54 protein-coding genes (2 of these 54 running past the window's edge) are annotated in these 56,192 nt (G+C 73.5%); 27 read left to right on the plus strand and 27 right to left on the minus strand.

From position 1 onward, the window contains the following. Positions 1-432 carry the end of a fatty acid desaturase family protein gene (locus ACW14Y_RS11505; protein ID WP_456986666.1) on the plus strand. It extends 651 nt beyond the left edge of the window, so 432 of the gene's 1,083 nt are visible here — the last part of the coding sequence; its start codon lies off the left edge, out of view; it ends in the stop codon at positions 430-432. A gap of 75 nt (positions 433-507) precedes the next feature. Here ACW14Y_RS11505 and ACW14Y_RS11510 read toward each other — a convergent pair whose 3' ends face one another. Then, positions 508-1,020 (minus strand): GNAT family N-acetyltransferase, encoded by a 513-nt coding sequence (locus tag ACW14Y_RS11510; RefSeq protein ID WP_456986667.1) that lies wholly within the window; start codon positions 1,018-1,020, stop codon positions 508-510. Positions 1,021-1,107: 87 nt separating this feature from the next. On the opposite strand from ACW14Y_RS11510, the gene ACW14Y_RS11515 reads away from it, so the two are divergent. Next, entirely contained in the window at positions 1,108-2,238 is a 1,131-nt protein-coding gene (locus ACW14Y_RS11515) for a hypothetical protein (RefSeq protein ID WP_456986668.1), read from the plus strand. A gap of 213 nt (positions 2,239-2,451) precedes the next feature. Further along, on the plus strand, positions 2,452-3,849 hold the full coding sequence (locus ACW14Y_RS11520) for an erythromycin esterase family protein (protein ID WP_456986669.1): 1,398 nt from the start codon (positions 2,452-2,454) through the stop codon (positions 3,847-3,849). Positions 3,850-3,921: 72 nt separating this feature from the next. On the opposite strand, the gene ACW14Y_RS11525 is transcribed toward ACW14Y_RS11520, so the two are convergent. Then, a complete protein-coding gene (locus tag ACW14Y_RS11525; protein WP_380386209.1) occupies positions 3,922-5,604 on the minus strand; it encodes an FAD-binding dehydrogenase in 1,683 nt (560 codons plus the stop codon). A gap of 127 nt (positions 5,605-5,731) precedes the next feature. Continuing rightward, a complete protein-coding gene (locus ACW14Y_RS11530; RefSeq protein ID WP_380303487.1) occupies positions 5,732-6,379 on the minus strand; it encodes a TetR/AcrR family transcriptional regulator in 648 nt (215 codons plus the stop codon). Positions 6,380-6,643: 264 nt separating this feature from the next. Between ACW14Y_RS11530 and ACW14Y_RS11535 the strand changes: the two genes are divergently transcribed. Together ACW14Y_RS11535 and ACW14Y_RS11540 are read left to right on the plus strand one after the other, a co-directional pair. Further along, entirely contained in the window at positions 6,644-7,018 is a 375-nt protein-coding gene (locus ACW14Y_RS11535; RefSeq protein ID WP_380303485.1) for a YciI family protein, read from the plus strand. 69 nt (positions 7,019-7,087) lie between these two features. Further along, positions 7,088-8,359, plus strand: a complete 1,272-nt coding sequence (locus ACW14Y_RS11540; RefSeq protein WP_456986670.1) for an RNA polymerase sigma factor — start codon at positions 7,088-7,090, stop codon at positions 8,357-8,359. A 121-nt stretch (positions 8,360-8,480) separates the two neighbouring features. Here the strand turns inward: ACW14Y_RS11540 and ACW14Y_RS11545 are convergent, their stop codons facing one another. Beyond that, complete coding sequence (locus ACW14Y_RS11545) at positions 8,481-8,996, minus strand: MarR family winged helix-turn-helix transcriptional regulator (protein ID WP_360017684.1); 516 nt, start codon at positions 8,994-8,996, stop codon at positions 8,481-8,483. Positions 8,997-9,136: 140 nt separating this feature from the next. On the opposite strand from ACW14Y_RS11545, the gene ACW14Y_RS11550 reads away from it, so the two are divergent. Then, positions 9,137-9,919, plus strand: coding sequence for a dioxygenase family protein (locus tag ACW14Y_RS11550; protein WP_380303481.1), 783 nt, complete (start codon positions 9,137-9,139; stop codon positions 9,917-9,919). Positions 9,920-9,995: 76 nt separating this feature from the next. Beyond that, positions 9,996-10,592: a maleylpyruvate isomerase N-terminal domain-containing protein gene (locus ACW14Y_RS11555; protein WP_456986671.1), complete on the plus strand. Its 597-nt coding sequence runs from the start codon at positions 9,996-9,998 to the stop codon at positions 10,590-10,592. 155 nt (positions 10,593-10,747) lie between these two features. Here the strand turns inward: ACW14Y_RS11555 and ACW14Y_RS11560 are convergent, their stop codons facing one another. Both ACW14Y_RS11560 and ACW14Y_RS11565 read right to left on the minus strand, forming a co-directional pair. Then, positions 10,748-10,972, minus strand: coding sequence for a hypothetical protein (locus tag ACW14Y_RS11560; RefSeq protein WP_456986672.1), 225 nt, complete (start codon positions 10,970-10,972; stop codon positions 10,748-10,750). Continuing rightward, positions 10,972-11,304 (minus strand): hypothetical protein, encoded by a 333-nt coding sequence (locus tag ACW14Y_RS11565; RefSeq protein WP_110672007.1) that lies wholly within the window; start codon positions 11,302-11,304, stop codon positions 10,972-10,974. The genes ACW14Y_RS11560 and ACW14Y_RS11565 overlap by 1 nt, the downstream gene beginning before the upstream one ends. A 175-nt stretch (positions 11,305-11,479) precedes the next feature. Here ACW14Y_RS11565 and ACW14Y_RS11570 point away from each other — a divergent pair, with 175 nt between their 5' ends. Further along, complete coding sequence (locus ACW14Y_RS11570) at positions 11,480-11,773, plus strand: winged helix-turn-helix domain-containing protein (RefSeq protein ID WP_456986673.1); 294 nt, start codon at positions 11,480-11,482, stop codon at positions 11,771-11,773. A gap of 22 nt (positions 11,774-11,795) precedes the next feature. On the opposite strand, the gene ACW14Y_RS11575 is transcribed toward ACW14Y_RS11570, so the two are convergent. Beyond that, positions 11,796-13,151, minus strand: a complete 1,356-nt coding sequence (locus tag ACW14Y_RS11575) for a tetratricopeptide repeat protein (RefSeq protein WP_456986674.1) — start codon at positions 13,149-13,151, stop codon at positions 11,796-11,798. Positions 13,152-13,395: 244 nt separating this feature from the next. Between ACW14Y_RS11575 and ACW14Y_RS11580 the strand changes: the two genes are divergently transcribed. The 4 genes from ACW14Y_RS11580 to ACW14Y_RS11595 all read left to right on the plus strand — a co-directional run bounded on the left by ACW14Y_RS11580 (position 13,396) and on the right by ACW14Y_RS11595 (position 17,014). After that, entirely contained in the window at positions 13,396-13,551 is a 156-nt protein-coding gene (locus tag ACW14Y_RS11580; protein ID WP_209414820.1) for a hypothetical protein, read from the plus strand. A 116-nt stretch (positions 13,552-13,667) separates the two neighbouring features. Then, on the plus strand, positions 13,668-14,594 hold the full coding sequence (locus ACW14Y_RS11585; RefSeq protein ID WP_456986675.1) for a hypothetical protein: 927 nt from the start codon (positions 13,668-13,670) through the stop codon (positions 14,592-14,594). A 35-nt stretch (positions 14,595-14,629) separates the two neighbouring features. After that, positions 14,630-15,874 (plus strand): hypothetical protein, encoded by a 1,245-nt coding sequence (locus tag ACW14Y_RS11590; RefSeq protein ID WP_456986676.1) that lies wholly within the window; start codon positions 14,630-14,632, stop codon positions 15,872-15,874. A 795-nt stretch (positions 15,875-16,669) separates the two neighbouring features. Further along, positions 16,670-17,014, plus strand: a complete 345-nt coding sequence (locus ACW14Y_RS11595) for a hypothetical protein (RefSeq protein ID WP_456986677.1) — start codon at positions 16,670-16,672, stop codon at positions 17,012-17,014. A gap of 91 nt (positions 17,015-17,105) precedes the next feature. On the opposite strand, the gene ACW14Y_RS11600 is transcribed toward ACW14Y_RS11595, so the two are convergent. The 6 genes from ACW14Y_RS11600 to ACW14Y_RS11625 all read right to left on the minus strand — a co-directional run bounded on the left by ACW14Y_RS11600 (position 17,106) and on the right by ACW14Y_RS11625 (position 21,309). Then, complete coding sequence (locus ACW14Y_RS11600; RefSeq protein ID WP_456986678.1) at positions 17,106-17,291, minus strand: HNH endonuclease; 186 nt, start codon at positions 17,289-17,291, stop codon at positions 17,106-17,108. Positions 17,292-17,656: 365 nt separating this feature from the next. After that, a complete protein-coding gene (locus ACW14Y_RS11605) occupies positions 17,657-18,154 on the minus strand; it encodes a hypothetical protein (protein ID WP_456986679.1) in 498 nt (165 codons plus the stop codon). A gap of 2 nt (positions 18,155-18,156) precedes the next feature. After that, entirely contained in the window at positions 18,157-18,405 is a 249-nt protein-coding gene (locus tag ACW14Y_RS11610; protein ID WP_456986680.1) for a hypothetical protein, read from the minus strand. Positions 18,406-18,601: 196 nt separating this feature from the next. Next, the gene (locus ACW14Y_RS11615) at positions 18,602-20,329 is read right to left on the minus strand and encodes a recombinase family protein (RefSeq protein WP_456986681.1); all 1,728 of its coding nucleotides are present in this window, start codon (positions 20,327-20,329) and stop codon (positions 18,602-18,604) included. Continuing rightward, on the minus strand, positions 20,326-20,745 hold the full coding sequence (locus ACW14Y_RS11620; protein ID WP_456986682.1) for a VOC family protein: 420 nt from the start codon (positions 20,743-20,745) through the stop codon (positions 20,326-20,328). The genes ACW14Y_RS11615 and ACW14Y_RS11620 overlap by 4 nt, the downstream gene beginning before the upstream one ends. A gap of 96 nt (positions 20,746-20,841) precedes the next feature. After that, positions 20,842-21,309: a group II truncated hemoglobin gene (locus ACW14Y_RS11625; protein WP_380386198.1), complete on the minus strand. Its 468-nt coding sequence runs from the start codon at positions 21,307-21,309 to the stop codon at positions 20,842-20,844. A gap of 218 nt (positions 21,310-21,527) precedes the next feature. Here ACW14Y_RS11625 and ACW14Y_RS11630 point away from each other — a divergent pair, with 218 nt between their 5' ends. The 3 genes from ACW14Y_RS11630 to ACW14Y_RS11640 are packed head-to-tail and all read left to right on the plus strand — an operon-like array spanning position 21,528 to position 24,298. Next, positions 21,528-22,313, plus strand: coding sequence for an SDR family NAD(P)-dependent oxidoreductase (locus ACW14Y_RS11630; protein ID WP_456986683.1), 786 nt, complete (start codon positions 21,528-21,530; stop codon positions 22,311-22,313). A gap of 28 nt (positions 22,314-22,341) precedes the next feature. Next, positions 22,342-22,707, plus strand: coding sequence for a MerR family transcriptional regulator (locus ACW14Y_RS11635; RefSeq protein ID WP_380386192.1), 366 nt, complete (start codon positions 22,342-22,344; stop codon positions 22,705-22,707). A 58-nt stretch (positions 22,708-22,765) separates the two neighbouring features. After that, complete coding sequence (locus ACW14Y_RS11640; protein ID WP_380303471.1) at positions 22,766-24,298, plus strand: AMP-binding protein; 1,533 nt, start codon at positions 22,766-22,768, stop codon at positions 24,296-24,298. An 18-nt stretch (positions 24,299-24,316) separates the two neighbouring features. Here the strand turns inward: ACW14Y_RS11640 and ACW14Y_RS11645 are convergent, their stop codons facing one another. After that, positions 24,317-25,165, minus strand: a complete 849-nt coding sequence (locus ACW14Y_RS11645) for a LuxR C-terminal-related transcriptional regulator (RefSeq protein ID WP_456986684.1) — start codon at positions 25,163-25,165, stop codon at positions 24,317-24,319. 178 nt (positions 25,166-25,343) lie between these two features. Here ACW14Y_RS11645 and ACW14Y_RS11650 point away from each other — a divergent pair, with 178 nt between their 5' ends. Continuing rightward, on the plus strand, positions 25,344-26,174 hold the full coding sequence (locus ACW14Y_RS11650) for a TIGR03084 family metal-binding protein (protein WP_402724602.1): 831 nt from the start codon (positions 25,344-25,346) through the stop codon (positions 26,172-26,174). Positions 26,175-26,263: 89 nt separating this feature from the next. Continuing rightward, positions 26,264-26,743, plus strand: coding sequence for a hypothetical protein (locus ACW14Y_RS11655; protein ID WP_456986685.1), 480 nt, complete (start codon positions 26,264-26,266; stop codon positions 26,741-26,743). Between the two features lie 132 nt (positions 26,744-26,875). Here ACW14Y_RS11655 and ACW14Y_RS11660 read toward each other — a convergent pair whose 3' ends face one another. The 5 genes from ACW14Y_RS11660 to ACW14Y_RS11680 form a co-directional block, all read right to left on the minus strand. Then, entirely contained in the window at positions 26,876-27,502 is a 627-nt protein-coding gene (locus tag ACW14Y_RS11660; RefSeq protein WP_456986686.1) for a DUF7691 family protein, read from the minus strand. Between the two features lie 55 nt (positions 27,503-27,557). Next, positions 27,558-28,310, minus strand: a complete 753-nt coding sequence (locus ACW14Y_RS11665; protein ID WP_456986687.1) for a DUF4232 domain-containing protein — start codon at positions 28,308-28,310, stop codon at positions 27,558-27,560. Between the two features lie 34 nt (positions 28,311-28,344). Continuing rightward, entirely contained in the window at positions 28,345-31,617 is a 3,273-nt protein-coding gene (locus ACW14Y_RS11670; RefSeq protein WP_456986688.1) for an error-prone DNA polymerase, read from the minus strand. A 71-nt stretch (positions 31,618-31,688) separates the two neighbouring features. After that, positions 31,689-33,695, minus strand: a complete 2,007-nt coding sequence (locus ACW14Y_RS11675; RefSeq protein ID WP_456986689.1) for a DNA polymerase Y family protein — start codon at positions 33,693-33,695, stop codon at positions 31,689-31,691. A gap of 15 nt (positions 33,696-33,710) precedes the next feature. Then, a complete protein-coding gene (locus tag ACW14Y_RS11680) occupies positions 33,711-34,406 on the minus strand; it encodes a hypothetical protein (RefSeq protein WP_456986690.1) in 696 nt (231 codons plus the stop codon). A gap of 233 nt (positions 34,407-34,639) precedes the next feature. Between ACW14Y_RS11680 and ACW14Y_RS11685 the strand changes: the two genes are divergently transcribed. Then, complete coding sequence (locus ACW14Y_RS11685) at positions 34,640-35,761, plus strand: NADAR family protein (protein WP_456986691.1); 1,122 nt, start codon at positions 34,640-34,642, stop codon at positions 35,759-35,761. Between the two features lie 154 nt (positions 35,762-35,915). Here ACW14Y_RS11685 and ACW14Y_RS11690 read toward each other — a convergent pair whose 3' ends face one another. Further along, entirely contained in the window at positions 35,916-36,365 is a 450-nt protein-coding gene (locus tag ACW14Y_RS11690) for an NUDIX domain-containing protein (protein WP_380303451.1), read from the minus strand. Positions 36,366-36,394: 29 nt separating this feature from the next. Next, complete coding sequence (locus tag ACW14Y_RS11695) at positions 36,395-37,087, minus strand: HAD family hydrolase (protein ID WP_456986692.1); 693 nt, start codon at positions 37,085-37,087, stop codon at positions 36,395-36,397. A 245-nt stretch (positions 37,088-37,332) separates the two neighbouring features. Between ACW14Y_RS11695 and ACW14Y_RS11700 the strand changes: the two genes are divergently transcribed. Continuing rightward, entirely contained in the window at positions 37,333-39,705 is a 2,373-nt protein-coding gene (locus ACW14Y_RS11700) for a serine/threonine protein kinase (protein WP_456986693.1), read from the plus strand. 52 nt (positions 39,706-39,757) lie between these two features. Here ACW14Y_RS11700 and ACW14Y_RS11705 read toward each other — a convergent pair whose 3' ends face one another. Further along, positions 39,758-42,979, minus strand: a complete 3,222-nt coding sequence (locus ACW14Y_RS11705) for an AfsR/SARP family transcriptional regulator (RefSeq protein ID WP_456986694.1) — start codon at positions 42,977-42,979, stop codon at positions 39,758-39,760. Between the two features lie 184 nt (positions 42,980-43,163). Here ACW14Y_RS11705 and ACW14Y_RS11710 point away from each other — a divergent pair, with 184 nt between their 5' ends. Next, complete coding sequence (locus ACW14Y_RS11710; protein ID WP_380301957.1) at positions 43,164-43,619, plus strand: carboxymuconolactone decarboxylase family protein; 456 nt, start codon at positions 43,164-43,166, stop codon at positions 43,617-43,619. 67 nt (positions 43,620-43,686) lie between these two features. After that, positions 43,687-44,418 carry a DinB family protein gene (locus ACW14Y_RS11715; RefSeq protein WP_456986695.1) on the plus strand — a complete coding sequence of 244 codons (732 nt, stop codon included), beginning with the start codon at positions 43,687-43,689 and terminating at the stop codon, positions 44,416-44,418. 98 nt (positions 44,419-44,516) lie between these two features. Here the strand turns inward: ACW14Y_RS11715 and ACW14Y_RS11720 are convergent, their stop codons facing one another. Continuing rightward, the gene (locus ACW14Y_RS11720) at positions 44,517-44,909 is read right to left on the minus strand and encodes a YciI family protein (protein ID WP_456988137.1); all 393 of its coding nucleotides are present in this window, start codon (positions 44,907-44,909) and stop codon (positions 44,517-44,519) included. Positions 44,910-45,093: 184 nt separating this feature from the next. On the opposite strand from ACW14Y_RS11720, the gene ACW14Y_RS11725 reads away from it, so the two are divergent. Then, complete coding sequence (locus ACW14Y_RS11725) at positions 45,094-46,023, plus strand: oxygenase MpaB family protein (protein ID WP_456986696.1); 930 nt, start codon at positions 45,094-45,096, stop codon at positions 46,021-46,023. A gap of 30 nt (positions 46,024-46,053) precedes the next feature. Here ACW14Y_RS11725 and ACW14Y_RS11730 read toward each other — a convergent pair whose 3' ends face one another. Beyond that, positions 46,054-46,836, minus strand: coding sequence for a hypothetical protein (locus tag ACW14Y_RS11730; protein ID WP_456986697.1), 783 nt, complete (start codon positions 46,834-46,836; stop codon positions 46,054-46,056). 107 nt (positions 46,837-46,943) lie between these two features. Further along, a complete protein-coding gene (locus tag ACW14Y_RS11735; RefSeq protein ID WP_456986698.1) occupies positions 46,944-47,417 on the minus strand; it encodes a MarR family winged helix-turn-helix transcriptional regulator in 474 nt (157 codons plus the stop codon). A 108-nt stretch (positions 47,418-47,525) separates the two neighbouring features. On the opposite strand from ACW14Y_RS11735, the gene ACW14Y_RS11740 reads away from it, so the two are divergent. From ACW14Y_RS11740 to ACW14Y_RS11750, 3 genes are all read left to right on the plus strand, one after another. After that, a complete protein-coding gene (locus ACW14Y_RS11740) occupies positions 47,526-48,641 on the plus strand; it encodes an ABC transporter substrate-binding protein (RefSeq protein WP_380386146.1) in 1,116 nt (371 codons plus the stop codon). Between the two features lie 105 nt (positions 48,642-48,746). Further along, a complete protein-coding gene (locus tag ACW14Y_RS11745; protein WP_402724614.1) occupies positions 48,747-50,240 on the plus strand; it encodes an APC family permease in 1,494 nt (497 codons plus the stop codon). Further along, positions 50,237-51,256, plus strand: a complete 1,020-nt coding sequence (locus ACW14Y_RS11750) for an acetamidase/formamidase family protein (RefSeq protein ID WP_456986699.1) — start codon at positions 50,237-50,239, stop codon at positions 51,254-51,256. Before ACW14Y_RS11745 ends, ACW14Y_RS11750 begins: the two co-directional genes overlap by 4 nt. A 6-nt stretch (positions 51,257-51,262) precedes the next feature. Here ACW14Y_RS11750 and ACW14Y_RS11755 read toward each other — a convergent pair whose 3' ends face one another. Then, positions 51,263-51,688, minus strand: coding sequence for an SgcJ/EcaC family oxidoreductase (locus ACW14Y_RS11755; RefSeq protein ID WP_456986700.1), 426 nt, complete (start codon positions 51,686-51,688; stop codon positions 51,263-51,265). A 409-nt stretch (positions 51,689-52,097) separates the two neighbouring features. On the opposite strand from ACW14Y_RS11755, the gene ACW14Y_RS11760 reads away from it, so the two are divergent. Next, positions 52,098-53,141, plus strand: coding sequence for an isopenicillin N synthase family dioxygenase (locus ACW14Y_RS11760; RefSeq protein ID WP_456986701.1), 1,044 nt, complete (start codon positions 52,098-52,100; stop codon positions 53,139-53,141). A gap of 151 nt (positions 53,142-53,292) precedes the next feature. Then, positions 53,293-54,027 carry a MerR family transcriptional regulator gene (locus ACW14Y_RS11765; protein WP_380437928.1) on the plus strand — a complete coding sequence of 245 codons (735 nt, stop codon included), beginning with the start codon at positions 53,293-53,295 and terminating at the stop codon, positions 54,025-54,027. A gap of 12 nt (positions 54,028-54,039) precedes the next feature. Here the strand turns inward: ACW14Y_RS11765 and ACW14Y_RS11770 are convergent, their stop codons facing one another. Continuing rightward, on the minus strand, positions 54,040-56,192 hold the 3' portion of the coding sequence (locus ACW14Y_RS11770) for a 3-hydroxyacyl-CoA dehydrogenase NAD-binding domain-containing protein (protein ID WP_456986702.1). Its footprint extends 34 nt past the window's final position; only the last 2,153 of its 2,187 coding nucleotides appear in the window; its start codon lies off the right edge, out of view — the gene reads right to left on this strand; it ends in the stop codon at positions 54,040-54,042.

Raw genomic sequence — 56,192 nt, forward strand, 5'->3', positions numbered from 1 at the left:
GTCCTCCACTTCGCGGCCTACTTCGGGGTCGTGCTCGCCGCCCTCCCGGCCGGGAAGGCGATCGCCTTCCTCGCCGTCCACCAGGCGCTGCTGGGCATCCTCCTGGGCTGCGTCTTCGCGCCCAACCACAAGGGCATGCTGATGGTGACCCCGGAGATGCGGCTGGACTTCCTCCGCCGCCAGGTGCTGACCTCGCGCAACGTCCGCGGCAACCCGGTGCTGGACACCCTGATGGGCGGCCTCAACTACCAGATCGAGCACCACCTCTTCCCCAGCATGCCGACCCCGGCACTCCCCCGGGCCGCCCGGATCACCCGCCGGTTCTGCGCGGAGAAGGGCATCCCGTACTACGAGACCGGGCTGCTCCGCTCCTACCGGGAGATCTTCGCCCACCTCCACCGCACCGGCGAGCCGCTGCGCGCCGACCACTGACCCCGCCCGACCGCTGACCCCTCCCGACCACTGACCCCGCCGGTGGCGTTCCCCGTCGGGGTGCGCCACCGCGGCTCAGACGAGTTCGGCGGCCAGCAGGTCCATCAGCAGATTGTCGTGCCAGGTGCCGTCGGAGCCGCGCTCGTACTGGCGCATCACCCCCACCGGGCGGAAGCCGACCTTCTCGTAGCAGCGGATCGCCGCCGTGTTGTCCGCCGCCGGATCGATGATCAGCCGGTGGTAGTGGTGGTCGTCGACCAGGTGGCGGGCCAGGGTACGGACGGCATCGGTGCCGTAGCCGCGCCCGTGGTGGGCCGGGTCCAGGTAGATGTCCATCCCGGCGTGGCGGTACTCGTCGTCGTTCTCGGCGTACCACTGGACCGCGCCGACGACCCGGCCCCCGACCTCGATCACGAAGGTCTCGGTGCCGGGCTCGCCGAGGTCGGTGGTGACGGCGTCGGTGAGGTCGTCACCACCGCGCCAGCGGGCGAAGACCTCGGGGGTGCGGCGGATGGCGACCAGGGCCGGGATGTCCTCGGCCGAGGCCGGGCGGAGTGTCACGTGCGCGCCGTACAAATTCGTCCCCATAACAGCGGATGCTTCCATGGAACGCCGCATTCGGCGAGCGGTTATCGCTTTGCACGCACACCGTCCCACCAGCGATGATTCGCCCTCGTGATACGTCTGCTGATCATCCTCCTGGCCTTCGTGGCCTACCTCGTCTACCGCTTCCTCCGGCGGCGCAACCATCTGAGGTGGGCCCGGGAGGGCTTCGACCCGGCGGCCTACGGCCTGCCGCCCCGCGAGCGGCTCGACCCGACCCGGTCCGGCCCGCCGACCCCGCTGGAGCAGCGCGAGCGCTCGCAGGCGATCGCCGACGCCGCCTGGGCCGGGGACTGGCGCCCGGCGGCCGCGTACGTCGCCGAGGCCGGGGACCACTGGGACGAGCGCTGGTCCCGGCTGGGCCTGCTGGCGGCGGTCGCGGCCGAGGGGGACGGCTGGCTGACCGCCTGGCGCGCCGCCGAACCGGGCGACTGCGACGCCGCCACCCTGGAGGCCAAGCTGATGGTGCACCGCGCCTGGGAGGTGCGCGGCTCCGGCTACCGGCACGAGGTCGGCGACGACGCGATCAACAGCTTCGTCGAGCTGCTGCCGGCCGCGATCGAGGCCGCCCGCCGGGCCGCGCTGCTGGACCCGGCGAACCCGGGCCCGTGGGTGGTGGTCGTGACGGCGGCGCGCGGGGCGCAGTTCACCCCGGAGCAGTTCCAGGAGGCCTGGGACGAGCTGGTGAAGCGCGCCTGGTACCACTACGACGGCCACTGGCAGGCCATGCAGTACTGGTGCGCCAAGTGGTTCGGGTCGAACGACAGGATGATGGCCTTCGCCGAGCAGGCGATGGACGCGGCGCCGCCCGGGAGCCCGCTGGGCGGGATCTACCTGCACGCGCTCGCCGAGCTGGAGGAGCGCCGCAGCATCGCCGGCGCGCTGGCGGCGGACCGGACCAAGTGGCGGATCGACAACCTCGCCGCCCGGCTGCGCCAGGTCCGTCCGGACGACGAGCGGATGCCGCAGCTGCGGCACCTGCTGGCGCACTTCGCCGGCGAGGTGGAGTCGTACGAGGTGGCGCTGGAGCAGTTCCGGGCGATCGGCCCCTGGTGCGGGGCCGACCCCTGGCGCAAGCAGGACGACCCGGTGGCGGCGTTCGACCTGGCCCGCGCGCTCGCGGTGAAGCGGGCCAAGGCCGAACCGCTGGCGGCCGAGCTGCGCCCGGAGAAGAACGCGGACGTGCGGCACGGCCGCCCGTAGCGCACTGCCGCAGCACGTCGCCCGGTACCGCGCGCGGTAACGGACGGAGGGGCCGCCGCCGGTCGGGGGCCCGCCACCGAATCCGGCCGGGGGGTTTCCCCCAGCAAGGACGGCAGCCCTCCCCAGCGCGCCGCGGGGCCCGCCACGGCGAAGATCAACTCATCGAACGCCGAGGTCATCGGCGTTCCGTCGGGTCGAGGAGTGATCACAACGATGGCAGGCAACAAGCGGATCGGGCGGCGCGGACTGCTGGCGGCGACGGCGGCACTGGCCGCCGCGGCGGTACTGGCCCCGGTGGCGGCGGTCGCCGCGCCGGCGGCCCCCGCGACCGCCGGGTCCGCGGCCACGTCCGGCGCCACGGCCGCGGACCCGACGCAGGCGCAGCGCTCGGCCGTGGTGCGCGCGCTGGAGAGCGTCGCCCGACCGCTGCGGACGACCGAACCGGGCGGCCGGACCGCGGACCTGCGGGCGCTGGGCGCGATGATCGGCGACGCCCGGGTGGTCGGCCTCGGCGAGGCCACCCACGGTTCGCACGAGTTCTTCGCGATGAAGCAGCGGCTGTTCCGCTACCTGGTCGAGGAGAAGGGCTTCACCACCTTCGCCCTGGAGACCAGCTGGACCAGCGGTCTGCGGATCGATGAGTACGTCCAGGGCGGGCCGGGCGACGCGCGGCAGGTGGTCAAGGAGGCGCTGGGCGGCAGCCCGTGGGACCGTGAGGAGTTCGCCGACCTGATCGCCTGGATGCGCTCCTACAACCGGAGCCACCCGCAGAACCCGGTCCACTTCCTGGGCGACGACATCGGCGCCCCGAGGCTCGGCGACCGGATCTTCGAACGGGTCGCCGACTACCTGCGCGAGGCCCGGCCGGACGCGCTGCCGCAGCTCGACGGGCTCTACGCCGGTCTGCGGCCGTTCGACGACACCATGGCGTACCTGAAGCGGCCGGTCGCCGAGCGCCGGGAGAACGCCGCCGAGGCCCGGCAGGCCCTCGACCTGGTCACCGCGAGCGGGACCGGCGGGGACGCCCACGCCTGGGCCGTGCAGCACGCCCGGAACATCGCCGACACCTTCGAGTTCGCCGCCCTGGACCTCGCCGACCCGGCCTCCGTCTCCGCCGCGGAGCAGCTGCGCGACCGCGCGATGGCGGACAACACCGCCTGGTGGGAGCGCCGCACCGGCGGCAAGGTGCTGCTGTCGGCGCACAACGGGCACACCGGCTACCTGGCCACCGACACCTTCCTGTACCCCGAGCCGCAGGGCTCCCACCTGCGGGACACCTACGGCAAGGACTACGTGGCCGTCGGCTTCACCTTCGGCAGCGGTTCCTTCCTCACCAACGACGGGATCCTGACCGACGCCTGGAAGGCCGTCACCGTCCCGCCGGCCACGCCGGAGATGAACGAGCACACCCTCGACCGGGTCCGCCACCGGGACTACTACGTCGATCTGCGCACCGCGCCCCGGGCGGCCCGCGACTGGCTGGACGTCTCCCGCCCCACCTACGAGGCCGGGTCGGTCTACCTCACCGACCCCCGGCCGCAGTTGGCGATCGGCCGGGCCTACGACGTGCTGATCCACCTGAACCAGGTCACCCAGGCCCGGATGTTCTGACCGCCCCGGGTGCGACGGCGGGGGCGGGCCCGACCACCTGGTCCGCCCCCGCCGTCGCACCCCTCGAGCCCGTCAGCCCACCGCCTCCGCCGCCGCCCGGCCCGCCGCGCGGCCGGAGAACAGGCAGCCGCCGAGGAACGTGCCCTCCAGGGCGTTGTAGCCGTGCACGCCCCCGCCGCCGAACCCGGCCACCTCCCCCGCCGCGTACAGGCCGGCGACCGGACGCCCGTCGAGCCCGAGGGCGCGGGAGTCCAGGTCGGTCTGGATGCCGCCGAGGGTCTTGCGGGTCAGCACGTGCAGCTTGACGCCGATCAGCGGGCCCGCCGCCGGGTCGAGCACGCGGTGCGGGGCGGAGGTGCGGCTGAGCCGGTCGCCCAGGTAGCGGCGGGAGTTGCGGATGCCCTGGATCTGGGCGTCCTTGCTGAAGGGGTTGGCGATCTGGAGGTCCCGGGCCTCGATCTGGGCCCGCAGCACGGCCGGATCGAGCAGCGGTTCCTCGGTCAGACCGTTCATCCTCACCACCAGCTCCTCCAGGGTGGCGGCGACGACGAAGTCCGCGCCGTGGCGCTTGAACGCCTCCACCGGGCGGGGCGCGCCGCTGCCGAGCAGGCGTTCGCGCAGGACGGCCTTGCGGTCGCCGCTGGTGAGGTCGGGGTTCTGCTCCGAGCCCGACAGCGCGAACTCCTTCTCGATCATCCGCTGGGTGAGGACGAACCACGAGTGGTCGTACGGCGCGAGGTCCTCGGTGGTGCGCAGGTGCCTGAGCGTGCCCAGGGTGTCGTAGCCGGGCAGGCAGGGCTCCGGCAGCCGCCGGCCGAGGGCGTCGAACCACAGCGGCGACGGGCCCGGGAGGATGCGGATCGCGTGTCCGGGCCAGACCGGGTCCCAGTTCCGGATGCCCTCGGTGTAGTGCCACATGCGGTCGCGGTTGACCAACCGCACCCCGGCGGCGGCGCTGATGTCGAGCATCCGCCCGTCCACGTAGGCCGGGACACCCGTGATCATGTTCTTCGGGGGTGTGCCCATGCGCTCCGGCCAGTGGCGGCGCACGAGTTCGTGGTCGCCGCCGATGCCGCCGGTGGTGACGATCACGGCCTGGGCGGTGAGTTCGAACTCCCCGGCCGGCTCCCGGTTGGAGGCGGCGCCGCGCGGCGCGGGGTCCGGCGCCAGCAGGGTGCCCCGCACGCCGGTCACCGCACCGTCCCGGACCACCAACTCGTCGACCCGGTGGCGGTGGTGGAAGGTCAGCAGGCCGGCGGCGGCGGCCTGCCGGGCGTCCTGCACGAACGGGCCCACCACGCCGGTGCCGGTGCCCCAGGGGACGTGGAAGCGCGGCACGGAGTTGCCGTGGCCGTCCGCGCGCAGGTCGCCGCGCTCGGCCCAGCCCACCAGCGGCGTCAGCTTGATCCCGCGCTCGGTGATCCAGGCGCGCTTCTCGCCGGCGGCGAAGTCCACGTAGGCGCGGGCCCAGCGCACCGCCCAGGAGTCCTCGTCGTCGAGGCGGTCGAAGCGGGCGCTGCCGCTCCAGTCGTTCCACGCCAGCTCGACGGAGTCCTTCACGCCGAGCCGCCGCTGTTCGGGGGAGTCCACCAGGAAGAGCCCGCCGAAGGACCAGTGGGCCTGGCCGCCGAGGTTGGCGGCGCTCTCCTGGTCCAGCAGCGCGACCCGTCGGCCCCGCGCGGTGAGTTCGCGCGCCGCGACGAGACCGGCGAGTCCGGCTCCGACCACGATGACATCGGCGACATCGGTGTCCACAACAGCACTCCGTTCTTCGGGCGGCCGACCGGTCCTGCCGGTCCGGCCGGGCACACAGGGAAGACAGCGGCACAGGGGAGACAGGGGCAAAGGGAGGACAGGGCGAACAGCGGACCGGGAGGACCGGTCAGCGGGGTCCGTCGGCGGAGAGCAGGGCGAGCAGCAGCTGCCGGAGCCAGGCCCGGGCGTGCTCGACGTCGCGGTCCAGCAGGAGCTGGGTGGTGACACCGTCGTAGGCGGCGATCACCGCGTGGGCCGCGCCCTCGGCGCCCCCCAGCACCGCGGGCAGCGGGCGTTCGGCGGCCACCTCGGCCAGCCGTTCGGCGATCAGTTCCCGCAGCCGCCGACGGTGCTCCAGCAGCGTCCGAGCGGTCCGGGGGTCCCTGGCGGCGGCGACCAGGAAGTCCGTCTTGATCAGCAGCCAGTCGCGCTCCAGCAGCAGCACCCCGGTCACCCGCTCGACCAGCGAGGAAACGTCGGTGTCCCCGGCCCTCGCCGCGAGCGCCCCGGTGACCTGGGCGGCGATCAGCTCGGCCCGCTCCTCGTAGAGGACGAAGAACAGCTCCTCCAGGGTGTCGAAGTTCGAGTAGAACGCGCCCCGGCTGTACCCCGCGGCCTCGCAGACCTCCTCGATCGACACCCGGCCGAACCCCTTGGCCGCGAACACGCCGAACGCGGCCTCCAGCAGCCGGGCCCTCGTCCGCGCCCTGCGCGCGGTCACCCGGACGCCGCCGGGTCCGGGTACCGCCTCGGTCGCCTCCGTCGTGTCCGTCACCGCCACAGCCCCACCTCGATACATCGACGCATCGGATACACCGGTGTATCCGCCGCCACCGTAGCGGAGACCTGGCCGGGTCCGATACACCCGTGCGGCTCCGTGTTCGCGCGTCGCCGCGCGGGCGCGCCGGACGCTCCGGTGGCCGGGGCGGGAATCCGTCGGAAGAATTTCCCGACCGGCTGTCGAAACGGACGCCCTCCGTTCGACGCAGGGGTGAGCGGCGGGGAGAAGCCCCGCCCGCACCGACGAGGAGTGAGTACCGTGCCGCGCTTCATGAGCCTGATCCGCATCGACGAGCAGCAGTCGCAGAACTTCGAGATGGACCCCGCGTTCGAGGAGCGGATGGGGGCGCTGTTCGCGGAGATCACCAACGCCGGGGTGATGCTGGACACCGCCGGACTGCTGCCCACCAAGGAGGGCACCCGGCTGCTCTGGGAGGGCGGCAGGGTGACCGCCACCGACGGGCCGTTCACCGAGACCAAGGAGGTCGTGGGCGGCTACGCGATCATCCAGTGCAAGGACATGGCCGAGGCCGTCGAGTGGACCCGGCGGTTCCTGGAGGTCCACCCGGGAAGCTGGACGGTCGGCGCCGAGCTGCGGCAGATCGACGAGGCCGCCACGCCGCCGGAGGCGTGACCGGGCGGGCGGCGGCACCCCGGGCGGGCGGTTTGCCCCCCGGGGTGGCGACTGCTCTGATGGGTGATCGTGACGGAGCGCGACGCGGGTGCGACGGAAGCCGGTGGGACGGACACGGCCAGGACGGTCGAGGCCGTGTTCAGGATCGAGTCCGCCCGGATCATCGCGGGGGTCACCCGCATCGTGCGCGACGTCGGCATCGCCGAGGAACTGGCGCAGGACGCGCTGGTCGCCGCCCTGGAGCAGTGGCCCGGGTCGGGCGTCCCGGACCGTCCGGGCGCCTGGCTCATGGCCACCGCCAAGCACCGCGCGGTCGACCTGGTCCGCCGCCGGGAGACGTACGCCCGCAAGCTCGCCGAGGTCGGACGGGCGCTGGAGGACGTCCCGCCGCCGGAGCCGGCCGGGCCGGACGACATCGACGACGACCTGCTGCGGCTGATCTTCACCGTCTGCCACCCGGTGCTGTCCGCCGAGGCCCGGATCGCGTTGACGCTGCGGCTGCTCGGCGGTCTCACCACGGCGGAGATCGCCCGGGCCGTGCTCTCCTCGGAGCCGACGGTCGCCCAGCGGATCGTCCGGGCCAAGCGGACGCTGGCGCAGGCCGGGATACCGTTCGAGGTCCCGTACGGGGCCGACCGGGCGGACCGGCTCTCCTCCGTCCTGGAGGTCATCTATCTGATCTTCAACGAGGGGTACTCGGCCACCGCCGGGGACGACCTGCTGCGGCCGGCGCTCTGCGAGGACGCGCTGCGCCTCGCCCGGGTGCTGGCCGCGCTGATGCCCGGGGAGTCCGAGGCGCACGGGCTGGCGGCGCTGCTGGAACTCCAGGCCTCCCGCACGGCGGCCCGGACCGGCCCGGACGGCCGGCCCGTGCTGCTCGCCGACCAGAACCGGGCCCGCTGGGACCGGCTGCTGATCCGGCGCGGGCTCGCCGCCCTGCTGCGGGCGGGCACCGGCCCGTACTCGGTCCAGGCGGCGATCGCGGCCTGCCATGCGCGGGCCGTGCGCTACGAGGACACCGACTGGCAGACCATCGCCGCGCTCTACGGGCGGCTGATGGCGCTGACGCCGTCCCCGGTGGTCGAGCTCAACCGGGCGGTGGCGCTGTCGATGGCCGAGGGTCCGGCGGTCGCGCTGGAGGTGGTGGACGCGTTGGCCGAGGAGCCGGCGCTGCGCGGGTACCACCTGCTGCCCAGCGTCCGGGGGGACCTGCTGGCCCGGCTGGGGCGGGGCGCGGAGGCGCGGGCGGAGTTCGAGCGGGCGGCGGCGCTGACCCGCAACGAGCGGGAGCGGGAGCTGCTGCTCTCACGCGCGGCGGAAGCCGCCCCGGCCGAGGGTTGAGGCGGGGCGGACCGGGCCCGGGCGGGCGGAAGCCGGGTACCGAGGACGACGGGGGTGTCCTCGGGACCCGGCGGCCCGAAGGGCGGACGACTCGCGGACAGTCCGGAGCGCGCCGCCCGGCTCAGAGGGCGTCGTCGAGACGGAGGCGGGCGCTGACCTGGCCGAGGCCGTCGGCGAGGACGGCGAGCTGCTCCCGGCTGAGCACGTCGATCAGCAGTTCGCGGACCAGCGCGACATGGCCGGGGGCGGCCTCCCGCAACAGCTCCCGGCCCTGGTCGGTGAGTTCGGCGAAGACGCCGCGCACATCGCTCGGGCAGGAGCGCCGGCCGACCAGCCCCGCCTTCTCCAACTGGGTGACCTGGTAGGTCAGGCCGCTCTTGGAGGTGACGAGCTTGTCCGCCAGTTCGGTCATGCGCAGCGAGCCGGCCGGGGCGGCGGAGAGGTGGACGAGGATCTCGTACTGGGTGTGGGAGAGACCGGAATCCTCCTTGAGCTGGCGTTCCAGGCGGCGGTTGAGGAGGTTGCTCGCGGTGACGAAGCTCCGCCAGGCAGCCATCTCCTCCTCGTCGAGCCACCGGGGCTCGTACGGGGAGGCGGCGGAGGGGGGCGCCGAAGGTGCGGACGAGGTGGAGGGCATGAGGTGATCGTACTCCTATTGTTCAAATTCGAACGAAGGTGTACGGTCGAACCAGTCGAGAGTTCAAATTTGAACTACTTTCCGGACCGCCTTCCGAGGACCACCCCGAGCACCCCGAGGGCCGGAGGAGAAGAACCGCCATGAGTACCGCCGCACCCGGCCGCATGCCCGCCCTCTACCTGTCGCACGGAGCGCCGCCGCTCGCCGACGACCCGGTCTGGCCCGGTCAGCTGGCCGCCTGGTCCGCCGACCTGCCCCGGCCCAGGGCGATCCTGATGGTGTCCGCGCACTGGGAGGAGGCCCCGCTCGCGCTCGGCGCCGTCACCACCGTGCCGCTGGTGTACGACTTCTGGGGCTTCCCCGAGCACTACTACCGCGTCCAGTACGCCGCCCCCGGCGCACCGGAGCTCGCCGAGCGCGTGCGAAAGCTGCTGCGCGCCCCTGGCACGCCGGTCCAGGACATCCCCGACCGGGGCCTCGACCACGGCGCCTACGTCCCCCTGGTGGAGATGTTCCCGGAGGCGGACATCCCCGTCCTCCAGGTCTCCATGCCGACCCTCGACCCGCAGCGGCTGCTGGAGATCGGCCGCCGGCTCGCCCCGCTGCGCGACGAGGGCGTGCTGATCGTCGGCAGCGGCTTCTTCACCCACAACCTGCGGGCGCTCAGCAGCGACGGCCGGATCACCTCGGTGATGGCCGAGTTCGACGACTGGGGCCGGCGGGCGCTGGAGGCTCAGGACCTCGACGCGCTGCTCGACTTCGAGGAGAAGGCGCCGGCCGGCCGGCTCGCCCACCCCCGGACCGAGCACTTCGCCCCGCTGTTCGTCACCCTCGGCGCCGCGGAGGGCGAGCTGGGCCGCCAGCGCACCGTGATCGACGGCTTCTGGATGGGTCTGGCGAAGCGCTCGATCCAGATCGGCTGACCCGGCGGGGCACGGACGGGCGCGGACGCGGGCGGTGAGCACCCCGGGGCGGTGGCGTGCGTGAGACGGTGGGGCGATGACCGATCATCAGATGAACGGTGCCGATGTCCGGACCGCCCTCGCCGAGGCGACGGCCGTGCTGGGGCCCGCCGCCGGAGCGGGCGGCCCGGACTGGGACGCGCCCGCCGGGCCGCTGGAGTGGAGCTGCCGGGACACCGCCGCCCACATCGCCCACGACCTGCTCGCCTACGCCGGACAGCTCGCCGCCCGGCCGACCGACCGCTATCTGCCGCTGGACCTCACCGTGCGGCCGGACGCCGGACCGGCCGAGGTGCTCACGGTGGTCACGGCGGCCGCGCACCTGCTGGCCACCGCCCTGGACGCGGCCCCGCCCGGGCTGCGGGCCTGGCACTACGGGCCGTGCGACCCGGCCGGTTTCGCCGCGATGGGCGTCGCCGAGACCCTGCTGCACACCCATGACATCACCCTCGGGCTGGGCCTCGACTGGCGACCGTCGGAGCGGCTCGCGGCGGCGGTGCTCGCCCGGCTCTTCCCCGACGCGCCCGCCGGGGAGCCGGTGGACGTCCTGCTCTGGTGCACCGGCCGGGGTGAACTCGACGGCCGCCCGCGCCGGACCTCGTGGGTCTGGCGGGCGGCCGTCGGACAGCCGTAACGTGCGGCCGCTCAGGCGGTGGCGGCCCGCTCGGCCGCGCTGCGCACCACGCAGAACTCGTTGCCCTCGATGTCTCCGGAGACACGGAACTAGCGGTTCTACGGCAGGGCCGCGAGTGCCCCGCCCGGGGCGGTCCCGGACGGGGCGAGGGGGTTCTACTTCGCGGTGCGGTGGTGCGGGACGGCCCAGCAGTCACGCGACCAGAACCGGGTAAGCCCGTCGGTCCACGGTCGGCAGTCGTTCGGCGTACGGGGGGCGTGGCGGACCGTGTAGCAGGCTCCGGCGAGGATCTGCCACCCGTAGCGCTCGCACTGCCGCAGGCCCTTCGTGTTGCCCCGGCGGGTGCCGTCCGGGAGTCGCTTGATGAACGCGCGGGCCATCAGACCAGCACCGCGTCAAGGTAGTGCGCACCCGGGTAGGTGTAGCCCGGATCGGGCTGTCCCTCGGCGACCGCCCGCAGAGCCTCGCGCCGCTCGTACTGGCGCTCCATCTCGTCCAGCTCGGCCCGCCACGCGGCGGGGTCGACGTAGGGGCGGACCAGCGGTCCCCACTCCAACTCTTCGTCAGCGGGCTCCGGCGCGCTCTGGGCGGGGTCGGAGGTGACCGCCAGGGCGGCAGGCTCCGGCTCGGCTGGGACGGCACGATGCTGGCCCCGAGCCGGCAGGATCAGGCGCAGGGCGGCCCGTAGGGCACGGGCGATAAGGTGACGCATGTCGGCAGCTCCTCGAAAGCTGTTCGGCGGCCCCGGTGACTGGTCGCACAGTCCCGGGGCTCTTTGGTTGGTGGTGCGGATTTCGACCGTACCCAACTCCTATAGGTACGTCTAGGTACGTTCATGCTCGTAGCGAAACGCGCGAGGTCGTTCGGGGCGTCCTACGCTTTTGGCTATGGACGTGACCCCCATTGACCCGGACGCCGAGGCGCACCCGTATCAGCAGATTGCGGCGGACATCATCCGGGCCATTCAGTCCGGGGATCTGCGGATCGGCGCCCGGGTGCCGTCCGAGGCTACGTTGATCCAGGCATACGGCGTTGCCCGGAATACAGCCCGCCACGCTGTCGAGTACCTGCGTACCCAAGGGTGGGTCCGGACTCTTCCGCAGCGCGGCACGTTCGTGGCGGACCGCACCAACCAGAACCCCGGAGGCCAGCAGACCCCGCCCACCGGAGTTCACCAGTAGGACGGGGCCGGATAAGTGCCGGTCAGGCTCGGACGAGTTCCGCGGCGCGTTGCCCCAGGTCTGCGGCGCCGGGGATGCCGCGTCGGGCCCAACTAGTCATTTTGGTACGGACTTTGTGAAGGTCCTTCTTGTGCCGGTCCGAGACGACTCCGTCCATGAAATCCAGGGATTGACCCCAAATCCCCACAGCCTCGTCGTGGCGGCGCTGGGCAGCGACCGACCGGGCCAGGTTCCCGAGTGTCAGGGCGTGAATGCGCCGGAACGCCTCGGGGTCACGACCGGCGAGGGCGGCACGGTGGTGGCGTTCGGCCGCCTGGTGGTCTTTCAGCTCGGCCAGGGTCTTGGCGGTGTGAGAGGCGACGGTTGCCGCTACCGGCCCGGTGGCGGCCGTAAAGGACGCTGGCGGAGCCGTGGTGTCAAGCATGGCGTCCTCGGCCGCCAGTAGCGCCGCTGCGGCCTTCTGTCCGCTCCCCACAGCTCCGTACGCCCTGGCGCTGGTGATCAACAACAGGGCCTCGGTCTGCGGGTCCACCTTCCCACGCGCCCGCCGTAGGGACTCCTCCGCCAGTTCGACGCAGAACTCCGGTTGCTTGAGGTTGAGAGCCTGATGGGCGAGGGCACGCATCATCCAGGCTCCGTGTCCTGTCGGATCGCTCTCGCAGGCGAGTTGGTAGCCGAGAAGGTAGTACCGCTGCGCGGCGCCCTCCCGGCCCAGGTCGTGGTACTTCCACGCGGCGAGGTACGACAGTTCGGCCGCCACGCCGTAGGCGTCCCGGCGAATCGCCTCGGAGGGATACACGGCCTGGAGCATCGGCACCACCGTGTCAGTCAGGTAGGTGGTCACCGCACTCAGCCCGTGCCCTCCACCAAGACGCTCGTCAGCGGCAGTGAACACGCTGGTGATGTGCCGGACGGTGGCCACCTCGCCGACGCCCACCCGGCCGCCAGTCCTTCCCGCTCGCAGGGTGGCGGCGACCGCCTGGTGATCGTAGGTCAGCGGCAGTGCCACAGCGGCAGTGGCGAACGCACTGGCGAGGAAGTCACGGCGGGACTGCATCACGGCTCTCCCGAGGTCGGCGGCGGTGGCCAGCGGGTCGGCGCCCATAGCCTCCCCGATCGCTTCCGACCCTAGCCCGATCTCCGCCACGGTCACCTTGCGGCGCGTCTTCCGGGTAAGGGCCTCGGCGAGGTACAGCGGGGTGCGCCCCGTGGGGGTGCCGCCGGCTACCCAGTGGGCGATGGCGGATGGAGCCGTGGCCAAGTGCTCCCCCGCTTCGGAAGCGACTGCGCGCACTGTCGTCGCCAGTGCCTGGTACGTGCATCCGGACTCCGCGATGGCACGGGCCAGTGCCTCGTTTGGTGCCTTAGTGTCCGTCAACTGTCGCCCCTAATTGCGATCTTGAACGGGTTGAACGGGATCGGTGTGCTCACACCGTACCGCCGGAGCGTGACTGGCTGTTCACTGATTGCACCGACAGGCCGGGGGTTCCCGCCCGACTGGCACGGCAATGGCGACACCTGCCGCAAGCCACGCGGTGAGCCCGCCAGCGGTTCGCAGATTCCTCCCCGAACCTCGGGGAGGTGCACCAATCCGCAGCAGTACCCATGGAGGGAGCACAACCATGTCCGACAGCACCCAGGTCAGCAACCTGACGCGGCGCCTGGACCACTCGGTGCCGGACGGCGACTTCGCGCCGGTGGGCGTCGAGTCCCTGACGCGGCGGCTGGACCACTCGGTCCCGGACGGCGACTTCGCGCCGGTGGCCACCGAGGTCTGACAGCAACTCCGAACTGATGCCGAGTAGTTGACGGCATGGCGGGTCGGCTCGGATGACCACCCGGGTCGGCCCGCCGCGCGGCATCGCCACACAGCCCCAAGCAAGGAGAGTCCGCAGTGAACACCACCATCGCCACCAGCGTCCCGGCTGGCTCCTTCTTCGACCTCGGCCGGAAGGACCCGGAACTGCTCCGCCTGCGCGAGGAGGGCGCGGAGAGCGCTCTGCCCTTCGCCTTGATGGAACGCCTCATCAAGTCCGGTACCCCCTACGCGCAGCACGCCCGTTCCCTGCGCAGCGAGAACGTGACCGTGGCCGGAGTGGCCTTCGACTGGTTCGACGCCCAGCTTCCCGGCGAGATCGCCAACGAGATCAACCTGACGAACTACGAGATCGCCGAGCACACCGATGACCGCCGTGCAGCACTGTCCGAGGCGCTGGACCGCCTGTCGCTGGTCCACCCCGAGGGATTCGCCCGCGTGCGCGAGTTCGTTCGTGGGCTGCTGTGGGTCGGGCTCAAGCCCGGAGTCCGCGCTTCTTCGCTGACCAGTTCCAGTGACCCGGCGCTCCCGTACATCGTCGTGTTCTCCGACAAGGCCCGACACCACATCCCGCCGAACACGGTCAGCCCGGAGCCGTCTCCCCGCTTCCTCGCGGAGAACCTGCTCCACGAGGGAACGCACCAGTCGATCAGCTTCCACGTCCTTCAGCACCAGGTCTTCGCCGACGGGTACTCGTCCAAGGAGTCCCCGAAGATCGAGATCAAGTGGCGAGCGGGTCAGGGCGTCGCGCGCAACCAGTTCTGGGAGGTGGACCGGGCCTTCCACGCGACCGGTGTCTACAACCAGTTGCTGAGGTTCCGCCGGACCGAGCTGGACCGCGACGACCTGACCGCCAACGAGCGCGCGTGCTTCGAGGTCGCCTACGACGAGGGCCTTCCCGCAGTCCGCTACCTCATGCGCGAACTCGAACTCCTGAGTGAGAACTTCACCCCGCACGGAGTGGAGCTGCTGGCCGACCTGCGCCAGCAGACCGACCAGCTGTAGTGCCACCCTGAGCAGAACCGAACGAGGAGGGTCCGGTGCTCCAGCACCTCATCACACAAGACGCCGGCCTGCGGATGATCCCGACCGACCGGGGCAAGTTGACGACTGCGATTGGTCAACTCCGCGAAGATCTAAGGGCCTTGCCCGAAGGGGCCGACCCAGCTCGTGCCCGGGTCCTGACCAGATGGATCGGCGTCGGTCAGATGTGCTTGGGCCACCACGAGGAGGCCCTTTCGTTCCTGCGGCAGTCGCTCGACTTGGCCGCAGCGAGCGGCAACACCCGAGCGGTCGTCGCCACGGGGCTCAACCTCGGCGACGCCCACCGCTACGCCGGTGACATGCGGACTGCGGATGCGCTCTACCGCAGCGCCCTGGGCACCGCGCGGAGCCAACACCCGGAACTGGTGGACTTCGCGCTCCAGCACACCGGCAAGTATCTGATGGAGCGCGGTGACCTCGCGGGCGCCGAGGCCCACCTCCGGGAAGCGCTGCGACTGCGGCTCGTCAAGGGGGACACCGAGCTGATCGGGTCCACACAGGCAGCACTCTCGCGGGTGGAACTTCTGATCGAGCAGGCCGCAGCGCCGGGGGCGGACAACGCCGTGCCCCGCCTGTGGAGCGGTCAGTGGACGTCGTGGCTCCAGTCCAACACCACGGCCCGGAACCCGGACCGGTGGGCAGAAGACTTCCCGGCCATCCGGAGCGCTGTGCGCGGGCTGACCGCGCATCAGCGGGTACACCCGCGTCACCTGCGCGACCAGCCGTTCCCGGTCGAGTTGATCACCGCTATGGCGCAGGAGGCCGAGGAGGCCCTGACCGCCAACGGATACCTCCACAACGGCAAGTGGAACGCGGCCGTGGGCGACGCCGCGAACCGCTTCGCCGGGCAAGTAGATCTCGCCGCAGTCGTCGCGGAGTCCACCGGCCTGGAGGTGGAGCAGCCACACAACGGCGTCTATATCGCCTATCTGGAGGAGGGGCAGTTCCTCGACTTCCACGTGGACGAGTTCGGGTTCGGTGAGGCCAATCTGATCCTGTGTCTCAAGCACGAGCGTCCCGCCGCAGCCCCCACTGTGAGCACTACCGTCTTCATCGGCGCTGACGGCTACCGTGCGTGCGATCTCGCAGCGGGCGAGTGCGTTGTATTCGATGGGGCAATCACCCCGCACGGAAGGACTCCCCTCGGCGCCGGAGAACGCGTGATCCTCATCAGCTTCGGATTCCGTGCGCGTGATGCGGCCAAGCGTTCGGCTGCTCACCTCCCGGCGGCCCCGCGCTGAGTACGGTGAGCGCCTGCGCTTTGCGTTGACACCAAATCGATCTCCCTAAATGCAGAAAGGCCCCGCCCTGCCCCTCTGAGAGAGAACAGGGCGGGGCCTTTGCGATTCGGGACGATTGACCGGGGTTGCCTTCCCTGATCACCTGTAGCGGCGGCTGTACCGGCGGCTTGCTCCGCCTCGGGTCCGCCATGGTCCCCCTCTCTCTTGATCTGTCACGCTCCGCGCAAACGGCTCTACCTGCGGCGAGAGTCTTTTCCCTCCCTGCCGCGCCTTATGGCACCGGGAGGGAGTCACCCCCCTGGGGTGTCATCGCAGGTCAGGGCCTCGGACGGGCTTAACGCGCTCACTGGCCCAACCTCCGGGCTGGTGAACGGCCGTCTCGCGGCTGTGACACTGCGTACACAGCGGACGAAGACGCGACCACGCGTCCGGATCGGGCACGCCTCGGGCGACCAGCGACCGACGCGACTCCGGGAAGTGGTCGGCGACCACGGCGACGCGAGCACACAGCACGCACCACGGATGGGCGTAGAGGTAGGCCCGACGGATGCGGGGCCAGCGAGGGCCGTACGCGCTTCCGCCCGGTGTGCCTCGCTGTGCGTCGGCCTCGGCCGGGTGGCGCGGGCAGCGTCCGCCCGTGGTCAGCTCGGGGCACCCGGGGACTGAGCATGGGGGGCGTGGCTTGCGTGGCATGGCGGAGCACCTCCCGATCTGCCAAGAGTGATGGTTTGCTGACTTACAGTCATGGGAAGATCCACCGCGCGTCGGCAGCGAGCCGGCCAGTGAGGAGACGACATGTCCGAGACCATGCCCAACTCCAAGGGCCCCGCCGAGAGGCAGCTGTCACCCGAGCAGATGGCAAGCCTTGGGATGACTCCCGTCCCCGAGGCGACCGAACCGACGCTGATCCCGGCCGACCAGGTCAAGCCCGAGGACCTCGCGGCTCTGGCGATTGAGTACCGGGATGGTTGGCCCGTGATCGTTGTCAATGGGGGCGGGACGGTCATTCCGGCTGAACTGCCGGTCCTTGGCCCTGACGGGGCGGTCGTCCGTGCCGACAGCGTGAGCATCGCGACAGCCCGGTACAAGTACTCAGGCAAGGAGGAGTTTGACGGGCTGTACTACTTCGGCGCGAGGTAGCCCGCTTCCTGAACATGCCGCGAGCTCGCGGCACGGGCAGCACCCCGCCCCGTTGCGGACCCATCAGAGCCCGTGCCGGGGCGTCGTGCCGTCAGAACGGAGCCGCCTTGGCCCCGACGAAGTCCTCGCGGGTCTTCACCCGGTGGCAGGTCCGGCACAGCGGCCACACGTTGTCGTCGGTGTCCTCGCCGCCGAGGGCGAGCGGGGTCCGGTGGTCCACGTCGATCAGGGCCGCGGGGAAGTCCTCGCCGCACAGCCCGCACACCGCGGAGCCCACTTGGTCGACCCGCCGGCGAAGCCGCTCGGCGCCACCGCGCGCGGCCCCTTAACTCCCTCGTATCAGCGACTCTACTGAGTTGCCGATACGAGGGACCTGTGAGGCTTCGGCCTTATGGCTCTGGCTGAATCACCGGTGGCTCAATTGGGCTGCCATCTGGTAGCCGAGGTGTCACGTCCACAGCCAGCAGTCGGCCGGGATTCCCCGGGTCGCGCATCGGCTGGATTCCGCGCGGCATCGGCGCTCCATCGTTGAGCACCGGCAGGCCAGTTGGGGAGTCCGACCATACCGGCCGCCCCTTTGCGTCGCGGGGGAAGTGCGGATAGGTACCGTCCGGGCCGGGGTCGAGTGCGTCCAGCGTCATGTCAGTCCGCCGCTTCAATGTAGGCGTTCCGCTTGGACTCAAGTTCCTCTGCAAAGGCGGCACCAATCGCGGCAGCGGCGTGGTCAACAGCGCTGGTGATGTCCTCGATGATGCGCATGTCGTACCAGCGCTGTTCGGGAACAGTCCGCGGGACGCCGAGGTGCACCTGCGCGTTCTGCGCAGCGATGATGACCTTCTCGCGCTTGTATCGCTCGGCGCGGTGCGCGACGTAAGCGCGGAACCATGGCTCGGCTGAGAGGAGTTCAAGGAACTCGGCGTGCAACTCGTTGCCGCGGGCGGACCGGTCAGCGGCCTGTGTCGACCACGTCGTGAGGAACTCCTGGTCATACTCGGCCGCGCGCTCGGCCCAACGGGCCTGCTGGGTGTCCTGCGCAACCGCCAAGGCCGCCTCGGCTTCGGCAAGCGGAGCCGCGAACTTGTCGGCCTGGGTGCGCAGCTTGGCGACCGTGTCAGCGGCCTTGGAAACGTCGGTGCTCATTTTCAGACCTCACGATCGGTCGGGGCGGAAACGTTGCGGCCGAGCTGCTTCGCAGCAGCCTTGGCCGCCTCGTAGTGGCCGAGCGACAGATGCGCGATCGCGCCCATCTGGTCGTACTGGTCGGGACGGTTGCGCTTCATATCGGCGAGCCGCTCCATGGTGGCGCTGAACTGGAACTCGTCGGCGCGGAGACGGAGCCGCTTGGTTTCCCGATCCTCGTGGGTGTACTGGTATCGGCTGACGGTGCTCACCGGTGCTCCTCTGTCTGTCGATGGCAGAGACCCTTGTCTTTCGGGGTCGCCAGTAGAAGAGGGGGACGAATTCCCGGGTGGTGATGGGGTGACGTTGGAGAGGGTGAATCAGGTTTTCTCTAGACTCGCAGTGTCATAGAGAAACCAGATTTTGCGTCTCCAACGTCACCCGTCACCACCTCCTCACGCTGGTGCCCTACGCCCCTGCCGCGACGGGCTCGGCGAGGCGGACCCGGGCGCCCTCGGTGGGGACGGTCCCGGGGGTGGTGCTCAGCTCGGTACGGAGTCCGGTCATCTCCTCGATAGCCGGGTCCAGCTCGCCCGTGATGGTGAAGGTGACCCGTCGTACGTCGAGCTTCCGCCACCCGCCCCGGGTGCCCCGCTTCACGTCGAGCCGGGCCCCGGCGTCGACCAGCATGCGCCGCCGGCCAGCAAGGTCCGCCGTTGCCCAGTCGTCCGCGTAGGTCCGCCCGGTCTCCGTGACGACCCGCTTGGGCTCGGTCTTCTCCCGTGACTCCAACTCGGCTATGCGGTTGTCGAGCGCGTCGGCGCGCTTCTGCCACTCGGCCGCAGCGTGCCGGGACTTCTGGCGCCCCTGCTGCTTCTGGTGCTCTGCGAACTCGGCCACGGTGGCGTTCAGCTCGGGCGCGGGGTCGTACCCGGGCACCTCTACGACCGTCTTCGTCCGGATGGGGCCGACCAGCCGCAGGAACTCGGCTTCCACGTGGTCGTCTGCCCAGTCTCCCCGGATGTTCGACGGGGCCTCACAGGCGTCGCCGCGGGCGTGGTGATTGCACTTGTAGACGGGCGCCTGGTTCTTCTTGCTCTCTTGCCGGTTCAGGTACATGCGCCCACCGCACGAATCACAGTGGATGACCCGCAGCAACAGGGCTTCCGTGTCGGACCGCTCGCCGTTCTCGATGCTGCGTTCGTCAAGGATCGCGCCGATCCGGTCGAACTCCTCGCGGGTGAGGATCGGGTCCGTGGTGCACATGATCGGGTTGCCCTGGTCATCACGCACCGGTACGCCGTTGTGCAGCTTCCACCCGATCAGGACCTCACTGCGGAGCATCCGGGTAATGACCGCCGGAGTCCACTTGAACACGTCCACCACGACGTGAGAGCCCTTCGCCCCACCGGTCTTGCCGCCACGCGGACGCCCGTTCTTGACGGACCAGTAGTCGCGCGGGCTGAGCACGTCATCGGCGTTGAGCCCTGCCGCAATGGCGGAGACGGTAGCCCCCTCCAACAGCTCGCGGACGATGCGCTCAATGACAAGCACGGCATCCGGGTCGGGCACCAGGGTCCAGCCCTTGCCGCCGAACTCCTCGGGCATCGGGGCAGGCATGTAGCCATACGGCGGACGACCACCGCCACGCCACCGAAGCGGCATCTTGCGCATGGCAGCCATGGCGCCGGTCACGCGGTCGCTGATGCTCTGCGACTCGACCTGTGCGGCAAACGCCAGCATGAGCATTTGGAGTTCTGCCATGGGGTCCATGGGGTTGCGGAAGTCGAAGACCAGCCGCCCACCGCCGATGCCCTCGGCGAACACCAGCACCTTCCGGTGCTCCCTCGCCCACTTGGCGAGTTCGTGCATGTGCCCCATGGATCGGATGGCACGGTCGAAGCGCCACCACACAAGGGCGTCGAAGCTGTCGGGGTCCGCGATCCAGCGGCCGAGCTCCGGACGTTCCCACGGAGCTGTCTTGCTCGCCGACACGTCAAGGTCGACGGCTTCGCGGCGCTGGTCACTCTCGCCGAAGTCGATGTTCAAAGCCGCGGCGGCGGTCTCGTTGGACTCGCGCTGTCGCTCGGGGCTGGTGGTCTCGTCCGTCAGCACGGACAGGCGGATAGCCGAGACGCCCCGCAGGCGCCCGGAGAACACGGTGCCCTCGGTCCCGGGCAGGGTCGTCCTAGTCATACCCTCCGGGGAGGGGGACGAATTCCGCAGGTCACGGGTAAGGGTGGCGGTCGACACCGGGGGTCACTCCAGAACTGGTAGTCCGGAGTGTTGGGGTCGGTGAGGGTCACCCAGCCCGCGCCGTCGGGCCGGCGGTGGTCCTCGAACTGCTTGGCGCCCAGGGCGACCAGGCGCTCGACCTCCTCGTCCCGGGTGCGGTCCTTCGGCACGAGGTCGAGGTGGAGCCGGTTCTTGACCTCCTTGCCCTCCTCGACCCGGATGAAGAGCAGCGAGACACCCTCCGAGTTGACCTCGATCTCCGGGTCGCCGGGGACGTCGCCCTCGCCCAGGGCGCCGTCCACCACCTCCGCCCAGAACACGGCGAGGGAGTGGGGGTCGGCGCAGTCGAACGTCACATGTCGCACAAGAGAAGCCATGCGCCCACTGTGACCCGTCAGGTCCCCCTCGTCCAACCGGATTCCGCGGCCGCCGACGGTGCGCGGCGGCCGCTCCGGGGGGCTGCTTCCGGGGCCCTACGCGAGACCTTCCCAGCCCCAGCGCGGGGTGGGGCCCGGATCCCCGAGGTCGGTGCCGGCCGGCGAGGCCGAGACGTCCTTGGCGATCCGGGTCCCCCAGTCGAAGTACTCCAGAACACGCCGACGCAGCAGTTCACCCTCGGGGAGTTCCTTGTGCACGGCCTCGGCCATCAGCTCCATCCACCGGACGCGCTGCTCCTCGGTGATGGCGAGGCCGAGGTGGACGCGGAGCAGGGACTGGTGGCCTCCGAGGTCGGTGGTGAAGCGGTCCGGACCGCCGAAGATCTCGGCCAGCCAGACGGCGACGTGCTCGATGTGGGTGGGCGTGAAGTCGGCGAAGACCGGCGCGAGCAGGGGGTCGGCGAGCACCCCCCGGTAGAAGGTGTTGCTCAGTCTCCGGAGGGCGTCGAGGCCCCCGATCGCGTCGTAGAGGCCGTCTGAGCCGTCGGAACGGTGGTCGGTCATCGGTGTTTCTCCCCGTGCGGATGTCCTTGCGGTCCTGCCGCCCTTCCTAGCAGCGGAACGGAGGCCGCGCCTCCCCCGCGGCCCCTGTTCGCCGCCTGTTCGCCGCCGGCTCAGCAAGAGGAGGCCCCGGCTCCGGCTCGCGCCCACCACCGGGTCCCCGCCGTTCACGGAACCGCGCTTGACCTTGACACCGGCGTCAGGGTCGCAGGCTTGCGGGCATGAACGGAACGACGGGAACGGACGGGGCCGTGGCGGAGCGGGTACGGGTGGTGGTGGTCACCGGCGCGGGGACCGGGATCGGGCGGGCGACGGCGTGGGCCTTCGCCGAGCAGGACCCGGGGGTGCGGGTGCTGGCGGTCGGACGGCGGGCCGAACCGCTGGCGGGGACGGCGGAGCGGGCGCCGGGGCGGATCGTGCCGCTGGTCGCCGACATCACGGCGCCGGACGGCCCGGCGGCGATCGTCGGGGCCGCGCTGGAGCGGTTCGGCCGACTGGACGTCCTGGTCAACAACGCGGGCATCGCCCCGCACGCGACACTCGGCACCTGCACCCCGGAGGGCGTCGCCGCGCTGCTGGCCACCAATCTGACGGCGCCCGTGCTGCTGACCCAGGCCGCGCTGTCCGCGCTGACCGACAGCCGGGGCGTGGTCGTCAACGTCAGCACGGCGGTCGGCCTGCGCGGCTGGCCCGGCAACTCCGTCTACGCCGCGAGCAAGGCCGCCGTCGACACCCTGACCCGCAGCTGGGCGGTGGAACTGGCCCCGCGCGGCATCCGGGTGGTGGCCGTGGCACCGGGCGCGATCGGAACACCGATCGCCGAGCACGCCGGGATCGGCCCCGAACGGCGGGCGGCGCTGCGCGCCTGGCAGCTCGCGCACACCCCGCTGGGCCGGATCGGCGAGGCCGCCGAGGTGGCCTGGGCCGTCGTACAACTCGCCGCACCGCAGGCCTCCTTCGTCACCGGCGTAGTCTTCCCGGTGGACGGGGGCGCCGTGGTCGGATGAGCGCCGGGCAAGGACGGGGGCCGCGCGGGTGCGGATCGGTGAGCTGGCACGGGCGACGGGGACCACCGCCCGGGCGCTGCGGCACTACGAGCAGGCCGGACTGATCGACTCCGGGCGGGCCGCCAACGGCTACCGGGTGTACGAGGAGTCGGCGGTGACCCGGGTGCGCAACATCCGCTCGCTGCTGGAGGCCGGGTTCACCCTGGAGGACGTCCGGCCGTTCCTCGGCTGCCTGGACCAGGAGGGGTTCGGGCCGCCGTCGGCCGGCGCGCTGCGGATCGCCCGGGACCGGCTGGCGGTGCTGGAACGCCGGATCGCCGCCCAGTCCGAGACCCGGGACCGGCTCGCCGCGGCGATCGCCGGCGCCGAGGCGGCGGTGGCCGCCGGTCCCTAACGGGTGACACCCCCGATCGGGGGTGTGCAGGGGGCGGTGGGCGGAGGACAGTGGGCGCATGCAGATTCCACTCTCCGTGATGGACTTCCTCGACCGGGCCGAGCTGGTCTACGGCGACCGGGTCGGCATCGTCGACGAATCGGCGCAACCGGCCGAATCCTGGGGCGATCTGACGTATCGACGGGTGGCCGAACTGGCCCGGGCGCAGGCGGCCGGGCTGGACCGGCTCGGGGTCGGCCCCGGTGAACGGGTGGCGGTCGTGTCGCACAACTCGGCGCGGCTGCTGACCTCGATGTTCGGCGTCAGCGGGCACGGCCGGGTGCTGGTGCCGGTGAACTTCCGCCTCAAGGCGGAGGAGGTGTCGTACATCGTCGAACAGAGCGGCGCCTCGGTGCTGCTGGTCGACCCGGAGCTGGCCGAGCCGCTGGCCGGGGTGGTCGCCAAGCACAAGTTCGTCATCGGCGCGGACAGCGACCGGCTGCTGTACGACTTCGAGCACGCGCCCCGCCGGTACCCGATCGACGAGAACGACACCGCCACCGTCAACTACACCAGCGGAACCACCGCGCGCCCCAAGGGCGTTCAGCTCACCCACCGCAACATCTGGCTGAACGCCAACCTGATGGCCCTGCACTTCGGGGCGAGCGACCGGGACGTCTACCTGCACACCCTGCCGATGTTCCACGCCAACGGCTGGGGCTTCCCGTTCTCGCTCACCGGGCTGGGCGCGCGGCACGTGGTGCTGCGGAAGGTCGACGGCGCGGAGATCCTGCGCCGGGTCGAGCGGCACGGCGTGACCTTCCTGTGCGGTGCGCCCGCCGTGGTGCAGATGGTGCTGGACGCGGCCGCCGAGTGGGAGGGGCCGGTCCCCGGCCGGGACCGGGTGCGGATGGTGGTGGCCGGGGCGCCGCCGCCCACCTCGGTGGTGCAGCGGATGGAGTCCGAACTCGGCTGGGAGTTCATGCAGATCTACGGCCTGACCGAGACCTCGCCGGTGGTGACGGTCAACCGCACCCGCGCCGAGTGGGACGAACTGCCCGCCGAGCGGCGGGCCGAGAAGCTGGTGCAGGCCGGCGCCCCGGCCCTCGGCAACCAGGTCCGGGTGGACGAGCAGGGCGAGGTGCTGGTCCGCTCCAACGTCGTCCTGGAGGGCTACTGGCAGCAGCCGGAGGCCACTGCCGAGGCGGTCCGGGACGGCTGGTTCCACACCGGCGACGGCGGCACCCTGACCGACGGCTACCTGACCATCTCGGACCGGAAGAAGGACGTCATCATCAGCGGCGGGGAGAACGTCTCCTCGATCGAGGTGGAGGACTGCCTCTACGACCACCCGGCGGTGGCCGAGGCCGCGGTGATCGGCGTCCCGGACGCCAAGTGGGGCGAGACGGTCAAGGCCCTGGTGGTGCTGAAGCCGGGCACCGAGGTCGGCGAGGCGGACCTCATCGCGCACTGCAAGCAGCGACTGGCCGGGTACAAGTCCCCCACCTCGGTGGAGTTCCGGGAGTCGCTGCCGCGGACGACCACCGGGAAGCTGCAGAAGTTCCGGCTCCGCGAGCCGTACTGGGCGGGGCGCGAGCGCCGCGTCAACTGACCTGCCCTGGCGAGGCGTTCAGTCCAGCAGCCCGGACTCCCGGGCGGCGAGCGCGAGTTCGGTGCGGTTGCGGACGCCGAGCTTGTGCAGCGCGCTCTTCAGGTAGCCGGTCACCGTGTTGCAGGTGAGGCCGAGCTGGGCGGCGATCTCCGGGTTGGTCCGGCCGGTCGCCGCCCAGCGGAGCACCTCGTGCTCGCGCCGGGTGAGCGGCGGGCCGGACCTCGGGGCGGACCTCGGACCGGACCTCGGGCCGGACCTCCGGGCGGACGGGGCCGGTCCTGCCGGCGCGGGGTCTGCGGCGGCCGGTGCCCCGCACCAGGCGGCGGCCCCGGCCAGGGCGCGGGTGGCGGCCTCGGCGAGCCTGGTCACCGCGCCGATCCGGACGTCCCCGAACGGCACCACCGCGCGCAGCGAGGCGTACACCACGCCGTGCACCGCGCCGTGGTGGAGCAGCGGCACGGTGAGCATCGCGTAGAGGTCCTCGGCGGTGACGGCGGCGTCGTAGTGGTGCGAGATGGTGGTGGCCGCGCGGTAGTCGGGGACCCAGTTGGGCGTCCGCTCGGCCAGCGCCCGGCCGCCGAGCCCGGTCCCGGCCGGTACGGCGAGGCCGTGCAGCAGTTCCGCCCGGGTGCCGGCCCAGTGCCGCAGCACCATCCCCTCCGCGGCCGGTCCGGTCACCTCCGGGTCGGGAACGCCGACCAGGCCGACGTCGGCGCCGCAGTCGGCGACCACCCGGCGGGCGAGGTCTCCGAGCACGGCGTCCCGGACCAGCGCGGCGGCCCGGGCGGCGAGGTCGTCCGGCGCGGGCGCGCCGCTTCTCGGCAGGTCGCTTCTCGGCGGGCCCGGGGCGGTCGGGGCGGTCGTCACCGCGCGATTGTCACACGGCCTCCCGCCCGTGGGGAGGGGTGCGGAACGCGGGTTCGGTGGAGTTCCGGGTACGGGACCGCCCGGCGGCGTAGGGTGCGGGCGCGAGGTTACCGGCGGGTCACCAAGGGTGGCGCGCCGCGGTGTCTTCCAGGTTTCCGAGCTTGCGAGAGGGAGATCCATGACGGACCCGAACGTTCCCGGGGAGTCGTCCGTGCTGACCGGACTGCTGGCCGACCTGCGGGCCGAGAGCGAGGTCCTGGACGGGCTCGTCGCCGGTCTGGAGCCGGACGGCTGGGCGCTGGACACGCCCGCGGCGGGCTGGACGGTGGCCCACCAGATCGCGCACCTGGCCTGGACGGACGACTGGTCCGAGCTGGCCGCGCGCGACCCCGAGGCCTTCGTCGCGGACTCCCGCCGGATCTTCGGCGAGCTGCTGGCGGCCGGCGCGGACCCGGTCGAGGACGGCGCCGCACACGGGGCCGCCGAGGAGCCGGCCGCGCTGCTGACCCGCTGGCGGGCCGGCCGGGAGCGGCTGGCGACGGCCCTCGCGGCGGTACCGGCCGACACCCGGCTGCCGTGGCTGGGCCCGCCGATGAAGGCCGCCTCGATGGCCACCGCCCGGCTGATGGAGACCTGGGCGCACGGGCAGGACGTCGCGGACGCGCTCGGCGCCGTCCGGGAGCCGAGCGCCCGGCTGCGGCACGTCGCGCACCTGGGCGTGCGGACCCTGGGGTTCGCGTTCACGGTGCACGGACTGCCCGCTCCGCAGGCCCCGGTGCGGGTCGAACTGACGGCGCCGGACGGCGGCCTGTGGACCTGGGGGCCGGAGGGGGCGGCGGACCGGGTGGCCGGTCCGGCGCTGGACTTCTGCCTGCTGGTCACCCAGCGGCGGCACCCGGACGACCTCGCGCTGACGGCCGTCGGCGAGGTGGCGACGGCCTGGCTGCCGATCGCCCAGGCCTTCGCCGGCCCGCCCGGCAAGGGGCGGCGGAGCGGATTCTCGCTTTAGCAGATCAATCGTCAAATACCCTTGCTCGAAGGCTAAACCACACGTTCCAGCGATATACAGAGTTCGTCGGCGAATGATGGACTCCTGCCATGAAGCGAATGAATCCGATGCGCACCGCCCTGACCGGAGCCGCCGTCCTGCTCGCCATCGGCGGCCTGCTCGCCGGCTCCGCGCAGGCGGTGTCCGCACTGCCGCCGGGGGCGGTCGCGACCGCCCAGGTCCGGGCCGGGACGCCGGCCGCGCACCAGGTGGTCACCTTCTTCGAGGAGTACCGGCGGGCGGTGCTCGGCACCAGTGGCGAGCAGCCGTCCGAGGTGCGCAAGCGGTTCCTCGCCCCGGCCCTCGACCGCCGGCTGGACGCCTGGGCGCAGGAGCACGACGCCGATCCGGTGTTCCGCGCGCAGAACGTCCCGGTGGACTGGTCGGTCCAGCAGGTGAAGGAGGAGTACGGCTTCGCCTCCGTCCGGCTCACCGAGTTCTGGGGCGGGGGCGGCAGCCAGGACGTCTGGTTCACCGTCCGGGTGCGCGATCTGAAGATCGTCGAGCTCGGCGACCAGCCCGCCTTCTGACAGGCCGCGTTCTGACCAGGCGGCTGTCCGACCAGTCGGATCCGACCACCGGACCCCCATGAGCCCCGGTGCGGCGCAGGCACCCCCCACGACTGCGCCGCGCCGGTCATCCCCTTGCGATCGTCCGCGCGGTCATTTGCCGCCGTCGCGCAGGATCAGCAGCCCACGCCCTCGCTCCCGGGCGCCCGCCGTCCACTCCGGGAGCAGTTCGCCGACCAGCCACTCGACCTCCTCGGCCGCGTCCTCGTCCCCGCCCGGGAGGAGCTCGGGCTCCTGGTGGATCCGGTCGGTGTCGAAGCCGGCCAGTTCACCCTGGACGCCGTCGAGTTCGGCCCAGGCGGCGAAACAGGGGAAGGGCCACCGATCGCCGTCCGACACCGCGGCGTCCGGCCACGGCCAGGGGCGCGTCCACAGTCCGGCGAGGGTGGGCAGTCCCCAGGCCCGGAAGGTGTCGGCGAGTTCGTCCCAGTGGCGCCCCGGCAGGGTCGCCGCGCCGAGGGTGTCACCGGCCCCGGGCAGCAGGAGTTCCAGCAGCCAGCCGTAGCCGCCGGGGCGTGCGGGGTCGAGCCGGCCGTCGGCGATCTCCCGCAGGGCGGGCTCCACCTCGGCGGGATCGGTGGCCCGCAACAACCGGTCGGCCGCCGCCAGCGGTGCGATCCGGTCCAGCGCGGCCCGGACGAAGGACTCCTCGCCGGAGCCGACCGTGCGCAGCAGGGCGTCGCCGTCGACCGCGAACGCCGAGAGATACTGTTCGGACATGGGGGCCATTGTCCCGGTGGCGCCATCTCGCCCGGTGGGCGGGGGTGTTGGGACCCTAACGCGCGGGCGCGGACCAGGGCGCGACGCCGAGCCGGCCGGTGGTGCCGAGGTCGAGGTCGGCCGGGACGGTCAGCCGGGGGCGGCCGGGGAGCGGGGCGACCTCCAGGTAGCGACCGTTGTCGGAAGCCTTGTCCCCCGCGGTCACGGTGTTGCGCCAGACCAACTGGAACTCGGCGTACTCGTGGGGCTGCAGGGTCAGCGGCTTCGGCGCCGCGTCGAAGTCCGCCAGGGTGGCGATGCCGGCCGAGCCGCGCTTGACGGTGACGGCGAGCGGGGCGCGTTCGGCGTCCAGGACCCGGACGGCGGGGTGGCCGTTGAGGCTGTAGGGGTGGGTGCCGCAGTTGGTCAGCCGGACCGGCATCACCCGCAGGCCCATCGCGGCCTCGGCCTCGCCGACGGTCAGGGCGACGCCTTCGGGGGAACAGACGGGCGGCGGGGCCGGGGTGGCCGTCGGCGCGGAGCCCGGCAGGGGCACCGCCCGGACGGGCCCCGGGGTGGACCCGGTACTCGCGGCGGGCGTGGGAGAGGCGGGGGGCGGCGTGACCGCGGGGGCCGACGTGACCACCGGGAGGGGCGCGTCGCCGATGCTGCGCGCCGGTCCCGGCGCTCCCCCGCCCGCCCCGGTCGCCGGGGTGCTGCCGCAGCCGGCCGTCGCAAGCACGCCCACCGCGAGCAGCAGCCCCGCCCGGACGGAGGTCCGGGAGGCGACGGTGGGCGGGGGTGGGGTCGGCGACGGCGTCGATTCCATGGGGCCGATCATGGCACGAACCGATCCGGCGCCGTCACAGCCCGATCCGCAGCGGGGCGAGCCGGGTGGCGACCAGATTGGTGGCGCCCCGGTCCCGTTCGATGTGCCCGTGGACCAGCAGTCCGGCCCGGTCGAGGGCGGTCCGGCGCTGGGACTCCCAGACCGGCCGGCTGCAGATCACATTGATCAGCCCGGTCTCGTCCTCCAGGCTGAGGAAGAGCACCCCGCCCGCCGTCGGCGGCCGCTGCCGGTGGGTGACCAGGCCGCCGACCACCACCGCCGTCCCGTCCGGCACGTCCGGGAGCCGCTCCGCCGGGAGCGCGCCGCCCCGGTCGAGGTGGGCGCGCAGGTGCTGGAGCGGATGGCTGCTCGCGGACGTCCCGGTGGCCCAGAGGTCGGCGATGGTCTCCTCGACCGGGGTCATCGCGGGCAGCTCCGGCGCCTCGGTACCGGGTGTCGTGCCCGGGATGAGGTCCGCCGAGACGCCCGCGAACGCGCCCGCCGCCCAGAGCGCCTGCCGCCGTCCGAGCCCGAAGCAGCCGAACGCGCCCGCCGCGGCCAGCGCCTCCAGGCCCGGTGCCGGCAGGCCGGTCCGGCGGGCGAAGTCCTCCAGGTCCGCGTACGGGCGCCCGGCCGCGATCGCCTCGGCCTGCGCGGTGCCGATGCCGCGCACGGTGTCCAGGCCGAGCCGGATCGCGGGCTGCGGCAGGCCCGCGGTCAGCGGCGGCGCGGGCGTCGGCCCCCGGTACGGCTCCAGGGTGGGCGCGGGGCCGCTGGCGTTGACGTCCACCCCGCGCACCCGCACGCCGTGCCGCCGGGCGTCCGAGATCAGGCTGAGCGACGAGTAGAAGCCCATCGGCTGGTTGGCCAGCAGGGCGCAGGTGAAGGCCGCCGGATAGTGGTACTTGAGCCAGGCGCTGGCGTACACCAGGTAGGCGAAGCTGATCGCGTGGCTCTCCGGGAAGCCGTAGTTGGAGAAGGCCTCGATCTTCAGATAGACGTCCTCCGCCACCTCCTGCGGGATGCCGCGCGCGGCCATGCCGTCCAGCAGCCGCTGCCGCAGCCGGGCGACCCGCTCGTGGGAGCGTTTGGCGCCCATCGCCTGGCGCAGCCGGTCCGCCTCTGCGGGGGTGAACCCGGCGCAGTCGATGGCGAGTTGCATCATCTGCTCCTGGAACAGCGGCACCCCGAGGGTCTTGCCGAGCGCGTTCTCCATCAGCGGGTGCGGGCAGTCGGCCGGCTCCACCCCGGCACGGCGGCGCAGGTAGGGGTGGACGGAGCCGCCCTGGATCGGGCCGGGCCGGATCAGCGCGACCTCCACCACCAGGTCGTAGAAGTGGTCCGGCTTGAGGCGGGGCAGGGTGGCCATCTGGGCGCGCGACTCGACCTGGAAGACCCCGACGGTGTCGGCCCGCCGCAGCATCGCGTACACGCCGGCGTCGTCGTCCGGGACGGTCGCCAGGTCGTAGTGCCGGCCGTGGTGGCGGGCGACCAGGTCGCAGGTGTCGTGCAGCGCGGCGAGCATGCCGAGGCCGAGCAGGTCGATCTTGACCAGTCCGGCGCCGGCCACCGACTCCTTGTCCCACTGCAGCACGGACCGCCCCGGCATCCGGGCCCACTCGGTCGGGCAGATCTCGGCGATCGGCTCCCGGGTGAGCACCATGCCGCCCGAGTGGATGCCCAGGTGGCGCGGCAGTCCGTGGAGCTGGCCGGCGAGCGAGAGCACGTCGGCGGGGATGACGGCGTCCTCGCCGGGCGGCGAGCGGAAGTCCGCCTGCCGGCTGAACGCGTCGACCTGCCCCTGCGGGTAGCCGAGCACCCTGGCCGCGTCGCGCAGCGCCAACCGGGGCCGGTAGGTGATCACATTGGCCACCTGGGCGGCGTGCTCGCGCCCGTAGCGGCGGTAGACGTACTGGATGACCTCCTCGCGGCGGCGGTTCTCGATGTCCAGATCGATGTCCGGCGGCCCGTCCCGGGCGGTGGAGAGAAAGCGCTCGAAGAGCAGCTTGTAGTGCACCGGGTCGACGGCGGTGATCCCGAGCGCGAAGCAGACCGCCGAGTTCGCCGCCGAGCCGCGCCCCTGGCACCAGATGTCCTCGCGGCGGCAGAAGTCGACGATGTCGTGGACGATCAGGAAGTAGCCGGCCAGGTCGAGGTCCTCGATGACGTCCAGCTCGCGGGCGAGCTGGCGGCGGGCCGGACCGTTCGCCGGTCCGAACCGGGCCGGGCCGCCCTCCGCGACCAGCGCGCGGAGATGACCGATCTCGGTGCGGCCGGGCGGGACGGGGTAGCCGGGCAGCTCCGGGTCCAGGGTCGCGAAGTCGAAGGCGCAGGCGCGGGCGAGGTCCACGGTCGCCTCCCGGACACCGGGGAAGCGGGCCAGCCGGGCCGCCATCTCGCGGCCGGAGCGCAGATGGGCGGTGCCGGCGGCGGACGTCCAGCCCGCCGCCCCGGCGAGGGTGCGGCGGTCGTGCAGGGCGGCCAGGCCCTGGGCGAGGCGGCCCTGGGCGGGGCTCGCGTGGTGGGCGTTGGTGGAGGCGACGGTGACCAGGCCGAGCCGGGCGGCGAGCGCGGCGAGGGCGTCGTTGCGCAGGTCGTCGCCGGGGAGCCACTGGTCGATCAGCTCCACATGGACGTTGTCGCGGCCGAACGCCTCGGCGAGGGTGCCGAGTTGGTACTCAGGGTCGGGGACGGAAGTGCTGGCGGGGTCGGCCGCGCCGGCGGCGGCCAGGGCGGCCGGGACGCGTCCGAGGCGGCATCCGGTGAGCACCGCCCAGTGGCCGCCGTGCGCGTCGGCCAGGGCCGCGAAGTCGTAGACCGGCTTCCCCTTGGCCCCGCCGGCGAGTTGGGCCGCGCCGATGACGGCGGAGAGGCGGCGGTAGCCCTCGGGGTCGCGGGCCAGCACGAGCAGGTGCTCGACACCGTCACCCACTTCCTGACGGATCGTCAGCTCCGCGCCGAAGACGGTCGCCACGCCCGTGCCCCGGGCCGCCTCGGCGAACCTGACCACGCCGTAGAGGCCGTCGTGGTCGGTGAGCGCGAGCGCCTCGACCTCCAGTCGGGCGGCCTCGGCGACCAGCGCCTCGGGGTCGCTGGCGCCGTCCAGGAAGCTGAAGGCGGAGTGGACGTGCAGTTCGGCCCAGGCGGGCCCGGCGGTGGGGGCCGACCCGGCGGGACGGTCGGGAGCTGCGGGGTCGGCGGCCTTCGCCGTCGGTCCCGGGCGCAGCGGCACGACAGCGCCCCCGGCGGCGGCCATGCGCCGGTGCAGCTCGCTCCAGGGGACGGAGGGATGACTGGTGAATCCCATCGGGGTGGTGCCTTCGATCTCTCGTTCGTTCTCCGGTCCCCCCGCTCGGACGGCCCGCGTCGTCCGGGCCGTCAGTCGTACCCGGCCTCCACGAACCAGTCACCCCCCTCCACCGTGAGCAGCAGCGCCCGCCCGTCCGCCACCGTCACCTGGAACCGGGCCCGGCGGCGGGCCCGGGCCTGGTCCCACCAGTACTCGACCGCCGGCCAGGGCCCGGTCCAGCCCTCCACCGGCAGCTCCCGCCCGCGCACCGCCACGGTGGCCGGCCGGGCCGACACCCCCGCCCGGCCGTCCACCGTCACCGCCCGCCCGTCCGCGTCCAGGACCGCCGCCGGCACCGGGACCCGGTGCACGACGGACGGCCAGACGTCCCGCAGCCCGCCGATCCGGCCCGGCCACGGCGCGTCGGCGGGCGCCGCCGGGTCGTACGGCTCGCCCCACGGCACCCGGACCACCTGGTCGTCCGGCCCCCGGCCGCCGGCCGGCTCGATCCGGCGCAGTCCGGCGTGCCCGAGCACCGCCTGCACCCGGGCCACCGCGCGTTCCACCCGGTCGTCGGCCACCGCCTGTCCCCAGAGGGCGAGTTGGCGGCCCTGGTCGGGGGTGAGGTCGTCGGGGACGAGACGGAGCGCGGTGAAGCCGCCCGGCTCGGGGCGGCTCTCACCGGGGTGGTCGTCCCCTGGGCGGCTCCCACCGGGCCGGCTCTCACCTGCCCCGCCGAACGTGCCCGTGCTCTGCCAGGCCTGGAGCTGCCAGCGGACCCGTTCGGCGAGCGCCGTCGCCGAGAGCCTGCCCTCGTGCCGCCAGAGCCGGGCGACCGTCCGGCCGTCCACGCACACCACCTCGACGGCAACCCGCTGGCAGGTCAGCCCCGCCCCGGCGAGTCGCTGGTGCAGCCGCTCGGCCAGGGTCCGGGCGACGAACACCAGCGGTTCGGCGAGCGGCTCCGGCGGATCGAAGCGCTGCTCGACGGAGAGGTCCGGCCCCTCGGCCCGCGGCACCAGCGGCCGGGGCTGCAGCCCCCGGGCCAGCCGGTGCGCCGTCGTACCGGTCGGGCCGAAGCGGTCGGCCACCGACTCGGCGGGCAGCGCGGCGAACGCGCCGACCGTGGGCAGGCCCAGCCGTTCCAGCAGTTCGGCCAGCCCGGCGTCACCGAGCGCGGCCACCGGGTAGGGCGCCAGGAACTCCGCCGTCCGCCCGGCGGGGACCAGCACCCCGGCCCGGGCGGCGAGCACGGCGGCGAACAGGCCGTCGGCCACCCCGACCAGGCCGAGGGGCGGCGCGACCGCAGGTGCTCCGGGTGCCGATCCGGGCGCCGGTTCCGACGGCGCCGACGAATAGGCGGGCGGGCGCGCGAAACCGCCCCGGGCGCCGTCCCGGGCGGGCGGCGCGGCGGAGAACAGTTCCTCCGTCCCCGCCGTCCGCCGCCGGGTCCCGGCCCGCTCGGCATCGGCGGGGTGCGCGGGAGCGGCCGGACGCAGGGGGACGACCTCGGCCAGGCCGTCACCGCCCCCGTCGCCGTGGCCCCTCTCCGTGCCCGCCTCCGTGCCCGCCTCCCTGTCCGACGGCAACTCCTGGGGCCCGACCACCGCCGCCGTCACGACCTCCGCGACCGCCGCCGCGACCACCTCCGCAGACACCGCCAGGGCAGCCGTGACCGCCGCCCGGACCTTCGCCGCCAGGGCCTCCTCCCCGCCGAAGTAGCGGGCCGGCCCCTTCACCGGGATCGCGCACAGCCCCGGGCGCAGCACCTCCACCCGGGGGGTGAACGCCTCCACCGCGGCGGCCACCGGTTCGAACCGCCGGGCCTCCGCCTCCGGGTCCCGGTCCCGCAGCTCCAGGGCCGGGCAGAGCCGCTGGGCCAGCTTGAGCCGCTGCCCCTGCCGCACCCCGGCCGCCCGGGCCGCCGCCGAACAGGCCAGCACCCGGCCGCCCTCGACCACCGCCACCGGGACGTCCCGGTCCTCGCCCGGACGTTCGACGGCCACCACCGGCCAGTCCGGACACCACACCACCAGCACCCGGGGGGTGACCGCGCCACTCGCCCCGGTGGAGCCGGCAACCTCTCCGCCGGTCAACTCGCACCACTCATCTCACACCACCGCCATGCGGTCGAGACCCGTTCCGGGCCCCGCCACCGCGTCCTCCCCCACCACGTCCCCCACCACGTCCGCCGTCCCGGCGCCGACCGTCTCCTCCACGGCCCGCACCGCGCCGTGCGCGTCCGGCAGCCAGAGCCTGGCCGCCCGCCCGCGCACCGCCGAGCCGCGCCCCTCGGCCACCACCTCCACCTGCCGTCCGGTGAGCTGCCCGTGCCCGTCCCCCAGCCCGAACCAGCGCCCGGACCGCACCCCCAGCCGCAGTCCGGCCCCCGGCCACGGCCCGGCCACCAGCAGCACGCAGCCACTGCGCCGCAGTACGGCGGCCAGGCGGGCGGCCAGGTTCGGCGGGACCGGGCCGTCCGGGCGCAGCATGATCAGTTCGACGGCGCCGGCCAGCACCGACACCACCTCGGCCCAGTGCGGGCCGGGATCGTCGGCCACCAGCAGCCGCCGCAGGTCCAGCCCGTACCCGGCGGCCGCGGCCAGTCCGAGGTCGGGCAGCCCGACCGCCGCCGCCCATCCGCCGTCGGTCTCCCGCACCCCGGCGGCCAGCGCCAGCAGCAGCCCGGCGTCCCCGCCGGCCACCGACACCGCCGTCCCCCGCCGCAGCCCGCCCTCCGGCAGCACCCCGCGCAGGGCGGGGACCACCGGCAGCAGCCCCCGCCCGGGGGCAGCGGGCGACGCCACCGGTCGGAGCGAGGGCTGTCGCTCGACGGTGGATTCGAAAACAGATTCGATTACGGGCACACCCCCAGGATCGAACATCTGTTCGCAAAGATTCAAGTCCGATTCCCCCACCCCACCCATCACCCTCCGTGACCCTCCTCGCGAAGTCCGGCCTTCCGGGCCCCCGGGGCCCTGGAAGCCGCCCCGTAGGAAAGGCGCGGTCCGCGCGGCGATCACTGCGGCACAATCCCAGGATGTTCGGCAAATGGACCACCCATCGCACAGCGGACGGCGTCCGCATACCCGGCACCTGGCGGCACGCCTTCATTCACAACGGCGACCACCACTTCCTCACCGACCTCTTCATCTACGCCGACGGACTCGTCGACTGCTGGGAGCTCGTCACGGTCGAGGAGTTCGAGGAGAAACTGCGCACCGGCCGGGTGGCCACCAGCCTTCCGGAGGGCGGCAAGGCCTCCGCGGACCGACTGGCGGAGTGGACGTTCAGCGAGCCGCAGAGCTGGCTCACGCCCGAGCTGTTGGTCGCCGAAGTCCGCGACACCATCGACCAGCTGAACGGGAGGCCCGACTCGACCGGCCGCTGCCTGGCCGCCGTCGACGCCTTCTTCGCCGACCGGACCGAGCAGAACCTGGCCGCGGTCCGCGCCGCGTTCCTGGCCGTCCCGGGGCCGCAACGCCGCTACGCGCTGGGCAGCATGAACCACGAGAACCGGCCGCTGCGGATCCTGGTCGCGGGGCCCGGCAACCGGACCTGTCTTCCGTCCGACGGAACGGTCACCCAGGAGGACTACGACAGCGCCCTCGCCCACATCGAGGAACGGGCACCCCGGACGGCCGAGAGGGTCACCCGCGTCCCCTCGGACGGACCGGCCACACCACACGCCCCGGCCGTCAAGCTCTACCACTCGTTCCCGACCCGACCGGTGGACGGTCCCGGCAAGCTCGGCCTGCGCCACGACTACCCCGCCCCGATCACGGTCGCAGGCACCGACTACCCCTCCGCCGCCCACGCCTACTGGGCCCTGTCGGTCGCCGAGCCGGAGACCCGGCCCGTGATCGCCGCAGCGGAGACCGCCGCCGCGGCACGCACGCTCGCGGACGCGGCCCCTCGCCGCGAGAGCTGGGAACACGCCCGGACCGCCGTCATGACGCACTTGCTGCGCGCCAAGTACGACCAGCACCCCGAGCTGGCCGAGATCCTGCTGGCGACGGACGATGCCACCCTGATCTACGACGACATGAACTCGACCTTCTGGGGCGACAACGCCGGCCAGGGCCGCAACTGGTCGGGGCGCCTCCTCGAACTCGTCCGCTCCGAGCTGCGGGCGCGACGCGCGGGGATCCTCGGGGTGTGAGGCGCCGGGTGCGTGGACTCACCGAGCCCGTCGAGCTTCGGCAGGGCCGACCCGGGACACGGCGCCGTCGGGGCCGTACCCCGGCAGGACAGGTCGCGGGCACCCGCTACGACCCGGTCGGCCTCGCCTTCGTCGGCAACCGACCGGCCACCGGTCAGCGGGTGGCGGCGAAGTAAGCCAGGGTTTCGGCGAGTTGGGAGTGCCGGGGCTCGGGCAGGGCGTCCGGGGCGAACCAGTCGAGGGCGTCGAACTTGTGCGGCTCGCCGATGACGACCCGGGCGGGGTCCACCTCGACGGCGAACAGGACCGCGACCCAGTGCGAGACCGGGTCGCCGCGCAGGATGTTGCGCACGCCCAGGGTCTCGACGGTCAGGGCCTCGGTGCCGTACTCCTCCAGGACCTCGCGCCGCACGGCGGACTCGAAGGACTCGCCGTGCTCCAGGGCGCCCGCCCCGGTGTCCCAGGTGCCCGGCTCGTCCCGGGCGCCGGCGCTGCGCCGGGCCAGCAGGATGCGGCCGTCGCCGTCGTGGCAGACGAAGACGCAGGACACCGTGGGGGCGGTGAGTGCCCGTTCGGCGGGGCGTCCGGTCGGGGCGGGGTTCATACGGCGGGCTCCTCCGGGGTCGGGCACGGTCAGAAGTGGTCGAGCAGCTCACGGAAGGCGCGCAGGTGCAGCACCCCTTCGTCGGCCGGGTCCAGCTCGCTGTGTTCGAGCACCCAGGTGTGGTCGTTGGGGATGAAGACGGCGTTCATGCCCGCGGCCCGCGCCGGGAGGATGTCCGACTTCGGCGAGTTGCCAATCATCCAGCTGTCGGCGGGGACGAGGCCGTGCGCCGCCACGAAGCCCCGGTAGGTCACGGCGTCCTTCTCCTCGACGATCTCGATCGCCCGGAAGTGGTGCGCCAGCCGGGAGGCGTCGATCTTGCGCCGCTGCTCCTCCGGGTTCCCCTTGGTCAGCATCAGCAGGGTGTGCCGGCCGCCGAGGACGGCGAGGGTCTCGGCGACGTCCGGGACCAGCTCCACCCGGTGGTCGGCCAGGACGGCGCCCAGCTCCTCGATCTCGGCCAGCTCCTGGCCGGTGGCGGGCCGGCCGCGCAGCTTCTCGACGCAGTCGCCGAGACTGCGCAGCAGCATCCGGCTGCCGTACCCGTGGGTGACGGCGTTGGCCCGCTGGACGTCGTCGAGCACGGCCCGCAGCCGGTCCCGGTCGAGCGTGGGGTGCCGGAGCCAGTCCAGGTAGTCGTGGATGACGCGCTCGAACAGCACGTTGTTCTCCCACAGCGTGTCGTCCGCGTCGAAGACGAGTACCTGTCCGTCGCGCTGCATCGAAGCCCCCGAGGTTCACCTGACCGGTCGTCCGCGACCCTAGTCGGAACCGCACCCGCCCGCCCCGGATTTTCCGCCCCGCCGTCGGAGGTGCCGACGGACCGCCGGGGTGCCCGAACGGGAACTTTCAGTGACCACGCCAAGTCGGTGTTTATTCCCGGCTGACAGGGTCGGTCGGCGCGACCGAGGCCCGACCCGGGCCCCCTGGCGGCGGACGCGACGACGGAACGAGGTCGAGGAGAATCATGCGTGGCACCACACTCGGTGACCGCTACCGGCTGGGCGAATGGCTCGGCGGCGGATCGATGGGCGATGTCTGGCTCGCCGAGGACCAGGTGCTCGACCGCCGGGTGGCTGTCAAGATCCTGAAGCCCGCGCTGCTGGACGAACCCGGCTTCGCGGAGCGGTTCCACGACGAGGCCCGGGTGATGGCCCGGTTGCGGCACCCCGGCATCGTCGGCGTGCACGACTTCGGGCCCGGCCGGACGGCCGAGGACGTGCCGTCCTGGGGCGCGCCGACGGCTCCCCCCACCCGCCCGGTCGCCTACCTGGTCATGGAACTGATCACCGGCGAGCCGCTGAGCACGGTACTGGAGCGGCGCGGCCCGCTGACCCTCCTGGAGACCCTGGGCCTGGCCCTGGAGGTGCTGGCCGCGCTGCAGGCCGCGCACGAGGCCGGCATCGTCCACCGGGACATCAAGCCGGCCAACCTGATGGTGCGGGACGGCCACGTGGTCATCACCGACTTCGGCATCGCCCGCCCCGGCTGCGACGCCCGGCTCACCGTGCCCGGGATGGTGCTCGGCACCGCCGCCTACCAGGCCCCGGAACAGGCCTCCACCGGCACGGTCACCGCCTCGGCGGACCTGTACGCGCTCGGGGTCGTCCTCTACGAGTGCCTGACCGGGCGGCTGCCGTTCGAGGGCGGGACCGCCCTCGAACTGATCCTCAAGCACCTGACCGAGCCGGTGCCGCCGCTGCCGGCCGACGTCCCGGCCCCGGTGCGGGCCGTGGTCGAGGGGGCCATGGCGAAGGATCCCGCCCTGCGCTGGCCGGACGCCGCCGCGATGGCCTCGGCCGTCCGGGCCGCACTGGCCGGGGCACCGGTCGCGGGCCCGCCGCCCACCGGGACCCTGGGCGGCGCGGCGGCCGGAGCGGCCTCGGTCCGGCCGACCGGAGCGGCGGCGGTACTCCGGCCCGCGGGGACGAGCGCGGGGACGGACGCGGGGGCAGGGACCGGGACGGGCGCCAGGGCCGGAGCGGGCACCGGCCGGAGGACCGGGACGACGACGCTCGGCCGGGTGGTGTTCGACCCGGCCGGGTCGATCGGCACCGGGTCGCTCCTGGCCGGGACCGGTCCCCGTCCGCTCGGGACCGCGGCGCGCGAACTGCTCCTGGTCGGGACCGTCGCCCCGCCGAAGCCCGCGACCGGATGGCGGGCGGCGCTCTTCGGCACCCGCCGCCGGGCCCTGCTCGTGACGGGCGCGGCCGTGCTGTGCTGCGCCGTCACCGCCGGCACGGCCGTCGTGCTGCACCAGGACGGGAAGCGGGCCGACGTCGTGGCGGGGGCGGCCGCCGCGGGATCGACGGGCGACCCGGTCCGGGCGGACCCGCTGTCGGCGACCTCGGCCGGGCCGGCGGCCGACCCGGGCTCGGCCTCGCCCTCCCCCGCCGCCGCCTCGCCTTCCGCCTCCCTCCCGCCCGGTACGCCGGGTGCCCCGCTCGCCGAGGCCGGGGCCGGTGTCGGCGCCGGAGCGGTCGGCGGGGCAGCGGGCGGCGCGGGTGCCGGAGCGGTCGGCGGGGCCGTCGGCGGCGCCGGGGGCCCGGTGGCCGGGTCGACGGGCGGTCCCGCGAGCCGGGACACCGCACCGAACGCCTCCGGCGCCACCGCCCCCGGATCACCCGGCGGCCCCGCCGCTCCCCCGGCCCCGGGCTCGGCGGCGGGCGGACCGGGCGCACCCGGTACCGCCGCCACGAACCCGCCCGAGCGGCCGTCGACACCCTCCGACCCCGTCTACACGGCCGCCCCGCCGCCGGGCGACCCGGCCTACACCACCGCGCCGCGCCGGACCGTCCCCCCGGTGTACGCGACCTCCACGTTGACACCCGCCCCGGTCTACACGCCGCCGGCGCCGTACACGCCCCCGGCGTACACCGCGGGCCCGCCCTACCCGACACCGCCGATCAAGCCGCCGACCCAGCAGCCCGGCCCGCTGCCCCCGCGCGCCCGGCTGTCCATCGCCGGGGCCGTGCTCCACAACCTGGCGTCCGTGGACCGGGACGGCAACCCGGTCGTGGTGGCTCCGGACGACGGCGGCCCCGGTGGCGTGTGGCAGCTGGCCGCGCGGGCCGGGGGCGGGTACTCCCTCCTCAACGGCTCCAGCCGGTTCGCCAAGGTCCTGGACCTGGAGGAGAACCATGCCCTGACCATGCTGTCCCAGCCGGTGCCCGACCGGACGAACCAGGCCTGGACGTTCGTCCCGGTGTCCGGCGGCTATCTGCTGAGCGTCCTGGGGGACACGCTGCACTGCCTGTCCGCGGTCGGTCCGAACACGCCCGCCATGCTCCGTACCTGTGCGGCCTCCGCCGACCAGGTCTGGACGATCACCTCGGCCTGACCCCGACCCGGCGGTGCCGGGCCCTCCCGACTCCCCGCCCCGGCCCGACGGCTCAGGCCGGGAGCCAGGAGGGCCAGCGCCGTCGGGGCGGCCCGGTCGGGTGGTCCCGGCCGAGCAGGGGCACCAGGCGTTCGGCCTCGGGCGAGCCGATCGGGGCCAGGATGTCGTGCGCCTCGGCCCAGCAGGCCCGGGCGCGGGCCAGGACCCGCACCCGGACGTCGGCCGACACCGGATCGTCGGCCGACAGCGGTTGGTCCGGCGACACCGGATCGTCCGGCGACCCCGGGTCGTCGGCCGCGGCCGGTGCGCCGGTGGCCGCCGGACCGTCCGCCAGCGCGTCGCCGAGTGCGGCCAGGGCCAGGCCCCGGCCCCGGTGGTCGCCGTCGAGGGTCAGCGCCTCGACCGCGCGTTCCGCCGCCTCGACCGCCTCCGGGCCGTGCCCGGCCGCGCGCAGCGACTCGACCAGCCGCAGCAGGATCCGGCCGGTGCGCCGGTGGTCGGCCGGGTCGGTCAGGGCGAGCGCGGCCCGCCGGTGGGAGACCGCCCCGTCGTGCCGGCCGAGGTCGTGGGCGATCGATCCGAGCGCCTCCCGGGCCCGGGCCTCCAACGCGTGGTCGGCCAGTTCATGACTCACCAGCAGCGACTGGTCGATCACCCGGCCCGCCGCGTCGTAGCGCCCCTGCCGCGCGAACGCCCCGGCCAGGTCGAGGAGTTCGGCGGCCAGTGCCCGCCGGTCCCCGGTCCGCTCCCGGACCGCGACCGCCGCCGAGAAGCCGGCCACCGCCTCCTCCGCCCGGCCCAGGTGGACGAAGCAGGCCGCGAGCGAACCGTGCGCGAGGGCGAGCAACGGCTCCGGCAGCCCGTGCGCGGTGCACAGGTCACGGGCCCGGAGCAGTTCGGAGAGCGCCGAGGACGCGGAGCCGACCTCGGTCAGCAGCCGGCCGAGCACCAGCCTGGCCCGGGCCTCGGCGGTACGGTCGCCCTGCTCCAGGGCCGAGCGCAGCAGGGCGTTGGCGGCGTGTCCGAGCGGCCGGGCGGCGCGGCCCGAGACCGCCGACAGGCAGACGCCCAGCAGGAGTTCGGCGAGGCGGTCGAGCGCGGGAGCCACCCCCGCGGCCGGGCGCGGCAGCTTCGCGCACTGGCTCACCAGCGCGCCGACGGCCACGTAGTCCCCACCGACGACCGGGCGGTCCCCGCCGAGGGTCACGTGGTCCCCGCCGTGGGGCGCCGGGTCGCCGGGGTCGGCCGTCACCCTCGCGTGGTGGTGGTCCACCAGCCGGGCCAGCACACCCAGCCGCTCCGCCTCCGTCTGCGCCCGCGCCTCTGTCTGCGTCTCTGCCTCTGTCCCTGCCTGCGCCCCGGCACCGTCCCCTCGGCCGAGCCGCTGGGCGAACGCCCGCAGCAGATCGTGGTAGCGGTAGCGGTCCGGGTTGGCCGCAGCCTCCAGCATCGAACAGTCCACCAGGGACTCGGCGAGCTCCTCGGCGACGACCGCCGGCCGGTCCAGCACCGCGGCCACCTCCCCGGGCGACAGGTCCGGCACCTCCGGCACCGCCAACAGCCGGAACGCGCGCGCCTGTTCGGCGTCCAGCTGGTCGAAGCCGAACCGGAACGAGGACTCCACGGCGAGGTCCCCGGCCCGCAACGCGTCCAAGCGGTAGCGGTCGCCGCCGAGTTGCTCCACCAGCCGGGCGATGCTCCAGCCCGGCCGGCAGGCCAGGCGGGCCGCGAGGATCCGCACCGCCAGCGGCAACTGACCGCACAGCCGCACGAGTTCGCGGGCCGCCTCGGGCTCGGCCGCGATCCGCTCGCCGCCCACCACCCGGGTCAGCAGGGTGACCGCCTCGTCGGCGGACAGGACCGCCAGTTCGGTGAAGCGGGCGTTGGGCAGCGCCCCGATCCGGGTCCGGCCGGTCACCAGGACGGCGCAGCCCGGGCTGCCCGGCAGCAGCGGCCGGACCTGTTCCGCGTCGCGCGCGTTGTCGAGCAGCACCAGGACCCGCCGTCCGGACAGCAACGAGCGGTAGCGGGCGGCGCGTTCGGCCAGACCCGTCGGGATAGCCCCGCCGACCACGCCGAACGAGCGCAGGAAGACCGCCAGCGCCTCCTCGGGCCGGGTCGGCCGACCGTCGGTGCCGTGCAGGTCGAGGTGGAGCCGACCGTCCGGGAACTCCCCGGCGAGGTCGTGCGCGACCTGCACGGCGAGCGCGGTCTTGCCGACCCCGCCCATCCCCGCGACCGCCGCCACGGGCACGCAGCCCGGCTCCAGCAGGGCGGCCCGCAGCGCTTCGGCCTCCGCCGCTCGCCCTGTGAAATCGGCTACGGCGGAGGGGAGTTGATCGGGAACGAGCAGCGCGGCCGGATCCGCCCCGGCCGGCCCGGCGGCCTCCCCCGGGGACGTCGGCACCGGCTCCCGGGCGGCGGGATCCCGGAGGGCCGACTCCCGGGCGGCGGGCTCCCTGACCGCCGGCTCACGGACGGCGGGCGCCGTGAGCGTCCGGTCCCCCGCGAGGATCCGCCCGTGCAACTCGCGCAGACCCGGTCCGGGCGCGACGCCCAGCTCGGTGCGCAGCCGGCGGTCCGCCGCCCGGTACGCCTCCAGCGCGTCCGCCTGCCGTCCGGAGCGGTACAGCGCGAGCATCAGCAGTTCGGAGAGGCGTTCGCGCAGCGGGTGCTCCTCGACCAGGGCCGTCAGTTCGGCGACCGACCCGGTCCACCGGCCGCCCGTGGTCCCGTGCGCGGCCCCGGCCTCCGCCTCGGCCTCCAGTCGTGCCTCCAGGACGGCGAGCCGCCGTTCCTCCCACTCCCGGCGCCGCCGCCGCACATAGGGCCCGGGCACCCCCGACATCGGTTCGCCGCGCCAGAGCGCCAGCGCCGCCCGCAGCGCGGTGGCGGCCTCGGCGGGCCGCCCGTCGGCGCGCAGCACCCGCGCCCGGGCCACCAGGGTCTCGCACCGGGCGGTGTCGAGGCCGTCGTGATCGGCCACCAGCAGGTAGCCGCCGCCGAGCGAGGTCAGCACGTCCGGCCCGAGGACCCGGCGCAGCCGGTGCACATAGGTCCGGATGACGCCGTGGGCGCTGGCCGGCGGCTCGTCCCCCCACAGATCGTCGATCAATTGGCCGCCCGACACCTGTCGGCCCGACCGGAACAGCAGGGACAGCAGCAGCCCCTGCTGCTGCGGCGAACCGAGCGGCAGTTCCTCCCCGTCCCGCAGCGCGCGCACCGGCCCGAGCACCTCGAACCCCAGCCCGCCGGACCCCCCGACCTGGCCCACCTACCGACTCCCCCCGCACCCGAACGACTCCCCCGTCCGCATGATAACCATCGGCATCCGCCCTGCTCGGACCGGCGGAACGGGCCGGCCCGGCGCGGCGGCGGAGATGGTTGACCTTGAGTGCACTCCAAGTCGTACGGTCGGCAGCACCGCACACCGAGGACGCCCAGGGAACGGAGACCCCATGAGCACCGACAGCACCAACAGCAGCAGCGCCGAGAGCACCGGCACCGAGACAGGCAGCACCAGGCAGGAGCGGTTCGACCGGGGGCTGGCCGTCCTCACCGCCGTCGACGGCGAGGCCGGGCAGCGGGTGGTCGACTCGCTCGCCGACGTGCACCCCGAACTCGCCCACCAGATCGTCGCCTGGGGCTTCGGCGAGATCTACAGCCGCCCCGGGCTGGAACCCCGCGACCGGCAGCTGGTGACCCTGGGCATGCTCACCGCGCTCGGCGGCTGCGAACCGCAGCTGGAGGTCCACCTCAACGCCGCCCTCAATGTCGGCCTCACGCCCGCCGAGATCACCGAGGTGCTGCTGCACACCACCGGCTACTGCGGTTTCCCGAAGGCCCTGAACGCCACGTTCGTCGCCAAGAAGGTCTTCGGCGAGCGCGGCCTGCTGCCCGTCGCGGCGCAGTGAGCGCGCCCCGGTCCCGCCGCCGGAAAACCCGGTGAACGGGCCGGGCGGCGGCGGAAGACTGGCCGCCATGACCGAGACCAGGACCGACACCGACACCGAGGCCGCCACCGAGGCCGACACCGACGTCCGGACCGGGACCGCCGCCGGCCCTCCCGGGACGTCCTCCGGACCGGCGGCGTTCAAGAGGGACCTGCGGACCTACCTCCAGGACGCCAGGGACGCCCTGCTGTGGAAGCTCGAAGGGCTGTCCGAGTACGACGTCCGCCGCCCGCTGACACCGACCGGGACCAATCTGCTGGGGCTGGTCAAGCACGCGACGGCGGCGGAGGCCCTCTACTTCGGGGAGACCTTCGGGCGGCCCTTCGAGGCGCCCCGCCCGTGGATCACCGGGGACGCCGAACCGAACGCGGACTTCTGGGCCACCCCCGAGGAGAGCCGGGAGCTGATCGTCGGGCAGTACCGCGCGGCCTGCGCGCACGCGGACGAGACCATCGCCGCACTGCCGCTGGACGCCGTCGGCCGGGTGCCGTGGGGCGACCGCAGGGCGGTGACGCTGCACCACAGCCTCGTCCACATGACCGCCGAGACCCAGCGGCACGCCGGGCACGCCGACATCGTGCGGGAGCTCGTCGACGGCGCGACCGGGCAGCGCCGGGACGGCGAGAACACGGCCCCGGGCGACGCGGCCTGGTGGGCCGCCCACCGGGCCCGGGTCGAGCGGGCCGCCCGGACGGCGGCGGAGGGCACGGCGGAGAACGCGGCGGAGGGCGCGGCGGAGGGCGCGGCCGGGCGCCTCTGACACCCGGCGCAAGCGCCGTCCGACCGATGCCGCGCGGTCCGGCCGGACCCGCCCACGGGGGTGGTGGGACCGGCCGGACCGCGTTCACGCGTCGGCGCTCACACCTCGACCGGCGACTCCGACATGATCCGGCGCACCTCGACCGGCATGCCGAGCGGCTTCCCCTCCGGCCCGGGGGCGGCCGAGACCCTGGCCGCGATCTCGATCGCCCGCTGCTGGGTGCCGCAGTCCACGATCCACCAGCCGGCCAGCCACTCCTTGCTCTCGGCGAACGGCCCGTCGGTCACCACCGGCAGGCCGCCGCCCTGCGCCCGGACGATCCGGGCGGTCTCCGGCGTGTCCAGCCCCTGGGCGTCGACGAGTTCACCGGTGCCGGCCAGCTCGGCGTTCAGGTCCCGCATGTACTGGACGTGGACCCGGACGTCCTCCAGCGGCCAGTCCTCGACCTTCGGGAAGTCGACGTCCTTCTTGCTGAACTGCATCAGCAGCATGTACTTCACGGTCGCGCTCCTCGTTCGTGGTGGGCCTGCACCGAGGGGTCGGAGCCGGCCGCGCGGTCTCGACATCACCGGCCGGGAATCCGGGAAAATCTTTTCGCGGCCCCCGCCGGGCCCGCCGGACCCCGGCGGAGGTGCCGTTGACCCGGCCGTGAGCAGGACTCTAGGGTCGGGCTCCGTGCAGCGATACGACTGGCTGAAGAAGATTCAGCGCATGGACCCGGAGACCGAGTTCACCGAGATCTACCGGATCAGCAGCTGGTACGAGTTCCCGTGGGACTACACCCAGTCGCTCAGCTTCGCGCTCTACCGCACCTACGCGGTGCCCAGCATCGGCCGACTGCTGGCCGGGACCGGCGAGTTCACCCGGCGCACGCAGAAGCGCTACGACGACACGGTGCTGATCCTGGAGGCGGTGATCGAGCACGGTTTCGACTCCTCGCAGGGCCGCGAGGCGATCCGCCGGATGAACGGGATGCACCGCCGGTACGACATCTCCGACGCCGACTACCGCTACGTGCTGTCCACGTTCGTGGTGACGCCCAAGCGCTGGATGGACGACTACGGCTGGCGGCGGCTGTCGTTCCACGAGATCCGGGCGAGCGTCAACTACTACCGCGAGCTGGGCCGGCACATGGGCCTGGTCGACCTCCCGGAGACCTACGAGGAGTTCGAGCGGCTGCTCGACGACTACGAGCGCGAGCACTTCGCCTTCGACGAGGGCGGCCGGGCGGTCTCCGACTCGACGCTCGGCCTGATGGCCTCCTGGTACCCGGCGCCGCTGCGCTCCTCGATGCGGCTCTCCTCCCTCTGCCTGCTCGACGACCCGCTGCGCGAGGCCTTCGGCTACCCGGCGCCCTCCGCACCGCTGCGGCACGCCGTACGGGCGGGCATGCGACTGCGGGGCCGCTTCGTCCGCCTGCTCCCGCCCCGCCGCCGCCCGCACCTCGGCCGCGACGGCTGGCAGGTCCGCAGCTACCCCGGCTACCCGCACGGCTACCGGATCAGCGAACTGGGCACCTTCGAGGACACCCCCTCCTCGGGCGGCTGCCCCTTCCCGCACGCCTCGGCGGGCGGGAAGGGCGACCGACCGGGCGACACACCCTGAGGCCTCCTGACGCGCGCCCGGCCGGGCAGGTCAGGCGGCGGCCTTCGCCGGAAGGTCGCCGTCGACGACCGACCCGGCGGGCAAGGCGGGCAGGACGACCGGCACGTCGTAGTCGGTGAAGTCGAGGGTCATCTTCTTCCCCGCGGACTCGCCCCATCCGTCCGCCACCCGCAGCGGCACCATGGCGCCCTCCGCCGCGAGGTGGGTGATGAGCTCGCCCGCGTCCTTGGAGCGGAGTTCGACGCTCATGCTCGCCCGGCCGCCGACCGTACCGGGCTCACCTGCCAGGGTGCTCCACGAGGTGTCCGGCTCGCCGAAGGGCACCGTCCACACCAGGTCGCACACCCCGCCCAGTGAGGCGTACTCCGACGTCGGGGAGATCGTGAACCAGCGGTCCTTGTAGCGTTCGGCGACCGCCGGACCCCGCAGCGCGGTGAACGTCGCGGCCGTCGGCCGGAACAGCATCCTCCCCTCGGTACGGACGAGTTCGAACTGGCCCTTGCTCTCCACCTCGACCTTGGCCACGCACTGGCCCTTCCGGTCGGCGGCGACCTGGATGTCGGTCCTCCGACCGTCGTCCTCGTCGACCGCGAATCCCGTCATCCGCACCGAGGAGACCCTGCCGAACGCCTCGCGGCCCTTGTCCAGCAGGCGCTTCCCGGTCATCGAGGCGACCCGCTCGGTCGGGCCGGGCGAGGCCGGGCTCGACGCGGCGGCGGCCGCGGTGGAGTCCTTGGCGTCGTCACAGGCCGTCGCGGCGAGGGCCAGGCCCAGAGCGGCGAGAGCCGCGACGACGGCACGGTCGGAAGGCATGAACGATTCTCCCCCGGAGCGGAACACTGATTCGACCCCGCACGATGCAGCCCGGACTGCCGGTTCGTCAAACGCCCTCCTCACCGGCCCTCTTCGGGACCGGCCGGTCAGGCCTCGGCGAGGTGGCGCAGGAGGAGGCCCGGGTCGGGGGTGCCGCAGGCGGTGCGGACGGCGGCGTCGTGGGCGGCGGCGAGGGCGTCGAGGCGTTCGAGGCGGATCAGGCCGCGCCGGGAGAGGTGGGCGGTGATCCGGCGGCGGTCCTGCTCGTCCTGGCGGCGGTAGGCGAGGCCCGCCTCGGTGAGGGCGTCGACGATGCGGCTGAGGCTGGCCTGCGGGATGAGCAGCGCCTGGGCGAGGTCGCCCATCGAGCGGCCGGTGTCGTCGGTGAGGCACCGCATGACCCGCCACTGGTCCAGCGTGCAGCCCTCGGCCTCCAGGCGGGCGGCCAGGTCGCGGGCCAGCCGGCGCTGGGCGAGGGTGAGGAGTTCGATCAGCAGCGGCTCGTCGACGGCGGCGGGGGCCGAGGTGCCGGGCGTCGAGGCGTCCGGGACCGAGGTGTCGGGGGTGGCTGGTGGTGTCATGGCCGTCTCGCTCTCCCCGTCGTTCGTCCCGCGGCCGGTCCCGTCGTCCCGCCCGACCTGCCCGGGCCCGCTTGGCCGGACCGGCTGCCATGACGATACTCGCAAGCCATGGGCGCCGATGTGAAGCTGCTGGAGCCACTCGACGCGCTGTACCTCCCCCGCGAGGCGCCGGCGCTGAGAGTGGGCCTGGTCGTGCCGCAGTCCGGCCCGCTCGGGCTGACCGGGCCCTCGGCGCTGGACGGCGCGCTGCTGGCCGCGCACGAGGTGAACACCGGCGGCGGTGTGCGCGGCCGGCCGCTGGAACTGGTGCTGGTGGACGGCGGCGGCCCGCCGGAGGCGGTGGCCCGGGAGGTGGCGCAGCTGCTGGACGCCGGGGCGGTGGACGCGGTGGCGGGCTGCCACTCCAGCGATGTGCACCGGGCCGTGGAGACGGTGACCACCGGGCGGGCGGCGTACGTGTTCACCCCGCCGCACGAGGGCGGGACGCGGCTGCCGGGCGTCGTCTGCACCGGGGCGGAACCGGCCCGCCAGCTGGCCGGGGTGGTCGAACGGATCACCGGGCAGCACCGGCTGCGCCGGTGGGCGCTGGTCGGCAACGACTACATCTGGCCCCGCGCCGTGCACCGGGCGGCCGGGGCGGCGGTGGCCCGGGCCGGGGCGCGGGTGGTGCTGGACCGGCACCTGCCGTTCGGGACCGCCGAACGGGGGCTGGAGCCGCTGCTGGACGCATTGCGGACGCTGCGGGCGGACGCGCTGCTGCTGAGCCTGATCGGCGCCGACCTGGTGCGGTTCAACCGGGCGCTGCGCCGCACCGGCCTGGACCGGCGGCTGGTGCGGCTGTCCGGCGCGCTGGAGGAGAACAGCCTGCTCGCGTACGGCGGGGACACCACCGGCACCCTGTACGCCGCGATGCCGTCGTTCGCGAGCCTCGGGGAGGAGCGGCGGGTGCGGCTGGCCGAGCGGCACCGGGCGGTGTTCGGCCCCTACGCGCCGGTGCTGGACGCGTACGCGGTGGGTCTCTACGACGGGCTGCACCTGGTGGCGGCGCTGGCGGCCCGCGGGGAGCTGGTCGCGGACGGGGGGCTCGCGCGGGCGGCGGCGCGCCTGTTGCGCGGGGAGGGGCCCGCGGTGCGGCGGGCGTGGGCGCGGGCCCCGTTGGGACCGGCCCGGGAGGGGGTGCACCTGGCGCGGGCGGAGGGGCTGGGGTTCACGGTCCTGCCGTGAACGGCGGAGTCCTCCGACGAGCTCGCACATAACCCTTCCATTTGGAAATAACTGGCTCTAGTGTCTCCCACCACCACCCCGGGTCGTCACGGAAGCGAGCCCCCCATGTCCGAAGCACCCGCCCCGCCCTCCGACCCCGCCGCCTCCTCCGGCCCCGCCGACCCGTCCGAGCCGGCCGGCATCGAGGGCTACGGCTACCGCCAGGAGCTGCGCCGCTCCCTGCGCTTCACCGACCTGCTGGTCTACGGCCTGGTCTTCATGGTGCCGATCGCCCCCTTCGGCATCTTCGGCAGCGTCTTCCAGGGCTCGGGCGGCATGGTCGCCCTGGCGTACGGCCTCGGGATGGTGGCGATGATGTTCACCGCCCTCTCCTACGCCCAGATGTCGCGGGCCTTCCCGATGGCCGGCTCGGTCTACACCTACGCCGGGCGCGGCATCGCGGCCCCGGTCGGCTTCCTGGCCGGCTGGATGATCCTGCTGGACTACGTCCTCGTGCCCGGCCTGCTGTACCTGATCGCCGGTGTGGCGATGAACTCCCTGGTGCCGGCCGTCCCGGTCTGGCTGTGGCTGGTCGGCTTCGTGCTGCTCAACACCGCCGTCAACTACCTGGGCGTCGAGATGACCTCGAAGGTCAACAAGGTCATGCTGGTGGGCGAGCTGCTGGTCCTGCTCGTCTTCGTCGGCTTCGGCCTGGCGGCGCTGGCCGCCGGCAAGGGCCGCGGCTTCGACTTCACGCCCGTCTACAACTCCCAGACGTTCTCCTGGAGTCTGGTGTTCGGCGCGGTCTCGGTGGCGGTGCTGAGCTTCCTCGGCTTCGACGGGATTTCCACCCTCTCCGAGGAGAACCGGGACTCCACCCGGGCCATCGGCCGCTCGATGATCGCCGCCCTGCTGCTCGCCGGTTCGCTGTTCATCGCGCAGACCTGGATCGCCTCCCTGCTCGTCCCGGACCCGAACGCGCTGATCACCGAAGGCGATCCGGACGGCACCGCCTTCTACGACGCCGCCCGGGTCGCCGCCGGCGGCTGGCTCGCCACCGTGACGGCCGCCGCCACCGCCGTCGCCTGGGGCTTCGCCAACTCCCTGGTCGCCCAGGCCGCCACCTCCCGGCTGCTGTACGCGATGGCCCGGGACCGGCAGCTGCCCGCCTTCCTCGCCAAGATCCACCCGAGCCGCCGCGTCCCGGTGAACGCCACCCTGCTGACGGCGGGCGTCTCGCTCGTCCTCGGCCTCTGGACGGCCTCCCGCGAGGACGGCATCACCCTGCTGTCCACGCTGGTGAACTTCGGCGCGCTGACCACCTTCCTGGTCCTGCACGTCTCCGTGGTGGTGCACTACCTGGTGCGGCGGCGCAGCCGGGACTGGTGGCGCCATCTGCTCGCCCCGGCCGCCGGATTCGCCATCCTGGCGTACGTGGTCGTGAACGCGGACATCGCCGCCCAGCGGCTCGGCTTCGTCTGGCTGGCGATCGGCGGGCTGGTCCTGGCCGGGCTGATGCTCTCCGGCCGCCGGCCGAACCTGACGGCGGTCGCCACCGACCAGCCGTCCTCCCCCGACTCGTCCTCCCCCGACTCGCCCCTCAGCAAGGAGAACCAGTGAGCCTGCCCGACGTCGTCACCCTCTCCCCGACCCCCGACGAGTACGCCTACACCTTCGGCGGCCGCGGCCCCCTGCTGACCGTCCGGCCGGGCACGATCGTCGAGCTGACCACCGAGGACTGCTTCGGCGGCCGGGTCCGCGGCACCGGCGACCTGCCGAGCGAGGTCTGCGAGTTCCCGTACCTCAACCCGGTGACCGGGCCGATCGCGGTGGCCGGCGCCGAGCCCGGCGACACCCTCGCCGTGCACTTCGCGGAGATCACCCCGGCCCGGGACTGGGGGATCTCCAGCACCTTCCCGCACTTCGGCGCGCTCACCGCGACCCACAGCACCGCGATGCTGCACGCCCCGCTGGAGGAGCGGGTCTGGGTGTACGAGCTGGACCGGGCGGCCGGGACCTGCCGGTTCCGGGCCCGGGTCGGCGACTTCACCGTCGACCTGCCGCTCGACCCGATGCACGGCACGGTCGGCGTCGCCCCGGCCGGCGGCGAGACCCTGATGTCGATCACGCCCGGCGCGCACGGCGGCAATCTCGACACCCCCGAGATGCGGGCCGGGACCACCGCCTACTTCCGGGTCAACGTGCCCGGCGGGCTACTGGCCGTCGGCGACGGCCACGCCCGCCAGGGCGAGGGCGAGGTGTGCGGCACGGCGGTCGAGACGGCGATGCGCACCACGGTCGTGGTCGACCTGATCAAGGGCGACGGGCCCGCCTGGCCGCGGCTGGAGGACGACCGCTACCTGATCTCCACCGGTTCGGCCCGCCCCCTGGAGGACGCCTTCCGGATCAGCCAGCACGATCTCGTCGGCTGGACCGGGGAGTTGCTCGGCCTGGACACCCTGGACGCCTACCAGCTGGTCAGCCAGGCCGGCCTGGCCCCGGCGGCCAATGTGTGCGACACCAACTACACCATGGCCGCCAAGCTGCCCAAGGCACTGCTGGGCCGCACCCGGGCGTACGACGGCCTGCACGACCGGCTCCGCGCGACCGCGGCCGCCTACCTCCGGCACCGGTAGGCGCCTCTACTCAGGCACCACCACGGTGTTCTGATTGGCCGTCAGCAGCCAGCGGCCGTCCTCCTTGGCCATCACGTAGAGCGGGCTGCCCTCGTCGCCGACCTGCTCGCCGGCGGCGTCGAAGTACCGCTGGCGGACCTTGACGGCGGCCACGTCGGGGCGGACGAAGAACACGTGCGCCACCTCGTAGGTGGCGGTCCGGCCGGTGCCGGCGAAGGCCCCGGGGAGCACCTTGCGGGTGAACTCGGCGATCGCGTCCCGGCCGAGGAGGACCTTGCCGTGCCCGGTGGTCCAGATCGCGTCCTCCCGGAAGAGGTCGATGAACACCTCCGGGAGTTCGTTGACCTGTGCGTGCTGGACGGTGGCGACAACCTGCTGGACGGCCGCGATCTCGGCCTCGACGGAACCGGCGTTCATGAGTGCGTTGGTCATGCGGACAATCATGGAACTTGAAGCTCGCTTGAGGTCAAGCGCCTTCGCGGCGGACCGACCCGGTCCGCCGGAATCCGTCCGCCCCACCCCTTGCCGGGACGGCGCGGCGGGAGCACTATCTCGGCATGCCCATGCCATAGCACCCAGCCCCCGGCACCACCACCCGAACGGTTGATCTAGGCTGGTGACGTGCTCATACTCGTTCGCCGTCGCCACGTGGACCTGCTCCGCGTGACCAGCATGTCCTGTCGACGCTCCAGCTGAACCTCGCACCCCACCCTCAGCGCGGCCCCCACCGGCCGCGTCCCCCCTCCCCGGCCCCGGGCACAGCCGCCGCACCAGGCGCGCGTCCCCGGCATTCCCGGTCACCACCGGAGCCGGCCGGGACGAGACCCAGCGGATGTCATCCATGTCGCAGCAGCACCCCACCACCACCTCGGCCGACCTCCCGACCACCGAGGACGCCCTCCCGGTGATCGACCTCTCGCTCGCCCACGGCAGCCCGGCGGACCGCACCCGGCTGCACGACGCGCTCCGGGCCGCCGCCACCGGTGTCGGCTTCTTCCAGCTCGTCGGCCACGGGGTCACCCCGGCCGAGACGGACGCCCTCACCGACGCCATGCGGGCCTTCTTCACCCTCCCCGAGGCCGACCGCCTCGCCGTCGCCAACCTCAACTCGCCGCACTACCGCGGCTACACCCGGACCGGCGACGAGCGCACCGGCGGCAGCCAGGACTGGCGCGACCAGCTCGACATCGGCGCCGAACTGCCCCCGCACGTCCCCGGCCCGGGCGAGCCCGCCTACTGGTGGCTGGAGGGCCCCAACCAGTGGCCGGCGGCCCTGCCCGCGCTGCGCGACGCCGCCCTGACCTGGATCGACCGGCTCGGCTCCGTCGCCCGCACGCTGCTGCACGAACTCCTCACCGCGATCGGCGCCCGCCCGGAGTTCTACGACTACGCCTTCGCCGGCCACCCGCACCTGCGGCTCAAGCTGGTCCGCTACCCGGGCACCGCCCCGGACGGCGCCGGCCAGGGCGTCGGCGCCCACAAGGACTACGGCTTCATCACCCTGCTCCTCCAGGACACCGTGGGCGGCCTCCAGGTGCAGCGCGCCGACGGCTCCTTCCTGGACGTCCCGCCGATGCCGGGCGCCTTCGTGGTCAACCTCGGCGAACTGCTGGAGGTCGCCACCGACGGCTACCTGAAGGCCACCAGCCACCGCGTGGTGAGCCCGCCCGGCGCCCGCGAGCGCTACTCCGTCCCGTTCTTCTACAACCCGCGCCTGGACGCCCACATCGAGCCGCTGGACTTCCCGCTCGCCCACCACGCCCCCGGCGCCACCCAGGACCCGGCCAACCCCCTCTACGCCGACTTCGGCTTCAACGAGTGGAAGGGCTACACCCGCGCCCACCCCGAGGTCACCCGCCGCCACCACCCCGACCTCGCCGCCTGAGGCCGCGGCCCCGCACCGCTCAGGACGCCCTCGGGCCCGGACTCCGACCTCGGAGTCCGGGCCCGAGGGCGTTCGCGGGCGTGGACCGGGTGGGACAGTGGTGTCACACTGGCGCTGTCACAGTGATGGTGCTACGAGGTGGGAGGCGGGGGTGGAGGTGCGGCTGACGGTGGACGAGTTGGCGGCGCGGGCGGGGGTGACGGTGCGGACGGTGCGGTTCTACGGGACGAAGGGGCTGCTGCCGCCGCCGGTGCTGGGGGCCCGGCGGGTGGGGTGGTACGGGGCCGAGCACCTGGACCGGCTGGGGCTGATCGAGGAGTTGCAGCGGCAGGGGCTGACGCTGGCGGCGATCGAGCGGTACCTGGCGCGGCTGCCGCAGGACTCCACCCCGCTGGACCTCGCGATCCACCGGGCGCTGGTGGCCTCGTGGACGCCCGAGGTGCCGGAGGAGGCGGGTCGCGAGGAGGTGGAGCGGCGGGCCGGGCGGCGGCTGTCGGAGGAGCAGGTCGACCGGCTGGCCGCGATGGGGGCGGTGGAACGGACGGCGGACCCGGAGGTGTTCCGGGTGGACGCGGGGCTGCTGCCGCTGGGGGTACGGATCCTGGACGTGCCGATCCCGCTGGAGACCCTGCTGGCCGCCCGCGCGGTCGTGGTGGAGCACAGCCGGGCGACCGCGCGGGAGCTGCACCGGCTGTTCCGGGAGACGGTCTGGAAGCCGTACCGGGAGAGCGAGCCGGCACCGGACGACGTGGAACGGATGAAGGCGCTCACCGACCACATCCAGCCGATGGTGGCGCAGGCGCTGGTCACGGCGTTCCAGCGGTCGTTGCGGGAGGAACTGGGCGAGGCGGCCGCCGAGGACGGTCGGACCGCCCCGCCCGGGTGAGGAGGGCGGGGGTCAGTCGGTGAAGGTGCGCCCCTCGGCGGCGATCCGCTCCAGCAGCGCGGGCGGCGCGAACCGCTCCCCGTACGCGGCGGCGAGCTCGCGGGCACGCTCCGCGAAACCGGCCGGACCGCCCGGGTAGCCGTTGATGTACTGGAGCACGCCGCCGGTCCAGGCCGGGAAGCCGATGCCGAGGATGGAGCCGACGTTGGCGTCCGCGACCGAGGTGAGCACCCCCTCCTCCAGGCAGCGGACGGAGTCCAGGGCCTCGCTGAAGAGCATCCGCTCCTTGAGGTCCTCGAACGGGATGTCCACCTCCGCGCGGGTGAAGTGCTCGCGCAGGCCGGGCCAGAGCCGGCCCCGGGTGCCGTTCTCGTCGTAGTCGTAGAACCCGGCGCCGCCGCTGCGGCCGGGGCGGCCGAACTCGTCCACCATCCGGTCCACCACCGCGTCCGCCGGGTGGGCGGTCCACGCGCCGCCGGCCGCCTCGACGGCGCGGCGGTACTCGTCGCGGATCCGGCGCGGCAGGGTGAGGGTCAGCTCGTCGAGCAGCGAGAGCACCTTGGCCGGGTAGCCGGCCTGGGCGGCGGCCTGCTCGACGCTGGCCGGCTCGACGCCCTCGCCGATCATGGCGACGCCCTCGTTGATGAACTGGCCGATCACGCGCGAGGTGAAGAAGCCGCGCGAGTCGTTCACCACGATCGGGGTCCGGCCGATCTGCCGGACCAGGTCGAAGGCGCGGGCCAGCGCCTCGTCCCCGGTCTGCGGCCCGCGGATGATCTCCACCAGCCGCATCCTGTCGACCGGCGAGAAGAAGTGCAGCCCGATGAAGTCGGCGGTGCGCTGCACGCCCTCGGCGAGCAGGCCGATCGGCAGGGTGGAGGTGTTGGAGCAGAGCAGCGCGTCGGGGGCGACGATCCCCTCGATCTCCTGGAACACCTTGTGCTTGAGCTCCGGGTTCTCGAAGACCGCCTCGATCACCGCGTCGCAGCCGGCCAGGTCGGCGGCGTCGGCGGTGGGGGTGATCCGGGCGAGCACCTCGTCGCGCTGCGCCTCGGTGCGACGGCCCCGGGCCACCGCCTTCGCCAGCAGGCCCTCGGAGTAGGCCTTCCCGCGCTCGGCGGCCTCGACGGTGACGTCCTTGAGCAGCACCTCGATCCCGGCCTCGGCGCAGGTGTGGGCGATGCCGGCGCCCATCATCCCGGCGCCGAGCACGGCGACCCGGCGGACCGTCCGCTTCTCCACCGAAGCGGGCCGCCCGGCACCGGAGTTGACCGCCTGGAGGTCGAAGAAGAGGGCCTGGATCATGTTCTTGCTGGTCTGCCCGCAGGCCAGCTCGGTGAAGTAGCGGGCCTCGATCGCCATCGCCGTGTCGACGTCGACCTGGGCGCTCTCCACGGCCGCGGCGAGCACATTGCGCGGCGCCGGGTAGGGGGCGCCGGCCAGCTGCTTGCGCAGATTGGCGGGGAAGGCGGGCAGGTTGGCGGCGAAGGCCGGGGTGCTCGGGGTGCCGCCGGGGATCTTGTAGCCCTTGACGTCCCAGGGCTGGACCGGGGCCGGGTTCGCCTCGATCCAGGCGTGCGCGCGCTCGGTCAACTCCTCCGGCGTGACGACGAGTTCGTGGACCAGGCCGTGCTGGAGGGCCTGCGCCGGGCGGTACTGGCGGCCCTCCAGCAGGAACTTGAGCAGGGCGTCGGTGATGCCGAACAGCCGCACCGTGCGGACGATCCCGCCGCCACCGGGGAGCAGGCCGAGGGTGACCTCGGGCAGGCCGATCCGGCCGGCCGGGGTGTCCAGGGCGATCCGGTGGTGGCAGGCGAGGGCGAGCTCCAGGCCGCCGCCGAGCGCGCTGCCGTTGATCGCGGCGACGACCGGCAGGCCGAGCGTCTCCAGGGTGCGCAGGGCGCGCTTGATCCGCATCGACTTCTCGAAGACGGCGGCGGCGTCCTCCGGGCGGGCGGCGGAGAGCATCCTCAGGTCGCCGCCGGCGAAGAAGGTCTTCTTGGCGGAGGTGATCACCACTCCGCGCAGCCCGCCGGTGGCGCCGAGGCCGGCCAGCCGGGCGACGACGGTCTCGAAGTCGGCGGTGAACGCCTCGTTCATGGTGTTCACGGACTGGGTGGGGTCGTCGAGGACGAGGGTGACCACGCCGTCCTCGGCCTGCTCCC

Source organism: Kitasatospora sp. cg17-2 (assembly GCF_054031055.1).

Bases quoted from the DNA above. Each gene is read 5' to 3' on its own strand.
- ACW14Y_RS11510 (WP_456986667.1), bottom strand. From the start codon at position 1,020: ATGGGGACGAATTTGTACGGCGCGCACGTGACACTCCGCCCGGCCTCG.
- ACW14Y_RS11520 (WP_456986669.1), top strand. From the start codon at position 2,452: ATGGCAGGCAACAAGCGGATCGGGCGGCGCGGACTGCTGGCGGCGACG.
- ACW14Y_RS11545 (WP_360017684.1), bottom strand. From the start codon at position 8,996: ATGCCCTCCACCTCGTCCGCACCTTCGGCGCCCCCCTCCGCCGCCTCC.
- ACW14Y_RS11550 (WP_380303481.1), top strand. From the start codon at position 9,137: ATGAGTACCGCCGCACCCGGCCGCATGCCCGCCCTCTACCTGTCGCAC.
- ACW14Y_RS11555 (WP_456986671.1), top strand. From the start codon at position 9,996: ATGACCGATCATCAGATGAACGGTGCCGATGTCCGGACCGCCCTCGCC.
- ACW14Y_RS11560 (WP_456986672.1), bottom strand. From the start codon at position 10,972: ATGGCCCGCGCGTTCATCAAGCGACTCCCGGACGGCACCCGCCGGGGC.
- ACW14Y_RS11565 (WP_110672007.1), bottom strand. From the start codon at position 11,304: ATGCGTCACCTTATCGCCCGTGCCCTACGGGCCGCCCTGCGCCTGATC.
- ACW14Y_RS11570 (WP_456986673.1), top strand. From the start codon at position 11,480: ATGGACGTGACCCCCATTGACCCGGACGCCGAGGCGCACCCGTATCAG.
- ACW14Y_RS11580 (WP_209414820.1), top strand. From the start codon at position 13,396: ATGTCCGACAGCACCCAGGTCAGCAACCTGACGCGGCGCCTGGACCAC.
- ACW14Y_RS11595 (WP_456986677.1), top strand. From the start codon at position 16,670: ATGTCCGAGACCATGCCCAACTCCAAGGGCCCCGCCGAGAGGCAGCTG.
- ACW14Y_RS11605 (WP_456986679.1), bottom strand. From the start codon at position 18,154: ATGAGCACCGACGTTTCCAAGGCCGCTGACACGGTCGCCAAGCTGCGC.
- ACW14Y_RS11615 (WP_456986681.1), bottom strand. From the start codon at position 20,329: ATGACTAGGACGACCCTGCCCGGGACCGAGGGCACCGTGTTCTCCGGG.
- ACW14Y_RS11620 (WP_456986682.1), bottom strand. From the start codon at position 20,745: ATGGCTTCTCTTGTGCGACATGTGACGTTCGACTGCGCCGACCCCCAC.
- ACW14Y_RS11625 (WP_380386198.1), bottom strand. From the start codon at position 21,309: ATGACCGACCACCGTTCCGACGGCTCAGACGGCCTCTACGACGCGATC.
- ACW14Y_RS11630 (WP_456986683.1), top strand. From the start codon at position 21,528: ATGAACGGAACGACGGGAACGGACGGGGCCGTGGCGGAGCGGGTACGG.
- ACW14Y_RS11640 (WP_380303471.1), top strand. From the start codon at position 22,766: ATGCAGATTCCACTCTCCGTGATGGACTTCCTCGACCGGGCCGAGCTG.
- ACW14Y_RS11650 (WP_402724602.1), top strand. From the start codon at position 25,344: ATGACGGACCCGAACGTTCCCGGGGAGTCGTCCGTGCTGACCGGACTG.
- ACW14Y_RS11655 (WP_456986685.1), top strand. From the start codon at position 26,264: ATGAAGCGAATGAATCCGATGCGCACCGCCCTGACCGGAGCCGCCGTC.
- ACW14Y_RS11660 (WP_456986686.1), bottom strand. From the start codon at position 27,502: ATGTCCGAACAGTATCTCTCGGCGTTCGCGGTCGACGGCGACGCCCTG.
- ACW14Y_RS11665 (WP_456986687.1), bottom strand. From the start codon at position 28,310: ATGGAATCGACGCCGTCGCCGACCCCACCCCCGCCCACCGTCGCCTCC.
- ACW14Y_RS11670 (WP_456986688.1), bottom strand. From the start codon at position 31,617: ATGGGATTCACCAGTCATCCCTCCGTCCCCTGGAGCGAGCTGCACCGG.
- ACW14Y_RS11685 (WP_456986691.1), top strand. From the start codon at position 34,640: ATGTTCGGCAAATGGACCACCCATCGCACAGCGGACGGCGTCCGCATA.
- ACW14Y_RS11690 (WP_380303451.1), bottom strand. From the start codon at position 36,365: ATGAACCCCGCCCCGACCGGACGCCCCGCCGAACGGGCACTCACCGCC.
- ACW14Y_RS11695 (WP_456986692.1), bottom strand. From the start codon at position 37,087: ATGCAGCGCGACGGACAGGTACTCGTCTTCGACGCGGACGACACGCTG.
- ACW14Y_RS11700 (WP_456986693.1), top strand. From the start codon at position 37,333: ATGCGTGGCACCACACTCGGTGACCGCTACCGGCTGGGCGAATGGCTC.
- ACW14Y_RS11710 (WP_380301957.1), top strand. From the start codon at position 43,164: ATGAGCACCGACAGCACCAACAGCAGCAGCGCCGAGAGCACCGGCACC.
- ACW14Y_RS11715 (WP_456986695.1), top strand. From the start codon at position 43,687: ATGACCGAGACCAGGACCGACACCGACACCGAGGCCGCCACCGAGGCC.
- ACW14Y_RS11720 (WP_456988137.1), bottom strand. From the start codon at position 44,909: ATGCTGCTGATGCAGTTCAGCAAGAAGGACGTCGACTTCCCGAAGGTC.
- ACW14Y_RS11730 (WP_456986697.1), bottom strand. From the start codon at position 46,836: ATGCCTTCCGACCGTGCCGTCGTCGCGGCTCTCGCCGCTCTGGGCCTG.
- ACW14Y_RS11735 (WP_456986698.1), bottom strand. From the start codon at position 47,417: ATGACACCACCAGCCACCCCCGACACCTCGGTCCCGGACGCCTCGACG.
- ACW14Y_RS11740 (WP_380386146.1), top strand. From the start codon at position 47,526: ATGGGCGCCGATGTGAAGCTGCTGGAGCCACTCGACGCGCTGTACCTC.
- ACW14Y_RS11745 (WP_402724614.1), top strand. From the start codon at position 48,747: ATGTCCGAAGCACCCGCCCCGCCCTCCGACCCCGCCGCCTCCTCCGGC.
- ACW14Y_RS11755 (WP_456986700.1), bottom strand. From the start codon at position 51,688: ATGACCAACGCACTCATGAACGCCGGTTCCGTCGAGGCCGAGATCGCG.
- ACW14Y_RS11760 (WP_456986701.1), top strand. From the start codon at position 52,098: ATGTCGCAGCAGCACCCCACCACCACCTCGGCCGACCTCCCGACCACC.